Raw genomic sequence first — 55,472 nt, 5'->3', positions numbered from 1 at the left:
GCGCAGCTCGGCGCGGAACAGGATCTTGGTGACCTCCTCGCGCAGGGTGTCGAGCATCGTCTCGAACAGGCCGAAGGCCTCCTGCTTGTACTCGTTGATCGGCTGCTTCTGCGCCATGCCGCGCATCCAGATCACCTGGCGCAGCGCGTCGAGGGTCGAGAGGTGCTCCTTCCAGTGATGGTCGAGCTGGCGCAGCAGCACGTCCTTCTCGACGATCCGCCAGATCGCCGGGTCGGAGGCGGTGATCTTCTCCTCCATCATCCCGTCGGTGAGCGTGCGCAGCTTCTCCTCGAGGATTTCCGGCTCGACCTCCTCCTCGGCGAGCCACGCGTCGACGGGCGGCTGGAAGCCGAAGATCTCCTCGATCCGCGCCTTGAGCCCGGCGATGTCCCACTGCTCGGGGTAGGAGCCCGGGGGGCAGGCGGCGCCGACGATGGCGTTGATCGTGTCGTGGCGCATGTCGAGCACCACGTCATCGACCGCCTCTGAGTCCATGATCTCGGCGCGCTGTTCGTAGACCACCTTGCGCTGGTCGTTCATCACGTCGTCGTACTGCACGACCTGCTTGCGCATGTCGTAGTTCCTCGCCTCGACCTTCTTCTGCGCGGTCTCGATCGCCTTGGAGAGCCACTTGGAGCCGATCGCCTCGCCGTCCGCGAGGTTCGAGTTCATCATCTTGGCGAACAGCGTGTCGGGGCCGAAGATGCGCAAGAGGTCGTCCTCGAGGCACAGGTAGAAGCGCGACAGGCCCGGGTCGCCCTGACGGCCCGAGCGGCCGCGCAGCTGGTTGTCGATGCGGCGGCTCTCGTGCCGCTCGGTGCCGAGCACGAACAGGCCGCCCGCTGCCTTCACGCGCTCCTTCTCCTCGGCGACCTCGGCCCTGATGCGGGCGATCGCGGCATCGCGCTCGGGTCCTTCCGGCATGTCGGCGAGTTCGTCATTGATGCGGAACTCGACGTTGCCGCCCAACTGGATGTCGGTGCCGCGACCGGCCATGTTGGTGGCGATGGTCACGGCGCCGTAGCGGCCCGCCTGGGCGACGATGTGCGCTTCCTGTTCATGGAAGCGCGCGTTGAGGACGGCGTGCCTGACGCCTTCCTTGTCGAGGTACTGGCTCAGCAGCTCCGACTTCTCGATCGAGACCGTCCCGACCAGCACCGGCTGGCCGATCTGCTGCTTTTCCCTGATCGCCTTGGCGATGGCCTGGAACTTGTCGGCGGTGTTCTTGTAGAACTCGTCCTCCTCGTCGATCCGCGCGACGGGCAGGTTGGTCGGGATCTCGACGACGCCGACCTTGTAGATGTCCCAGAACTCGGCCGCCTCGGTCGCGGCGGTGCCGGTCATGCCGGAGAGCTTGGGATACATGCGGAAGTAGTTCTGGAAGGTGATCGAGGCGAGTGTCTGGTTCTCGGGCTCGATCCGCACGCCCTCCTTGGCCTCGACCGCCTGGTGGAGCCCATTCGACCAGCGGCGGCCGTCCATCATGCGACCGGTGAACTCGTCGATGATGATGACCTTGTCGTCCTTGACGATGTAGTCGGTGTCGCGCTTGCGCCCGAAGTTCGCCACCAGCGCCTGGTCGAGGTGGTGGACGACCTGGGTGTTCTCGACGTCGTAGAGGTTGGAGGTCGCGAGCAGCCCCTTCTCGAGCAGCATCTGCTCGACGCCCTCGAGCCCCTCCTCGGTGAGCTGCACGCGCTTCACCTTCTCGTCGATGTCGAGCCACTCGACCGGGATCTCCCGCGCCACGAGGTCGAGCGCGACGTAGAGGTCGGACTTGTCCTCGGTCGGCCCGGAGATGATGAGCGGGGTGCGGGCCTCGTCGATGAGGATCGAGTCCACCTCGTCGACGATCGCGAAGTTGAACGGCCGCTGCGCCATCTGCGCGCGCTCGTGCTTCATGTTGTCGCGCAGGTAGTCGAAGCCGAACTCGTTGTTGGTGCCGTAGGTGATGTCGGCATTGTAGGCGTCGCGCTTGTATTCCTCGGGCATGCCGGGGACGATCACGCCCACCGTCAGGCCGAGCCAGTTGTAGAGGCGCCCCATCTCGGCCGCGTCGCGCCGCGCGAGGTAGTCGTTGACGGTGACGACGTGGACGCCCTTGCCCTCGAGCGCGTTGAGGTACACCGCTAGCGTCGCCATCAGCGTCTTGCCCTCGCCGGTGCGCATTTCCGCGATCTCGCCGCGGTGGAGCACGAGGCCGCCGATCAGCTGCACGTCGAAATGGCGCATCCCGAACACCCGGACCGAAGCCTCGCGCACCGTGGCGAAGGCCTCGGGGAGCACGTCGTCGAGGCTCGCGCCCGCATCGATCAACCCGCGCAGCTTGGCGGTCTGGCCCTGGAGCTCCTCGTCGGAGAGCGCCTGGATCTGGGGTTCGAGGGCGTTGATCTGCGCGACGATCTTGCGCGCGGCCTTGATGTAGCGGTCGTTGGCCGAGCCGAAGAGGGTCTTGGCGATGGTGTTGAGCATGGTGCGAAACCTTGGATGGAGCGGCGGCCCGGCGGCGGGCGGCGCGAACAGCTTGCGGGGATGACGCGCGCCGCATCACGGGGCGGGCACGCGCGGAAACACGGTCGGGAAAGCCGCTCGCCGCCTATTCGTAGGCGCGTTCGATGCCCATCAAGACCGGCAGGCGCAGCACGCTCGGCGCGGGGCGCTGCGGACAGGGTGTCTCCGCGGCGCGGGTCGCCTGGATCGTCGCGGGTGCGGGCTGGACCGCGACGCTTTCGCCCGGGCTGCGCTCCTCACCGCTGGCTGCGGCAACGCTGGCACTGCACGCCAGAGCCTCCGCCAGCGAGGCCTGCGCCGTGCCGCCGAGAGCGACAAGGCCGGTAAGCAGGGCCAGCAGGGCAAGAAAACGCCGGGTCATGATGCCTTCAGATAGAGGTTAAACGCCAATCCGTCCACAGCCATAGCGCGATAAGCTGTGCGAGAGCTTAATCGCCCGGCTGCGCAGCGCCTGATGCGCTGGGCATGCTCTCTGCCGCGATGGTCAGCACGACATCACGCGCCACCGGCCGACCCTGCGCGTCGCGGTAAGGAATGCCATTGCGGCTTGGGCAGGGATTGCGCTCGAAATTCCGGGCGATTTCATCCGGGATGTCGCCGGAGCGCTCGACCATCCGGCAATTGCTCGCCTTCCCGCGCTCGTCGATCGTGAAGGCGACCTTGATCGTGAAACTGCCCGCGCCCAGCTCGGGCTGGCGCCGCTCCCAATTCACAGCTCCTCTGAAAGACGAAGAAACAGGCTTGCCCTCGCCATCCTTGCCGGGTTCGAAGCGAGCCCGCTCGCGCAGCAGGCGGCAGGTTTCGGCGTCGAGCGCCGGTGTCGCGGTGCTTTGCCATACCCGGCACCCTGTCACCTCGCCCTCGGAGCTCACGACGAGATCATACTGGACCCGACCTTGCTCGCCATTGCGCCATGCCTCGGGCGGGTAATCGGCGTCGGTCACCCAGTCGATCTGGCGACTGAGCGGGAGCGGGGGGCGGGCCTTACGATCCTGCTCGGGGATCAAGATCCTCATCGGCTGATCGGGCACGTCGACAGGAACCCTCTGCCCGCTCTCCTGCGCATGGGCGGGCACAGTGAGGGCGATAGCTAAAGCGTTGGCAGCAAATTGTCTGATTTTCATGAGCTTGGCTTCTACCTCAGCCCCAGCCCCGCGCCAACCGCGAAAGCACGCGATTGCAGCGCCTCCGATTGCCCATTACGGGCGTGCCCCATGCAGATCGACCCTTCGCCCCTCGCCCGGCCCTTCCCCGCCCTGCCCGCCATTGACGGCGTGACCCTGCGTGTGGCGCGGGCGCGCTACAAGACGTGGGACCGCTGCGACCTGACCTTCGCCGAACTGGCCGAGGGCACCGCCGTCGCGGGCGTCTTCACCAAGAGCGCCTGCGCCTCATCGGAAGTCGAACTCGGCCGCGAGGCGGCGCGGCAGGGCCGCGCGCGGGCGCTGATCGTCAATGCGGGCAACTCCAACGCCTTCACCGGCTGGCGCGGCCGCGCCGCGGTCGAGGCGATCCGCGCGCAGGTTGCCGAGGCGCTCGGCTGCGGGATCGACGCGGTGTTCGTCTCCTCGACCGGCGTGATCGGGGTGCCGCTCCCGGTCGAGAAGGCGCGCGCCGGGATCGCGGCGGCGCTCGAGGCAGAGCCTTGCGGGTGGGAAGACGCCGCAAACGCAATCGGCACGACCGACACCTTCGCCAAGGGCGCTGGCGCCAGCGCCATGATCGGCGACACGCGCGTCGAGCTTGCCGGGATCATCAAGGGCTCCGGGATGATCGCGCCCGACATGGCGACCATGCTCGGCTACATCTTCACCGATGCCGACGTCGGCCCCGCCTTCCTCCAGGAGGCGCTCGAACGCGCCAACGCGGCGTCCTTCTCCTGCATCACGGTCGACGGCGACACCTCGACCAGCGACACGGTGATGGTCTTCGCGACGGGGAAGGCGGGCAATCCCCGGATCGAAGGCTGGGACAGCCCCGGTGCCGACGCCTTCGCCGCCGCCCTTGCAGACGTGTGCCGCGAGCTTGCGCAGCTGGTGGTGCGCGACGGCGAGGGCGCGCGGAAGTTCGTCACCATCCGCGTCTCGGGCGCGGTCAGCGACGACAGCGCCCGCCGCATCGGCCTCGCCATCGCCAACTCGCCGCTGGTCAAGACTGCCATCGCCGGGGAGGACGCCAACTGGGGCCGCGTCGTCATGGCGGTCGGCAAGGCGGGCGAGCCGGCCGACCGCGACAAGCTCTCGATCGCCTTCGGCGGCATCTGGACCGCGCGCGACGGCCTGCCCGTCGAGGGCTACGACGAGGCCCCGGTCGCCGCCCACCTCAGGGGCGAGGAGGTCGACATCGCGGTCGACCTCGGCCTCGGCAAAGGTCGCGCCCACGTGTGGACCTGCGACCTCACCCACGGCTACATCGCGATCAACGCGGATTACCGCTCGTGAGCGCCTCGGGCCTGTCGGCGCTCGATGCCGAGATCCGCGACCTGATGCGCTTCGCCGCGCAGCGCTCGATGCTGCCGCGCTTCCGCAATCTTGCCGCGGGCGAGGTCGAGATGAAGGCCAAGGACGATCCGGTCACCATCGTCGACCGCGAGATCGAGGCCTTCCTTACCGAGGCGCTGACGAAGCTCGCCCCCGGCGTCGCGGTGGTGGGCGAGGAGGCGGTGGCGGCCGATAGGTCGGTGCTCGATCACCTCAGGGGCCAATGCTGGATCATCGATCCGCTCGACGGCACGGCGAACTTCGCGGAAGGCAAGGAACCCTTCGGGATCATCGTCGCACTTGCCGATGCGGGCGAGACGGTCGCGGGGTGGATCTACGATCCCAACAAGGACCGCTTCTGCCACGCCCGCCGCGGGAGCGGCGCCTTCGTGAATGGCGAGCGGATCGCCGCGCGCACCACCGGGAGCGAGCGACCGGTCACAGCGGTGAGCCGCATCTTCCTCACCCCCGAGGAAGCGGCGATGGTCGATGCGAAGCTCGGCGGGCACTACACCCTCGTCGACATCCCGCGCTGCGCCGCCGAGCAATATCCGCGGCTCGCGCTGGGGGAGAACGACGTCTCGAGCTTCAAGCGCACCCTCGCCTGGGATCACGCGGCGGGCGTGCTGTGGCTCAACGAGGCGGGCGGCAAGGCAGCGCGGCTCGACGGCAGCGCCTACCGCGTGGACCATCACGACGCCCCGGGACTGGTGGGCGCGTCGAGCCCGGCGATCTGGGACGCATTTGTCGCGCGGGTGGTGGGGTAAGGCAGCGCAGTCGTCCCTCCCCATGCCTGCGCAACGGGGAGGGACAGGTCAGCTCAGAGCTCGCTTTCGAGCCACGCCTTGAGCTGGCTCTTGGGCGCCGCGCCCAGCTTTTGCGCGACCGGCTCGCCGTTCTTGTAGAGCACCATCAGCGGGATCGACTGCACGCCGATCTGGCTGGGCGTGTCGGTGTTCTCCATGATGTCCATCTTGACGATCTTGACCTTGCCGGCGAGCTCCTCGCTGATCTCCTCGAGCGCGGGGGCGATCATCTTGCACGGGCCGCACCAGTCCGCCCAGAAGTCCACGAGGACGGGGGTGTCGCTCTCCAGCACATCGGCCGAAAAGCTCGCGTCGGTCACGTTGAGGGTCGCCATCGATCTGTCTCCTTTGCCGGCGACCATAGGGGTGCCGGTCATGCCAATGCAATCTAGTGGCCCGCGCTTTTCACTCAATATCGACGGCGGGCAAGGATTGCTGCGGGGCCTGCAACGCGTTCTTGTGGCGATCCAGCACCTGGCTCGGAAGGGGGTAGAGCACGGGTGCGTGGGTGTAGAGCACCCCTGCGCGCACTGTGCGCCCGGGGTAGATCGCCTCGAGCGCGGCGACATAGGCCGCCATCTGGCGCAGGGTCGATAGCGGGACATCGGCGATGCTCGCGGGCGGGCGGCGGGTGGTCTTGAAGTCGACCACCGTCACCTCGCCCTCCCCGATCAGCAGTCGGTCGGCAGTCCCCGCCACCACCACGCCGTCGACCGTCGCGGCGAGCGGGACTTCGGCGAGCGCCTCGGGCGAGAAGATCGACGCGAAGTCCGGATGATCGAGCACCCCCAGCGCGGCGGCGAGCATCTCCTCGCGCAGCTCCTCGCCGAAGTCCCCCGCCTGCCGCGCGAGCCAGCCCCGCGCCGCCTCGGCACGCTCGCTCTCCGCGACGTCCGGCAGGCGCTCGAGCAGCGCGTGGATCAGGCTCCCGCGGCGCGCGGCATGGCGCGCGGCCTCGGGGGGGAGCGGCGGCGCGGCGCCCGCGTCCTCGCCCGCCGATGAGGGGGCAAGCGGGCGCGGCGGACGCGGTTCGGGGCCGATCGGCCGCAGCGCCCAGGGGGGGAGCACCACCGCCTCGGGAGCGGGCGCGGCCTCGTCGCCCAGCGAAAGCGGCTCGGCCCGCACGCCCCACTCCTTGCGCCAGTGCCACACGGGGTCGGCGAGCTCCTCCCCCTCGAACAGCGGCGCAAGCCGCGCGTACCAGCTGTCCTCGTGCGGCGCGCCGTTCTTCGCCTCCTTCTTGTTGAGCGAGCCGCCGATGAACAGCGCCTCCTCGGCCCGCGTGAGGGCGACGTAGAGGAGGCGCCAGTGCTCCTGGAGCGCCGCGCGCTTCTTCGCCTCCTCGGCCTCGGCGATGCGCCCCTTTCGCTCCTCCTTGCCGAGCGGCGGGAGCGGCACCATGCGCTTCCTTGCCAGCACCTCGCCGAGCGGGTTGTCCTCGAGCTCGAGCGCGCCCGGATCGCCCGGCGCGCCGGTCGCGTCGGCAAGGATCACGATCGGCGCCTGAAGGCCCTTCGAGCCGTGCACAGTCATCACCCGCACCTGCCCGCTGGCGCTGTCCGAATCGCGCTTGAGGTCCCCCGTCCCGGCGTCGAACCAGGCGATGAAACCGGCAAGGCTCGGCCAGTGCTCGGCCTCGTAGGCGAAGGCGGCGTTGAGGAGCTCGTCGAGCGGATCGTTGGCCTCCGCCCCCAATCGCGCGACCAGCTTGGCGCGGCCCCGCCACGGCCCGGTGAGCAGCCAGGCGATCAGCGCCTGCGGGGTCTGGTAGTCGGTTCGGCGCAGGAGATCGCGCAAGGTCTCGGCGGTCGCGGCGACGAAAGGCGGTGCCGCGCCGCGCCTGAGGTGGTCCCACAGCCGCACCTTCTCGGGGCGGGGCACATGGGCGAGGAGGTCGTCCTGTGTCCAACCGACCAGCGGCGAGGCAAGGAGATTGGCGAGCGCAAGGTCGTCCTGCGGCTGCGCGGCGAACCTGAGGGCCGCCATCACGTCCTTGACCGCGAGCGGCGCGCCCAGGCGCAGCCGGTCGACCCCCGCCACCGGCACCCCGCGCGCATGGAGCTTGGCGACGATCTGGGTGGCGAGCTCCTTCCTCTGGCGCACCAGCACCATGACGTCGCCCGCGCCCGCATGCCGCCGCGTGCCCTTGGCGAGCACGAAGGGCTCCTCCAAGGAGACCCAGCGCCGCACCTGCTCGGCAATCCGCTCGGCGAGGATCGTGTCGTGGCGGGCGAGCCAGCCCTGTTCGCCCTCCTCCTCCTCGTCCTCCTCGCTCTCGGCCGCGCCGCCCTCGGGCACGACCGGCGGCCAGAGGGTGACGAGCCCCGGCCGCTCGGCGCCGCGATGCTCGGCCGGTGCGCGGTCGAGCCCGAATTCGGTGTAGCCGAGCATTCCGATCACGCGGTTGACGAAGTCGAGGACAACGCGCGCGGTGCGGAAGGAATCGCCGAGGTCGAGGTCGTGCCAGCCGGGCTCGCGGCGGTTGACGCGCCCTGCCCGGATGCCCTCCTGCGCGGCGCGGATGCGCGCGTGGATGCGCTCCTTGGCGCGGGCGAAGTTCTCCGGGCTCGTGCCTTGGAAGCCGAAGATCGCCTGCTTGTAGTCGCCGACGGTGAAGATCGTGCGCAGCTTGTCGCCGCGCGCACCCTCGCCCGAAAAGAAGTCGTCGATCAGCGCCTCGACGATGTCCCACTGGCTCTGGTTGGTGTCCTGCGCCTCGTCGATGAGAATGTGGTCGAAGTGCCGGTCGAGCTTGTAGCGGATCCAGTCGGCGGCCTCGGACTTGCCAAGCAGCGCGGCGGCCTTGCGGATCAGGTCGCCGAAATCGAGCAGCCCCTCGCGCGCCTTCCGCGCCTCCCACTTGAGCGCGAAGGCGCGGCCGATCTCGAGCGCGGAGGTCACCACCTCGGCGCAGGCGAGGAGCGAGCGGCGGTCTTCTACCAGCGCAACCGCTTCACCAATGGTCTTCTGCAATTCAACGAAGTCGGGATCGAATTTCGCCGCGTGGCGCAGGTTGCCGTTGGGAAGAAGATCCCCGTTGAGCACGCCTCCAACGAGGCAATCCAACGCGCCGGCGCGTGCTTCGTCGTCCAGGCGAAGCCACCGCTCGATGCCTTCGATGGCCTTGTCACCGGACGGCTTGCCCCATTGACGTAATGCCTGAAGAATGGCGAGCAACTCGCTGTCGGGAAACACGTCGGGGTGCAGAGGCTCGCCCACCCACGCCTCCCCCGCATCCGACGGCATCCCGAGCGTCTGGCGCACCCGTGCGTCCATGGGCGAGAGCCACGCGTCGCGGCCTTCCCACAGCTCGTGACAGTCGGCCGCGCGCATCAGCCAGCCATGCAGCGCCGCGGGCTCCTTGCGGGAGGTGAAGAGGGTGATGCCGTCGAGCACCCGCACATCGCCCGTGCGCTCGGCCTCCTCGAACAGCTCGGTCAGCACCTCGCGGGCGAGGAGTTCGCGCGAGCGGTCATCCATCACCCGCGTGCCCGGCGCGAGGCCCGCTTCCTCGGGGAAGTTGCCGATCAGGAACTGGGCGAAGGCGTGGATCGTGTCGATCCTGAGCCCTCCGCCGGGGCAGTCGAGCACGCTCGCGAAGAGGCTGCGCGCGCGGGCCTGCGTCTCGGGCCCGATGTCGGCGCCGAGGTGGCCGAGCTCTTTCGCCAGCACCGTCGCGGGCAGGCGCACCCAGCGCGCGAGCACCGCGTTGATGCGGTTCGCCATCTCCGCCGCGCCCGCCTTGGTGAAGGTCAGGCACAGGATCTGCCCCGGCGTGACGTCCTCGCGCAGCAGCAGCCTGAGCACGCGGGCGGAGAGCACCTGGGTCTTGCCCGTCCCCGCCGAGGCCGAGAGCCAGACATTGTGCTCGGGGTCCGCCGCGAGGCGCTGGTTGCCCGCGAGCGGGTGGACGAGGCCGCTCATGCCGTGTCCTTCCCGGTCATGCGGACGAGCCACTCCTCGAGCCGCATCAGCTGGTCGTAATCGGTATAGCCCTTGTAGTCGGGATTCTCCCGCGCCCGGAACGGCGTGCGGCCCCTGATGTATTCGCGGATCGCGAAGGCGAGCCTTTCGGCGTGATGCGGCAGGAACTCTTCCGGCGGCAGGCCTTTCTCGCGCGAGGAGAGCTTCATCGGGCTCTGGCGCTTGCCGAAGCCGCCGTCCTTCTTGCCGAACGACCAGTATTCGAACGCGCTCGCCGCGGCGGCGGGAAGGCCCTCCGCCGCGAAGCCTCCCGCCCGCGCGATCAGGCCGAGCAGGCCGAGCTGCAAGGCGAAGCCCGCCTCGACCTCGTCCTTGCTGGGCACGCGGCCGGTCTTGTAGTCGACAATCGCCAAGGTCCCGTCGGCGCGCCGGTCGATCCGGTCGGCGCGGCCCATCACCCTCACCCCCTCGAAGGTCATCTCGCCCGTGATCTCGGTGGCGAGCACCTCGCGGCCCTCGGCAGCATTCTCGGCGATCCATGCCTCGAACCGCTCGAGCGCCGCGATCAGCCGCGGCTGCCACAGCGCGCGGAACAGCGGGTGGACGCGCTCGGCCGCGAAATGCGCGGCAGCGAAGGGGGCGAGCGCAAGGGCGGGATCGTCGCGCCTCGCCCGGTGCCACTTGTCGAGGATGTCGTGCACCAGCGTGCCCCGCAGCGCCGGGTCGCTGAAGGGGTCGTTGGCGAGCGGGTCGAGCTTCCTGAGCCCGAGGATGGCCTGCGCGTAGAACTGGTAGGGATCGCCGAGCAGCCGGTCGAGCGCGGTGACCCTGATCGGCACGTCGCGCAAGGCGGGCGGCGGATCGGGCGCGGGGCGCGGATAGGGCGGCGCGGGCGGGCGCAGGCGGTCGAGATGCGGGAGCAGGTGCGGGATCGCCCGCTCGCGGTGCTCCTTGTCGAGGTCCTCCCCGAGCAGCGCCTCGACCCGCAGCAGGAAGCGCGATGGCAGCGTCGGCCCCTCAGCATCTCGCGCGGCGCGGCTGAGCACCACCGAGGGCGCACCCATCGCCCCGGCAAGGTCGTGGGCGGCGAGGCCGATCCGGAACTCGGCGCCCGGAATGCCGAGCGCGCGCAGGATCGCGGGGGCGAGCAGCGCATCGGCGCCGGGAGGCTGCGGCCAGGAGCCCTCGTTGAGCCCGCCGCAGATCACGAGGTCGGCACGGGCCATGCGCGCCTCGAGGAGGCCGTAGATCGCGACGCGCGGGTGGCCGCCATAGCCGGGGCGCACCGCCACCGCCTCCATCGCGTCGCGCAGCACGCCGGCGAGATCGGCGGTCTCGATCCGGGTGCCGAGCGCCTCGGCAGTCCCGCGCAGGTCCTCGACCATCTGGCCGAGCGCGCGCCCGTCCTCGCGCTCCCAGATCGCGCCGCGGGCGAAGGCCTCGGCGGCCGCAGCGAGCCGGGTGAGCGCCTCGGCGAGCGCGATCTCGCGCGGCCAGTCGGCGAGCGGGGCGACCAGCGCCTCGGCCTCCTCCCACCAGCGCGCCACGCCCGCCTTCAACGCCGCCTTGCGCAGCGGCTCGAGGCCCGGCGCGAGCGCGGGGCCGCGCAGGGCGCGGTCGAAGGCGCGCAGCCCCTTGAGCCACTCCCGCCGCGCATCCCCGTCCCATCCGCGCACCGCAGGGTGGCCGAAGGCGGCGACGAGCCGCGCCGGATCGGGGCCGTCCGCGGCGATCTCCGCCAGCAGCCCGAACAAGCGCCCCGCCGCGGTCAGCGCGAGCGGGCGCCCCGCGGAATCGTCGGCGGCGATGTTCCAGCGCTCGCAATGCTGCGCGACCCGCCGCGCGAGGCCGCGGTCGGCGGTGACCACCGCGATGCGCTTTGCCGGCTGCTCGAGCGCCTGGCGCACCAGCATCGCGATCGCCTGCGCCTCCTCCTCGATGGTCGCACTCGCCATCAGCCGCACCCCGTCGAGCCGGCGCTCCTTCGCCTCGAGCGTGCTCCACGAGCGGCTCGCCTGCGGGGGCAGGAACAGCGCGGAGATCGCCCGCGCGCGCGCCGGATCGGCGGCAGCGATGCCGCGGCGGTGCCATTGCTGCACCTCCGCGCGGTTCACCCCCATCCGGTTGAGCAGCAGCTTGAGGTGATACTGCGGATGCGTCAGCGCGTCGCCCGCGCCGAACACCGGGCCGCCCGGCTCGGTGGAGGCGCCCGCAAGGCCGAGCTCCTCCCATGCGTCCTCGGCCATCGCGAGGTCGAGATCGGGGAGCACCACCGCGCCCTCGGGCAGGTCGGCGATCACCCGCAGCAGCCGCGCCAGCGCGGGCGAGGCGCTGGTCACCCCCGCCGCGACGATCGGGTGCGGCGGCGGGCTCGCCTTCCAGCGCCGCGCGGCGCGGTCGAACAGGAGGTTGCGCCGGGTCGCGGCATCGACCTGCCCCATTGCCTCGAGCTCGGCCTGCCAGCGGACATTGACCCGCGCGAACAGCCGGACCTGTCGCTTCCAGTGCTCGGCAAGACCCGCGACCGAATCGAGCACCGCCTCGCCAAGCAGGTCCGCGACCGCCTTCTCCTCGACCAGCAGCCGGTCGATGGTCCGCGCCATCTCGCGCGCGAGGTTGAGACGGGCACGGCCGGGGAGCGGGGCCATGCCCTCGGCGGCACGCTCCTCGGCGATCAGGCGGTCCAATGTCAGCCAGCGGCGCACCGGGTCGCAGGCGGGGGGAATGTCGGCGGCGCCGAGCGGGTCGAGCGCGGCGCCCAGCTTCTCGTCGAGATCGAGGTCGCCGACCGCGATCATCCGCGGCATCAGGAGGCCGCCCTCGCCGCTCTCGCCGGCATGACGGATGAAGGCCTCCGCGAGGGTGCGCGCGGCGCGGCTCGAGGGGACCAGCAGCGTCAGCCGGGCGAGGCCGAAGCCCTCCTCGCGGTAGCGCGGCACGAGCCCCGCCACCAGCGCATCGGCGAAACCGCGATGCGCGGCGATCGAGTAGACGAGCGGACCGGGGGTGCGGCGCTCAGCCACCCGCCAGCGCCTCCTCCGTGGGGCGGATCGCCTGCGGGGTGCCGACCTCGAACCACAGCCCGGTGAAGCTGAGGCCGTACAGCCGCCCCTCGGCCATCGCCCGGTTCCAGAGGATGTTGGTCGAAAAGGGCCCCGCGGGCGCGTCGCGCAGCAGGCGATGGCTGACGAGCTGGATGCCGGTGTAGATGAAGGGCGCGATCCGCCCCGGGCGGCGGCGCGACAGGCGCCCGAGCGGGTCCATGTGGAAGTCGCCCGGCCCGCGGAAGTTCTCCGCCCGCGCATGGGGCACGACCAGCAGCAGCGCGTCCATCGTCTCGGCATTCCAGCGGCGCGAGAGATCGTGGAAGGCGCTCTTGGGCCCGTCGAGCCAGATATTGTCGGCATTGAGCGCGAAGAACGGGTCGGGCAGGTGCGGCAGGGCCTTCACCATACCCCCGCCCGTCTCGAGCAGCAGCGCGCGCTCGTCGGAGACCGTCACCTGCGGGGCCTTCCGGGCGAGCACATGGGCTTCGAGCGCGTCGGCGAGGTAGTGGACGTTGACCACCGCCTTCGCCACCCCTGCCTCGGCGAGCCGGTCGAGCGCATGGTCGATCAGCGCCTTGCCCGCCACCCGCACCAGCGGCTTGGGCTGGCTGGCGGTGAGCGGCCGCATCCGCTTGCCGAGCCCGGCGGAGAGGATCATCGCGGTGTCCGAGGCGAGCACAGGCGCGCTCACGCTGCGAAGGCCCCGTTGGCGGCGCGCAGCTCTGCGGGGATGTTGGCGTCGAACCACGCGGCGACCGGCTCCAGCGCCGGGTGCGCAAGGTCGCGTTCGAGCGCGGCCCAGACGCGCGGGATCATCGCGAGGTAGCGCGGCTTGCCGTCGCGCCGGTCGAGGCGCGTGAAGATGCCGACGATCTTCGCGTTCCGTTGCGCGCCAAGGGTGGCGTAATCGGCGATGAAGTCGTCGTCGCCCGCCCCGGCATGGTGCGCATAATGGACCAGCATCGCGGTCTCGAGGTTCACGTCGACATCGCGCCGCGCGTCCTGGAGCAGCGAGACGAGGTCGTAGGCCGGGTGGCCGACGAGCGCGTCCTGGAAGTCGATCAGCCCCTGCGGCGCGCTCGCCTTGCCGCCCAGCAGCATGATGTTCTCGGCGTGATAGTCGCGCAGCACCGTCACGCCGGGGTTCTGGCGCGCAAGCACCGGGGCGAGCACCTCGGCCCAGACCGCCGTGTAGCCCTCGGCGTCGACGGCGAGCCCCTGCGCCGGGCACCACCACTCGGTGAGCAGCGCCGCCTCGCGCTGGTAGACCGCCATGTCGTAGGCATCGAATGGCCCCGGCGGCAGGCGGTGGAGCGCGGCGAGCGCCTCGACCGCGGCCTCGTAGGCGGCGCGTTCCTCGTCCGGGTGCGCGTCGAGCCAGTCGCGCATCCGGTCGTTGCCGAAATCCTCGGTCAGCACCCATCCGGCCGCGGCGTCCTCGGCAAGGATCGCGGGGGCGCGCATGCCGTGGTCGTTCAGCCAGTGCGCGACATGGAGGAAAGGCGCCGGGTCCTCGTGCGGCGGGGGCGCGTGCATCAGCATCGCGGTCTCGCCGCTGCCGCGCGAAAGGCGAAAATAGCGCCGGAACGAGGCATCGCCCGGCAGCGGATGGACCTCGGCCGCCCCCCATCCGGCGCGGGCGGTGAATTCGGCAAGGCCTTGAGGCAGCTGGCTCATGGCATGCGCCCTAGCCAATCGGCCCCGCCCCGGGCAATGGCGATCCGCCCGCCTTCCCCGCTTTCTCCGACCGGCTTCAGCGCGATTGCGAGGCAGCACGGCTCATGCGCGAAACCCCCGGCGTGATCGGGCCACTCGGCGATCAGCACCGCGCCCTCGCGATAGTCGTCGAGCCCGATTTCGGCGAGTTCGCCGGGGTCTTCGAGGCGGTAGAAATCGGCGTGGACCACCGGCAGGCGGAGCGGCGGCGAATCATAAGTCTCGATGATCGTGAAGGTCGGCGACGGCACTTCGCCCTCGTGCCCGAGCGCGGCGAGGATCGCGCGGGCGAGCGTGGTCTTGCCCGCGCCGAGCCCGCCCTCCAGCGCCACCACGTCACCTGCCCGCAGCACCGCGGCGATCCGCGCGCCATAGGCTGCCGTCGCGGCGAGATCGGCCAGTCGCTCCGTCGCCTCGCTCACGGCAACCTTATCGTCGCGGTGGTGCCCGCGCCCTTGCGGCTCTCGATCTCGAGCGTCCCGTCATGCGCCGCGATGAGCTGGCGGGCGAGCGGGATGCCGAGTCCCGTGCGGCGCTCGGGCGCGCCCTCGCCCGTCGCCCTGCCCCCGCCCTGCGCGCGCGCGAGTTCCTGCGAGCTCATGCCGCGGCCATTGTCCGCGATGGTGATCTCGAGCCCGTAGCCCGTGCCCTCGGGCGCGCGCCTGATCTCGATCGCAATCCGCCCGCGCTCCGGCGTATGGGCGACCGCATTGTCGAGCAGGTTGCCGAGCGCGCGGCCCATCTGACGCGGGTCGGCTTCGACCACCCGCCCGCGGCGACCCTTGAGGTCGAGGCTGAGGCCTGCCGCGATGATCGCCGCCTCGCGCTCGCGCACCAGGGCGGTGAGGAAGTCGAGCACGTCGAGGCGCTCCTTGCGGATCGGCAGCAGCCCGGCCTCGGACTGCGAGAGGTCGAGGACGTTCTCGACCTGCTCGGTGAGGCGCTCGACCGCGGTGAGGATCGCATCGACATACTCGCTCGCCGCCGCGGGATCGCTGACCGCGCCGCTCTTGAGGAGCTCGGCATAGCCGCCGATCGTGGTGAGCGGCGTGCGGAACTCGTAGCTCATGTTGGCGAGGAAGCGCGCCTTGACCGCATCGGCCTCCTCGAGCGCCTCGGCGCGTTCGCGCAGGGCCTGCTCGGCCTTCTGCGAGGCGGTGATGTCGAGCACGGTGAGAAGGCCGTTGCCATCAGGCAGCGGGATGCCGGCAAAGCGCAGGGTGCGCCCGTCGGCAAGGTCGACCCTGCCCTCCTTCTCGCGCCGGTCGAGCGTCGCTGCGCGCACCGCCGCGCCGATCAGGCTCGCCTCCTCGGGGTTCACGAGGTTGCGCCCGATCGCGCTCAGCAGTTCATCGGCGCTGGGGTGCCGGTCGAGGAGTTCCGTCGAGAGCCCCCAGGTGCCCGCGAAGCTGCGGTTCCAGAGCTGCACCGAGCCGTCCGGGGCGAAGATCGCGAGCGCCTCGAACAGACTATCGAGCGTCGCCGTGCGGGTGCGCAGCAGCGTGTCGCGCACGGCCGAGAGCGCGAGGCTCTCGGTGCGGTCCTCGGTGACGAGCACGAGGCCGCCGTCGGGCATCGGCAGGGCCACCACGCGCAGGTGCGTGCCGCCGGGGAGCGGCCATGCCTCCTCGAGCGATTCGCGCAGGCCGAACCACCCGGTGCGCTCGCGGCGCCATTCGGGAAAGTCGCGCACCTCGGGCGTGCGCCCGCGCTCGCGTGCCTCGGCGAGGAAACGCTCGAAGGGCGTGTGCGCCTCGACCGCGTCGTCGGTGAGCGAGAACAGGCGGCGGAACGGGCGGTTGGCGAATGTCAGCCGCTCCTCGTCGTCGAACAGCGCGACCCCGACCGAAAGCTGGTCGAGCAGCGCGCGCTGGGCATCGCGGAAGGCGCGGAACTCGCGCTCGACCTGCTGCTGCTCCTCGATGTCGATGGCATAGCCCGCGACGCCCTCGTGCCCGAGCGGCAGGTCGCTGACCCTGAGGGTCCGGCGCGCGCCGAGGATGGTCGAGGCGACGATCCGCTCCGAGGCGTTCTGGCTCTCGAGGCTGGCGCGGGCAATCTCGGCGGGCGAGCGCCCGTCCTCGGGCTCGAGCAGCTCGATCTGGCCCTGCACGACCTCGGCCGCGCTGGTCGCGCCGACCGCATCGACATAGGCCTGGTTGACGAGCTGGAGGGTGAGGTCCGCGTCGCGGAACCACATCGGCATGGGCGCGGCCTCGATGAGGCCGACCAGCGCCGCGAAATCGCCCGTCGCGCGCGCGGCGGCGGCGCGCAGGCGGGCCATCTCGGCATGGCTCTCGGTGAAGTCGAAGATCCACACCAGCGCCGCTCCGCCCGGCGAGACCTGCGGATCGGCGAGCGTGCCGTAGAGCGCGAGGCTGCGCTGGGATCCCGGCAGGTTGATCGCCATGCGGAACGGCGCGGCGCTCTTCTGGGTGGTCTGGATCTTGGTCCAGAGCTGGTCGAGCTGCCCTTGCGCGAAGCCGCCGGCGCGGGGCTGGCCGGGCGGCGCGGCAAGCTCGGACAGGTACTTCGGCATCTGCGCCAGCCCGAGCATCCGCGCGAGCTTGTCCGAGGCCTCGATCCGCCCGTCGACCCGCACCAGCAGCGGCAGCGCCGGGGCGACGTCGAGCAGGGTCTGCATGCGCTTGAGGCTGGTGCGCATCGCCTTGGCGCGCTTGACGCTGCGGTTCGCGCGCAGGACGACGATCGCCGCCCCGACCGCCCATGCGGCAAGGACCAGCGCAATCAGCACCAGCGAGAGAGGCGTTGCGTCCATCGCTCAACCGCTATGCGCGGGCGGGCGCGAGCGCAACCGGCACGAGGCCGCCCGCCCCCAACCTGCGTGAGTTTACGGGGCGGAGCGGGCGGTTTGCGTGGCTCAGTAGCGGTAGTGGTCGGGCTTGAACGGGCCCGCCTGCGGCACGCCGATATAGCTCGCCTGCTTGGGCGAAAGCTGGGTCAGCTTCACGCCCAGCTTTTCGAGGTGCAGCGCGGCGACCTTCTCGTCGAGATGCTTGGGCAGGACATAGACGTCGTTGTCGTATTCGTCCGCCTTGGTGAAGAGCTCGATCTGCGCGAGGGTCTGGTTGGTGAAGCTCGCGCTCATCACGAAGCTCGGGTGGCCGGTGGCGCAGCCGAGGTTCACGAGGCGGCCCTTGGCCAGCACGATGATCGACTTGCCGTCCGGGAAGGTGACGAGGTCGGTGCCTTCCTTGATTTCCTTCCACTCGTAGTTGGAGAGCGCGGCGATCTGGATCTCGCTGTCGAAGTGGCCGATGTTGCAGACGATCGCCATCGGCTTCATGTTCATCATGTGCTCGGCGGTGATGACGTCCTCGTTGCCGGTGGCGGTGACGAAGATGTCGGCGCGCTTCACGGCGTCCTCCATGGTGACGACCTCGAAGCCGTCCATGGCGGCCTGGAGCGCGCAGATCGGGTCGATCTCGGTGACCATCACGCGCGCGCCGCCGTCACGCAGCGAGGCGGCCGAGCCCTTGCCGACGTCGCCGTAACCCGCGACGCAGGCGACCTTGCCGGCGAGCATCACGTCGGTCGCGCGGCGGATCGCGTCGACGAGCGATTCCTTGCAGCCGTAGAGGTTGTCGAACTTCGACTTGGTGACCGAATCGTTCACGTTGATCGCCGGGAAGGGGAGCTTGCCCTGCTTGGCGATCTGGTAGAGGCGCATCACGCCCGTGGTGGTCTCTTCCGAGACGCCCTTGATCGCCTTCACGGTCTTGGTGAGGTAGCCGGGCTTGGCGGCGATGAAGGCCTTGAGCGCGCGCTGGAACTCGATCTCTTCCGCATTGGTCGGCTCGCCCAATTCCTCGCCCGCCTCGAGGCGCGCGCCCCACAGCGCGAACATGGTGGCGTCACCACCATCGTCGAGGATCATGTTCGCGGTGAGGTCGGGATCGGCTTCCGAGGCCCAGTCGAAGATGCGGCCCACGTAGTCCCAGTAGTCCGCCAGCGTCTCGCCCTTGATGGCGAACACCGGAATGCCGCGCGCGGCGATCGCGGCGGCGGCGTGGTCCTGGGTCGAGAAGATGTTGCAGGTCGCCCAGCGCACCTCGGCGCCGAGCGCGACGAGGGTCTCGATCAGCACCGCGGTCTGGATCGTCATGTGCAGCGATCCGGTGATGCGCGCGCCCTTGAGCGGCTGGGCGGCGCCATACTCCTCGCGCAGCGCCATCAGGCCCGGCATCTCGGTCTCGGCGATCTGGATCTCGTCGCGGCCGAAGCGGGCGAGCGCGATGTCCTTGATGACGTATTCGTGGGTCGGGGCGGCAGCGAGGGTGGCCATCTTGTCTGTCTCCTATGCGCAGATACGGAGCCGCGGGCGCCGGTCTGCTAAAGTCGGACTGCCCCTAGCGACAGTCGCGCCGGGAGGCAATATAAACCTATCTTTATATGTGTAAGCGTTGCCCGGTCCGGGCGAGGCGCTATAGAGAGCGCCCGCAAGGTTCCACTCACAAGGATGCACACGACATGACCATTTCCGTCGGCGACACGATCCCCGAAGTCACCCTCGTCAAGGCCACCCCCGAAGGGCCGCAGGCGGTCAAGTCCTCCGAGTATTTCGCCGGCAAGAAGGTCGCGCTGTTCTCCGTCCCCGGCGCCTTCACCCCGACCTGCTCGGCCAAGCACCTGCCGGGCTTCGTCGAGAAGGCCGCCGAGCTCAAGGCCAAGGGCATCGACGAGATCGTCGGCACCGCGGTCAACGACGCCTTCGTGATGGGCGCGTGGAACAAGGCGCAGGGCTCGGACGAGATCACCATGCTCGCCGACGGCAATGCCGAGTTCGTCGAGGCGATCGGCCTCACCATGGACGGCTCGGGCTTCGGCCTCGGCAAGCGCGGCCAGCGCTTCTCGATGGTCATCAACGACGGCGTGGTCGAGCAGATCAACGTCGAGGAACCGGGCGACTTCCGCGTCTCGAGCGCCGATCACCTGCTCGGCCAGCTGTAAGCCCACGGACCCGTGACGTGACGAAGGGCCCGTTCCCCCGCGGAACGGGCCCTTCTGCGTGCGCTCAGCCGAGCCGCAGCGTGACCAGCGGCGACTCCCGGCGGCGCAGCGCGACGAGCACGGCGAGGTAGAGGATCACTGCCCCGCCCTCCATCGCCTCCTCGAGGTTGACGAGGGCGCGGTAGGGCCCGCTGCGCATCACCGCCTCGGACTCCGCCCCGATCGCCCCGGCGATCATCTCCATCCCGATCGCGCCCGCGAGGAACATCGCCGCCGAGCCCAGCAGCAGCGCCCGCAAGGCCGGCGGGAAGGCGCGGATGAAGGGGACGAAGGCGAAGAGCCCGACTGCCGCGGCGATCCCGGCGGGGATCACCCAGGCGAAATAGAGCGCGCCGCTTGTGTGGAGGCCGCTGGTGAGACGCCCCGAGATCGCCTCGTGCAGCGCACACGCCTCGTCGGCGGAAAGAGCGAGGAAGATCGCGGCAAGAAGCAGCCAGTGGAAGCGCAGCGGATCGCCCGCGGCCTTGCGCTCGAGCGCGATCACCCCGGTCGCCAGCGCCGCGCCGGCGAGCAGCAGCACCGAGAACCATGTGTAGAGCCCGGTCTCGACGTCGACGTCGAAGATCCACACCTTGTCGCTCATCAGCCCGAGGCCAAGGGCGATATCCTGTCCCGCGCTCAGCGTCAGCAGGAAAGCCCAGAGCGCGACCAGCGGCCGGATCGGATGCAGCAGTGCCGAGTCGGCTCGGACGGCTTCCGGTTCGGAGGACCGCCCCGAAAGCGCGAAGGGGTGGGTGGTTGCCATCACACCATGTTACAGTTCCGTGACATCCGGGAGCATAACCTGAGTGACCTTATGACAGGATCATGACGCAGCTCGGCGCATCGACGCAAAAAGGGCGCCCCTCATCCGAGGGACGCCCCTTCTCCTCTCGCGAGCCGCCGATCAGCCGCGGGTCGTGGCGGTGTCCGCCTCGGCGACGAGCGCCGCGCGATCCTTCTCCACCAGCGCCATCAGCGCCGCGCGGACCTTGGGCCCGCGCGCATCGACCAGCTTGCCGAGCGCCGCGGCCTTGGTCGGGCACCAGCCCGGCCGCGAGCCGCGCGCGACGTCATCGCTGGTGAGGGTGCGGCGCGATTGCAGGCTGCTCCCCAGCTTCGCGATCCGCTCGACATCGAGCGAGGCGCTCCACTGGCAGCGCAGCGTGTTCGGGCGACCCGGCGCGGCGGCGGTGCCGACCTGCTTGGTCTCGATCCGCACCGAGCCGCGGTAATCCGCCGCGATGGCGCCCGCGGAGTGGTCGATCACCACCTCGTGTTCGAGCGCGAGCGCCGGCGATGCAAGGCACACCGCAAAGGCCACGCCGGCAAGGGCACGTTTCATCATGATGCTTGCTCTCCTGCTTGTCGCGGCCTTTTGGCCGTCGATGATGCAACATATCATCGCGCGCGCAGGCGTCCAGCACAGCAGGATTGCAATGAACGCAAGCCCGGGTGAGCGGCGTCGATCGGCCGCTTCCCGCAGGCTTGCGAGCCGTCAGTAGCCCATCAGGCTCATGACTTCCTTGCGGCTGCTGTCATTCTCGAGGAAGCAGCCGAGGATGCGGCTGGTGATCATGTTGACCCCGTGGGTCTTGACGCCGCGGCCGGTCATGCAGCCGTGCTCGGCCTCGATCACCACGGCAACGCCGTGCGGCTCGAGATGGTCCCAGATGCACTGCGCGACCTCGGCGGTGAGACGCTCCTGGATCTGGAGCCGGTTGGCATAGCCGTGCAGGACGCGGGCGAGCTTGGAGATCCCCACCACCTTGTTGCGCGGCAGGTAGGCGATCGCCGCCTTGCCGGTGATCGGCGCCATGTGGTGTTCGCAGTGCGACTGGAACGGGATGTTCTTGAGCAGCACGATCTCGTCATAGCCGCCCACCTCGGTGAACTGGCGGGTGAGGTGGATCGCCGGGTCTTCCTTGTAGCCCTGGCAATATTCGAGCCACGCGCGCCCCACCCGCTTGGGCGTGTCGAGCAGGCCCTCGCGCGAGGGATCGTCGCCCGCCCAGCGCAGCAGCGTGCGAATCGCGTCCTGAACCTCCTCGGGCACCTCGGGCTTGCCGAGCGGGTTTTCCGGATCGAACTCGTCGTGATCGTGGGCGGCCATGTAGTTCATCGTTGCTTGTCTTTCTTCCCTCATCGGCCCCTGTCCGACCCAATCGCCTGTCGATGCCGAGTGACCTCAACCATCCGGCCTCGGCTGCGTTCCACGAAGATACGCGGATTGCGCCGGAAGGATGCCGCCCCCATCTCTTGCCTATGTAATAAGGTGTGCGGGGAATTCATCCCCTCACGCCAAGTAAAGGAGAGCGGAGAGGTGTCCTTGCGCGGGCCGAGCACTGCCGATTTCGAGGCCGAGGCGCTCGCCGTGCTCGCGCGCCTGCCCGAAGTGTTCCGTCGCGAGCTCGAGGGCGTGGTGCTGCGGGTCGAGGAGTTCGCCACCGACGAGCAGCTCGATTCGCTCGGGATCGAGGACCCCTGGGACCTCACCGGGCTCTACGAGGGCGTCGCGCTTACCGAGCGTTCGCAATGGGACGGCGACGGTCTGCCGCCGGTCATCACCCTGTTCCGCCAGCCCTTGCTTGCCGAGATGGAGGACACCGGCGTGGGGTTCCGCGCGCTCGTCGCCCATGTCGTGATCCACGAGGCGGGGCACCACTTCGGCCTTTCGGACGAGGACATGCACGCGCTCGAGGATTCGGTGGGGGAATGAACGAGGAACGAGGAATCGTTGCCGGAACCGACAACGCCCGCCCCTCTGGCGAGGAGCGGGCGTTGTTGGCGCACCCGAAAGGATTGTCTCGCTCGCTGCGCTCGCTCGTCGTCTCCGGCGGCTGCGCCGCCTCCGACTCCGAACGGGTTCGAATCTTCCTGGACAGAACCAACTAGGCCCGCCCCCTCTTGCGAGGAAGCGGGCCTAGTTGGCGCACCCGAAAGGATTCGAACCTCTGACCCCCAGATTCGTAGTCTGGTGCTCTATCCAGCTGAGCTACGGGTGCGCGCTGAGGGGCGCCCAATAGGGGGGGCGCTCGGGCTTGGCAAGGGTCTTTTCGCGGGGCCTCAGCAATTCCGGAAGAGCCGCGCGGCGAGCTCGACGTCGAGCGGCGGCTTGGGAAGCGCGAGCGCCTCGGCGGGGGTGAACCAGCCGATTTCCCCGCCCTCCACTGCGCGCGGATCGCCCTCCCAGGCGGTGAGCGTGTAAAGCAGGATGACAAGCCGCGGGCCGCTGTCGCCGAGGCGGCTCTCGGCGAAACCGGCGGGGTCGCAATGCTCCGCGCAGGCGAGGATGCCGAGCTCCTCGTGAAGCTCGCGGACGAGGGATTGCTGCGGCATTTCAGAGGCTTCGACCTTGCCGCCGGGGAACTCCCAAAGGCCGCCGTGGTGCTTGCCCTCGGGCCTGCGATGCATCAGCCAGCGTCCGTCCCCCGCCCGCAGCGCCCCGGCCACCACCGTCATCCAGCCCTCGCTCATGTCGGATTCCTTGCCACCTGGAAGCGTCTCATCAACGCTTTTTTAACCCGAACATCCGATTCTTCGGACCATCAGGCCGAAAGAAACGGACCCTTCCCATGTTGTCGAACATCACCAGAGATCTCGTCGACGACACCACGGGAGCGACCGTGATCGAATACGGTCTGATCCTTGCTCTCATCGCGATCACCTTGGTCGTTGCGCTGCAAAGCGTGGCCGACACGACGATCGACATGTGGAACATGGTCAGAAGCAAAAGTGTCGGCGCGATGAGCAACTACTGAAACTTTCGTTTCGAGTTAGGAGTTTCTCAATAGGTGCCGATCTAAACAACAAACAGCCCGCCGCGACCAAGGGGGGCCTCGGGTATCGAAGACCAAACAGGAGACCACACATGACCTTCTTCAAGAACCTCGTCCGTGACGAACAGGGTGCCACCGCCATCGAATACGGCCTCATCGCCGCTCTCATCGCCGTCGCCGCGATCACCGCCATGAGCGCCCTGGGTTCGACCCTCAACGGCACCTTCAACAACGTCTCGAGCAAGATGCAGCCCGGCACCACCGGCGCGTAAGCTTCAAGAAGCGTTTCGCAAAAGAACGACGGCGGGGAGAAATCCCCGCCGTTTTTCTTTTGCCTGCTGCGATTATTCCAATCCCGCGCAGAAAGAATTCACGCATTGCGCGCTTCTTAAGTTATTTATCAATAGTTAAAGGCGATATAGTGTTATAGCTCGCCTGGACCAGGGGGGGCTGGTGAATTCGAGGACCAGACCAGGAGACCATCAATGACCTTCTTCCGTAGTCTCGCAAGAGACGAACAGGGGGCGACTGCCATCGAGTATGGTTTGATCGCTGCCCTTATCGCGGTTGCCGCGATCACCGCCATGACGAGCCTCGGCAGCACGCTCAATGGCACGTTCAACAACGTCCGCAGCAAGATGCAGCCGGGCACCACCGGCGCCTGAGGCTTGCCCTTCGGCAGAAAGAGACGGCGGGGAGCGATCCCCGCCGTTTTTCTTTACCCGCCCGGCACCTCCGCAGAATCCCCCAGGCCCGCGCAAAGCCCGAATGCACTGTCCGCTCTCTAGCGTAAGCCCAGCCCCCCTCCGCTCTTCCCCTAAGGGGCGGCCCGGCCAACCATCGTTCAGGAGACGGGACATGACCTTCTTCAAATCTCTGGCGCACGACGAACAGGGCGCCACCGCCATCGAATACGGCCTCATCGCCGCTCTCATCGCGGTCGCCGCGATCACCGCCATGAGCGCGCTCGGCTCGACGCTCGACGGGACCTTCTCGAATGTCTCGAGCAAGATGCAGCCCGGCACCACCGGCGCCTGATCGACGCAGGAAGGCACAGGAAAGGCGGCGGGGAGCGATCCCCGCCGCCTTTTGCGTATCCCTTCGGGAACCTAGCGGGCGCGCACCACCAGCTTGACCTTCTGGCCGGGCGTCAGCGTGGCATCGCCCGAGAGCGCGTTGAGCACCCGGAAGCGGTCCTCCTGCGCGCTCGTATAGGCCATCCTTCGCGCGAGGCTCGCCACCGTGTCGCCGCGCGCGACGGTCACCACCTGGAGCTTGCGCGGCACCACCGCCCCGGCCTCGGCCTGGGTGATTCGCCGCATCGACTGGAACATGGTGTTGAAGGTCCCCGCCCGCCCCGCCGGGGCGATCGCGGCGAAGTGGAACGCCTTGTCGCGGGCGAACTCGTAAGCGAACACCACCAGATCGACCTGCGAGCCGCTGTTGTTGACGCGCGCCGTGCCGTAGACCGCGGGCAGGCCGTTGACCGTCGTGCGCTGCATCTCGGCGGGCGCGAGCTGGCTGTTCTGCCCGCCGAGCGCCGCGAAGGCGGTGCGCACATAGCTTTCGAGGTTGCCGTTATAGGCTGCCGTGGTCAGCTGCGCCTGGCCGCCGCCCTGGCCCTGGATGCTCACCGCGCGCGTGCCGTTGACCATGTAATAGCCCTGCGGCGCGGTGAAGGCGAAGCGCAGCTCGGGGTGGATGAAGTTGCTGCCCTCGATCACACCCTGCTGCGGATCGTCGCCATAGAGCAGCCCGTCGATGCGGGTGAGGAAGGTGTCGCGGTTGGTCACCCCGGTGCTCACCCCGCCCGCCTTGGCGAGCGCGCTCTGGACGCGGCTCGCGGGATCGGGGTGGGTCGAGGCCCATTCGGGCACGCTCGCATTGCGCCCCTCGAGCCGCGCGTCGAGCGCATTCTGCGCCGCGAGGCTCGCCAGGACGCTGCCCATCGCGCGCCGGTCGTAGCCGGCGCGGGCGAGATACTGGATGCCGAGGTCGTCCGCCTGAAGCTCCTGCTTGCGCGAGAAGCGCAGGGTGAGGAGCTGCGAGCCTTCCATGAAGGTTCGCGACAGGGTCTGGCCAATCTGCGAATCGCCGAGCAGCAGCGAGGAACCGATCGCGCCGAGGATGCCCAGAATCGAGTTCTTCTGCGCGGCCTGCTCGCGGCGCTGCGAGTGGCGCGCGGCGACGTGCCCGACCTCGTGCCCGAGCACCGCGGCAAGCTCGGCCTCGCTGTTCATCAGCGTCACCAGCTGGCGGGTGGTGTAGATGTAGCCGCCCGGCACCGCGAAGGCATTGTTCACCGGTGAGTTCAGCAGGCTCACCGTGAACGCCTCGCGCGCATTGCCGAGCCCCGATTGCACCGCGATGTTCTTGCCGACCTGCTCGACATAGGTCGCTTGCGGCCCGGACATCGCGCCGCCGAACTCGGCGAGGAACTGCGGGTGATACTGCGCGCCCATCTGGGCTTCCTTGGCGGTGATCGGGGTCGCGGCGGCGGGCACCTTCGCGTCCGCCGTCATGCACCCGGTCAGCGCGACCATCGCCGTGCCGAACGCCAGAGCCTTGCGTGAAATCCGTGCCATCTTCAGTCCCTTTCCGCCGTCCCGCGGCCGCTTCACGCGGCCTTGGGGAATGCTTCTAGCGACAGGCAAGTGCCAAACGGAACCTTAACTTGCGTGTGAACGTCAGCCGCCCAGCGCGAGAAACCGCTCCTCGCGTGCGGCGACCAGTTGCTGCGAGGTCTTGCCCGCGAGTCCGTCGAGCTCCTCGGACAGCGCGCTGCCGAGCATCCGCGCGGCGGCCGCGGGATCGCGGTGCGCGCCGCCGACCGGCTCCTTGACGATGCGATCGATCACGGCGAGCCGCTTCAGATCCTGCGCGGTGACCTTCATCGCCTGCGCGGCATCGGCGGCCCTTTCCGAGGTGCGCCACAGGATCGAGGCGCAGCCTTCGGGCGAGATCACCGAATAGACCGCGTGCTCCATCATCAGCACCCGGTTCGCCGAGGCGAGCGCGACCGCGCCGCCCGACCCGCCCTCGCCGACGATCGCCGCGACCATCGGCACCTCGAGCGCGAGGCAGGCCTCGGTCGCGCGGGCGATCGCCTCGGCCTGGCCGCGCTCCTCCGCCTCGATGCCGGGAAACGCGCCCGAGGTGTCGACCAGCGTCACCACCGGCAATCCGAATCGGCTCGCCAGCTCCATCAGGCGGATCGCCTTGCGATAGCCCTCGGGCTTGCCCATGCCGAAATTGTGGCGGATGCGGCTCTGGGTGTCGTGGCCCTTCTCGTGGCCGATCAGCATCACCCGCCGCCCGCCGAGACGCGCGAAGCCGCCCATGATCGCCTGGTCATCGCCATAGAGCCGGTCGCCGCCAAGGGGCATGAAATCGCTGAAGGCATGCGCCACGTAGTCGCGGAAATGCGGGCGCTGCGGGTGCCGGGCGACCTGGGTCTTCTGCCAGGGCGAGAGCGAGGCATAGGTGCTGGCGAGCAGCTCGGTGCTCTTCGCCTCGAGCCGGCCGATCTCGCTCGCCACGTCGACGTCGTGGAGCGCGTTGACGCTACGGAGCTGGGCGATACGCTCTTCGAGCTGGGCGACCGGCTTCTCGAAATCGAGGTAGGAAATCATGGCTGGGCGCTAGTCGGATGCGCGCCGGGTTGCAAGCGGGTGGCGGGAATTGACGAGGGCAACGAGCCGCGCGGGCTCCACGTGCGTGTAGATCTGGGTGGTGGCGATGTCCGCGTGCCCCAGAAGCGTCTGGAGCACGCGTAGGTCCGTCCCGCCCTCGAGCAGGTGCGTCGCGAAGGCATGGCGCAGCACGTGGGGGCTGATCCCCGTCGGGTCGAGCCCGGCGCGGGCGGCGAGCTCCTTGAGGAGCTGGAACAGGCGAACGCGGGTAAGGTGCTCGCCTTTCTTCCCCGGAAACAGGTAGCGCGACGCGGGCGCGCCCGGTCGCAGGCGCATCCAGCGGCCCACCGCCTCGAGCGCCCGCCCGCCGACGGGGACGAGGCGGCTCGCCCCGCCCTTGCCGGTCACGGTCAGGAAGGGGGCATCGCGCGGCACGGCGTGGAGCGGCAGGCCGACAAGCTCGCTGGCGCGCAGGCCCGAGCCGTAGAGCAGCTCTATCAGCGCGAGCAGGCGCACCGCCGGGGGATCGTCGCCCGCCGCCTCGAACTCGGCGCGCGCGAACAGGGCGGCGATCTGGTCGTGGCCCATGACTTTCGGGAGCGGACGGCGCAGGCGCGGGCTCGGCAACGCGCCCGAGGGATCATCGCGCCGCCAGCCCTCGTCGATGGCGAAGCCGAAGAACTGCCGCAGCGCCGAGGCCTTGCGCGCAACGCTCGCCGGGGCGAGGCGCGCCCACTCGCCCGCGAGGCCCGCCACCGCATCGCGGTCCGCCCCGGCCAGGTCGCCGATCGCCGCCTCGGCCTGCGCGAGGTCGCGCCGGTAGGCGGCAAGAGTGTTGGCAGCCGCCCCGCGCTCGGCGGCAAGCATAGCGAGGAAGGCCTCGGTGGCCGCGGACATCAGCCGCGGGCCACGGCCTCGGCGGCGATCATCCGGGCCTCGGCCTCGAGCCCCACGCGGGTCAGCGCGGCGGTGATGTGGTAGAGGTGGAGCGGCGTCATCTGCTGCCAGCTCGATCCCTGCATCCCGAGCCCGGCGAGCAGCACCACCAGCGCCGGGTTGCCGACCTCGGCCGCGCCCGAAATGGCGCGGGTCCAGCGGGTCTGCCGCGCGAGATCGACCCCGAGGTCGCCGCCCACCGCATCGGCATCTTCGAGGCTCAGCCGCCCGAGCCCGGCGAGCCCGGCGACGAGGAAGGCCGACTTGCGCTGCTCCTCGCTGCTGTCGCTGCCCGCGAAGCTCTCGACTGCGCCCTGCCCGACCTCGCCCCCGCCCGGGGCGGCGCAGGCGATCAGCGCCCAGGCCAGCGAGCCCTCATCGACGACATTCGACCAGCGCGCCGCATTGCGGTCGAGCCCGGCGGCGAGCATCGCGGCGATGAGCTCGCCCGCTTCGTTCGCATGGGCCTCGGCCACCGGGATGCGCGCGGCGGCGTAGGCGGTGAGCACCCGCGCCCCGTAGCCGTCGCCGCCGCCGAACTTGTCGCCCGCCGCCCACAGCCGCTGCATCGCCGCGATGCGCGCCGCCGGGTCGGTGGCGAGATAGGCCTCGCGCAGGGCCGCCGCGTGAGTCTCGGCATCACCGCTCGCGCCCGGGTCGAGATAGACCTCGGAATAGAGATCGACCATCGCGTCGGCCGACAGGATCCCTTCGCGCGCGGCGCGTCCGGCAAGCGCGGCGCGCTGGCTCGCGGTGAGCATCGGGAGGAGCGCGCCCGCGCGCTCGTAATAGGCCCCGCCGCGCGCCTTCGAGGCCGCTTCGAGGAGACCCTCGGGCAGCGGCTCGCCGACCGCGCTCGCAAGGCCGAAGCGCCAGGGATTGAGGTCCTCGACCCCGTTCCACTCGATCTGCACCCCGCGCTGCCCCCGCCCCGCCGCGCCCGCGAAGCGCCGGGCGAGGAGCACGTCGACGCGCGGCGCGACACCGCGGAACAGCGCGCGGTCGAGCTGGGTCGCCGCCAGCGCCGCCTCGCCCGCATAGGCATTGCAGATCGCCTGCCACATCTGCCACTCGCCGTCCTGCCGCTGCGAGCCCTGGAGCCGCACGGCCGGGCAGGCCCCGGTGATGTCGCCGCTCGCAAGATAGGCGGTGAGCGCCTCCTGCGTCAGCGCGGGCGACCAGTTCGCGGTGTCGATATCCTGCACCACGGCGCGCGCGACGCCGTACTCGCCGATGCGGTTGAGGAGCCCGACGCGCAAGCTCGCGAACTCGATCGGGTCCATGCCGAGCGGCGCGGCCATGCGGCTCGCCAGCGCGCGGCGGAGCAGGATGTGGCCCCAGCGCGAAACCATCGGCCCGCGCGTGCCGGCGAGCGCCGCGCGCACGAGCTTGTCCGACTGGTTGGCGAGCGCGACCGGCGGCAGCCCGCCCTCGTCCACCGCCAGCACCCCGATGCGGGTCAACGCGCGCTGGGCGCCGGGGGGGATGTCGTTCCTGGGCCGCAATCCGAGCAGCTGGTCGAGCTCGTCGGTCGACATGTTCTCGAGGCTCTCGAGGCTCGGCAGGCGCGCGAGGTCCTCGCGGCTGATGCTCGGCAGCGGCGGGAGCGTCGCGGGATCGACCGGTGCGCCCGGCAGCGGCACGGCGCCGGGCGCGGTCGCGGCCGGCGGGGCGGCGCCGGGCACGGCCGAGGGCGTGGGCGCGCCGCGCGGGCTCGGCGCGGGCGCGGGGTCGTCGAAGCCGGGGGGGAGCAGCGATTCGGGCTTGCCCTGCGCGCCTGCGAGGCTCGCCAGCCCCGCCCCGCCGAGCGCACCGGCGAGGCCGATCGCGAGGATGCTGGCCGTCAGGCCGAGGCGCCGCGCGCTCATTGCCCCTGCTCCGGCAGCACGACCGGCTCGGCGATCGGGTGCAGCGCCTCCTCCCCGCCGTCGAACCAGGCGATCGCGAGGAGCAGCACCGGCACGGCGACCATCAGGCCGATCGTCAGCTTGCGCCGCGCGGGCGGCACCCTCGGCGCGGGTGCCTCGGCAAGGCCGGTCGGGGAGAGACGCGGGGGACGCGGGTTTGCCATATTGCGCGTGCCCTAGCCCATCTATAGGCCGTGCCGCAATGTCCGCCGCACCGTCCTCCCCTCCTGCCTCCGGCCTCGCTGCCGTCGCCGCGCGGATCGACCGCCCGGTGGTGCTGGTGGGGCTGATGGGGGTCGGCAAGTCGACCGTAGGGCGCAAGCTTGCCGCGATGCTGTCCCGCGATTTCGTCGACGCCGACGAGGCGATCGTCGCAGCCGCCCGGCGCTCGATCCCCGAGATCTTCGAGACCTTCGGCGAGGCTCATTTCCGCGACGGCGAGCGGCGCGTGATCGCGCGGCTGATCGAGGAGCGCCACGGCGTGATCGCCACCGGCGGCGGCGCCTTCGTCGATCCCGCGACCCGCGCGCTGGTGCTCGACAAGGGCATCGCGGTGTGGATCGACTGCGACGTCGACACCCTCGTCGAACGCACCGCGCGCCGCCCGACGCGCCCGCTGCTCAAGAACGGCGACCCCAGGGAAATCCTCACCCGCCTCGCCGCCGAACGCCGGCCCTTCTATGCCGAGGCTCCCATCCGCGTCGTCAGCGAGAACGGCCCCCATGCCGAGACCGCGCGCGCGATCATCGAGGCGATCGACCAATGGCTGTGATCGACGTGGCGCTCGCCGGGCGCCCTTACCGGGTGGTGATCGAGGAGGGGGTGCTCGCGCGCCTTCCCGAGGCGGCCGCGCCGTTCCTCAGGGGCTATGGCGGCCGCCGGGGCGTGCCCTTCGTCGCCGACACCAACACCCACCGGAACTTCGCCGCCGGGATCGACTCCGCGCTCGCCGAGGCGGGCTTCGTGGCCGAGTGGTTCGTCGTCGAACCGGGCGAGGACGCGAAGACCTGGGGCGTGCTCGAGCGCCTCACCGACTGGCTGCTCGGCCTCGGCGTGACGCGCAGGGACCATGTCTTCGCGCTCGGCGGCGGGGTGGTCGGCGATCTCGTCGGCTTCGCCTGCGCCATTCTCAAGCGGGGCGTCGGCTTCGTGCAGCTGCCCACGACCCTGCTCGCGCAGGTCGACTCCTCGGTCGGGGGCAAGACCGCGATCAACACGCGGGCGGGCAAGAACCTCATCGGCGCCTTCCACCAACCCTCGCTGGTGCTGATCGACCCGCTGGTGCTCGCGAGCTTGCCCGCGCGCGAGATGCGCGCAGGGTTTGCCGAGGTGCTGAAATACGGCCTGCTCGGCGACGCGGGTTTCTTCGCCTGGTTGGAGTCACATGGAAACAAGGTTTTGGCGCGCGAACCTCACGCGCTCGAACACGCCATCGCGACCAGCATCGCGATGAAGGCGCGGATCGTCGCCGAGGACGAGCGCGAGACCGAGGACCGGCGGGCGCTGCTCAATCTCGGGCATACCTTCGGCCATGCGCTCGAGGCGGAGACCGGCTTCTCCGACCGCCTGCTCCACGGCGAGGCGGTCGCGCTCGGCATGGTGCTCGCGGCGGGCTATTCGGCGCGGCGGGGGGAGATCTCTTCCGCCGATGCCGAGCGGGCGGCGCGGGCCATTGCGGCGGCGGGGCTGCCTTCGGAGCTCTCGGCATTGGGCCTCGGATGCGACGGGGCGGCGCTGGTCGATCACATGCGCCACGACAAGAAGGCGGAAGGCACCACCCTGCCCTTCCTGCTGCTGCGCGCGCTGGGCCGGGCCTATGTCGCCCGCGACGTCGATCTCGCTGACATTGCAGCATTTCTGGACGGGGAGCTCAGCGCATGACCCGCTTTGTCGACCTCTCGATCCCGATCACCAACGCGGTCATCTCCGACCCCGAGGTGATGCGCCCCAAGGTCACCTACATGACCCACGAGAGCACCTGGGAACAGATCGCGATGTTCTTCCCCGGATTGCGCCGCGAGGACCTGCCCGACGGCGAGGGCTGGGCGGTGGAATTCGTCGAACTTTCAACGCACAACGGCACGCACATGGATGCGCCGTGGCACTACCATTCGACCACCGACAGCGGCGCCCGCCCCGCCCCGAGCATCGACGAGGCCCCGCTCGACCGCTTCTTCCGGCCCGGCGTGAAGCTCGACTTCTCGCACCTCTCCCACGGCCACGTGGTCAGCGCGGCGGAGGTCGAGGCGGAGCTCGCGCGCATCAACTACGTGCTGCAACCGCTTGATATCGTGCTCGTCCAGTCGGGCGCGGTCTACGGAACCGAGGGCTTCACCGACCAGGGCGTCGGCCTCGGCGCGGAGGCGACCCTGTGGCTGACGGAAAGGGGCATCGAGGTGGTCGGCACCGATGCGTGGAGCTGGGACGCGCCCTTCAGCCATACCGCACGGCGCTGGGCCCAGACCCGCGACCCCGCGATCATCTGGGAGGGCCACAAGGCGGGCCGCATCCGGCCCTATTATCAGATTGAAAAACTTGCCAATCTCGCCGCCCTTCCGCCCCACGGGTTCACGGTGAGCTGCTTCCCGGTCAAGATCGAGCGCGCCAGTGCCGGGTGGATCCGCGCGGTCGCGATGATCGACGAATGAGCCTGCGGATCGGCCTCGCGGACCTCGACGACCCGCAGGTGCAGGCGCTGATCGCTTTCCACCAGCGCGCCATGGTCGAGGGCTCGCCGCCGGGGCTGAGCTTCGCGCTCGACCTGTCGGGGCTGCGGCGGCCCGACGTGACCGTGTGGGCGGCACATCGCGAGACCCGCCTGGCGGCGATCGGCGCGCTCAAGCAGCTCGACGAAACCTCCGTCGAAATCAAGTCGATGCGGACCGATCCTCAGTTTCTGCGGCAAGGCATCGCGGCGGCAATGCTCGAGACCATCATCGCTCATGCGCGGGACCTCGGCCTCACCCGCCTGAGCCTCGAGACCGGCACTGGCCCGGCCTTCGAACCGGCGCTCGCGCTCTACCGGCGGCGCGGCTTCGTCAATGGGCCCGCCTTCGCCGACTACGCGCTCACCGATTTCAACCAGTGCCTGCACCTAGCACTGGCATGACGCGCCGCGCTCAATGCGCCGGGCGGCTCGGCAGCTTGGCGACGTTGCCGGCGGGCTCGGTTTCGCGCGCGGCCTTCATCGCCGCCTCTTCCGCGAGCATCTGGTCATGCTCGGCGAAGAGCTTCTCGATCTCGGCGCGGCGTTCGAGCAGCATATAGGCGATCCCCGGCGCGAGGCTCTCGCCCTCGCCGATCTGCCCCAGCAGGGCTGCGAGATCGCTCACCGTCGCATCGCGCGCGGTCTTGAAGAAATGGCCCTTCCGATCGAAGAAGCCGGTTCCCGTGTGTGCCATGATCAAATCCTCCCACTGAGATTCAATCCTTTGCGCGGGCGATTCCGCGACTCGGCAAATTGAGTGTCTCACACGACGGGTTGTAGGACAGAGCGAAGCGACATTTTGCGTCGGATATCACTAATCTGGCGCAGTTCGGCCACAATTCTCGCAAGATGATGACGCTGGCGCGCAGCTTTATTTCAGTTTGACGCGCCCATACGGCAAGAGGCGAATCGGTCAAGCCGAGTTGGACGCCGCACCAGCCATTCTTGACCCTGGCTTGAGCATCCCTGAAGGCCGCTTTGGCGGGGTCTGAAAGGGGCTTGGAGGGGGTTTGAATGGGGTCAAGGGGCCGTCTGGAGCGATCTTGCTGACCGACCCGCTCCCCAGCCCCCGGAAATCCTACTCGACCGCGACCAGCCGCAGGCTTGCCACCTGACGCACCGACCGCGCGCCGCGCTGGTCGCCCTCGATCGCCAGCCGGAAGGGGCCGTCCGCCTCGTCGAGGGCCGCGCCGTTGCAGCGGTCGGCAAGCACCACCGGGGCACGCCCGAGCAGCGGGTCGAGCTCGCCCAGCGTGAAGAGCGCACGGTAGCCGTCGCGCGCCTCGACCACCACCGCGGTCAGCAGCGCCTTGCCCTTGACCTCGCCCTTGGCGGGCGCGCCGAGCTTCGCCAGCACGTCGGCGAGCAGGGGCCCGGTGCAGACCTGCGTCTCCCCGTGGAAGGCGATCGTCACCTCGCGGATCGGCAGGCCTTCGACCAGCGCCGGCTCGACCGGCACCGCGACGTTCAGCGCGAGCGCTTCGAGCATCCTATTCGAGCTCCAGGATCACCGCGTCCACCGCAAGGCTCTCGCCCTCGGCGGCGTTGATCTTGGCGATGACGCCCTCCTTCTCGGCGCGCAGGATGTTCTCCATCTTCATCGCCTCGACCGTGGCGAGCGGCTGGCCGGGCTGCACCGTCTCGCCTTCCGCGACATGGAGCTTCACCAGCATCCCCGGCATCGGGCAGATCAGCAGGCGCGAGAGATCGGGCGGAACCTTTTCGAGCATCAGCGATTCATGCCGGGCGAGCCTGAGCGGCAGCACCAGCGCGGTATGCGAGGCGCCGCGGGTCGTCACCTTCCAGTGGTTGCCCTGCCGCTCGACGATCAGGCCAAGGCGGTGCTCCGACCCCTCGCCGACGCGGCCGGTGGCTTCGGCCTGCACCATGCCGGGACGCCAGGTGCAGGTCCCCTCGACCCGCACGCCGTCCACCATCGCATGGCCTTCGCCGAGCGTGACCTCGAAGCGTTCGTCGCCGATTTTCACCAGCCACTCGGGCGTGACCGGCTGCGGCCCGTCGAGCTGCCCGGTGATCCGGCGCGCGCGCGATTGCAAGGTGAACTCGTTGCCCGCGCAGACCGCGGCGAGGATGCGCTTCACCTCGTCGGAGGTCGCCGCGCCGTGGAAGCCCTCGGGATATTCCTCGGCGATGAAGCCGGTGGTCAGCTCGCCCGAACGGAAGCGCGGGTGCTGCATGATCGCCGAGAGGAAATCGACGTTGTGGCCGAGGCCCTTGATGCGGAAATTGTCGAGCGCCTCGATCTGCAAGTCCGCCGCCGCGTCGCGGGTCGGGGCCCAGGTGATCAGCTTGGCGATCATCGGGTCATAGAAGCGCGAGACCTCGCCGCCCTCGTAGACCCCGTCGTCGACCCTGACCGAGCCCGCGCCATGCGCCACCCCGCGCCGGGCCTTGCCCGCGACGGTCTCGTCCTCCTGCCAGCCGGGGATCGGCGGTGCGTAGTGCACCAGCCGCCCAGTGGAAGGCAGGAAGCCGCGATAGGGGTCCTCGGCATAGACGCGGTTCTCGATCGCCCAGCCGTCGATCCCGATGTCGGCCTGCGTCATCGGGAGCTTCTCGCCCGCCGCCACGCGGATCATCTGCTCGACGAGGTCGATGCCGGTGATCGCTTCGGTGACGGGGTGTTCGACCTGGAGCCGGGTGTTCATCTCGAGGAAGTAGAAGCTCTCCCCCGTCGGGTCCGCGCCCGAGACGATCAGCTCGACCGTGCCCGCAGAGTAATACCCCACCGCGCGCGCCAGAGCGACGCATTGCTCGCCCATCGCCTTGCGCATTTTCGGCGTAACGAAGGGCGACGGCGCCTCCTCGACCACCTTCTGGTGGCGGCGCTGGATCGAGCATTCGCGCTCGTTGAGGTAGAGGATGTTGCCGTGCTGGTCGCCGAGGATCTGGATCTCGATGTGGCGCGGATTGAGGATGAACTTCTCGATGAAGACGCGGTCGTCGCCGAAGGAGTTGAGGCCTTCGCGCTTTACGCTCTCGAAGCCTTCGCGCACGTCGGCCTCGCTATAGGCGAGGCGCATCCCCTTGCCCCCACCGCCGGCGCTCGCCTTCATCATCACCGGATAGCCGATCTCGTTGGAGATGCGGACCGCGTGTTCGGTATCCTCGATCTCGCCGACGAAGCCGGGGACGACGTTGACGCCCGCTTCTTTCGCCAGCTTCTTGGATTCGATCTTGTCCCCCATCGCGGCGATCGCGCCGATCGGCGGGCCGATGAAGGCGATGTTCTCCTTGGCGAGCGCCTCGGCAAAGGAGGTGCGCTCGGAGAGGAAGCCGTAGCCCGGGTGCACGGCTTCCGCCCCGGTCTGCTTGCACGCGGCGATGATCTTGTCGGCGATGAGGTAGCTCTCCGCCGCGGGCGAAGGGCCGATATGCACCGCCTCGTCCGCCATCGCGACGAAAGGCGCGCGAGCGTCAGCGTCGGAATAGACCGCGACGGTCTTGATCCCCATCCGGCGCGCGGTGGTGATGACCCGGCAGGCGATCTCGCCGCGGTTGGCAATCAGGATCTTGGAGAACAACGTGAACCTCCCGGGGGCGTTGGACGCGAGCAACGCCTATGCCGCCCCCGGAGCCGTGTATCAACCTGACAGATTTGCGCTGGGATCAGTAATCCTTGTGCGCGTGGCCGACTTCGGTGACCGACATGGCGACCAGCGAATCGAACTCGGCAATGATCTTCTCGGCGGCCTCCTGGCTGCCGGCGAGCTTGACCATCTCCGCCATCCACTTGGCATCCTCGGGCGTGCCCTGTTTGGCCATGTCGCCGGGGCCGCCCTTCATCGGGAAGATGTAGATCACGTCCCATTGGCCGGTGTCGAGGTGGATGCCGTGGACCCCCGAATCCACGCCGGAATTCTGGTCGGCCTTGGCGAAGTAGTTCTTGATGATCTCGAGCGCGCGCTCGCGCTTGCCCGAGACGAAGCGGGTCATGGTGACGCGCGCCCAGGTGAGTTCCTCGGGCTTGGCCGCAGCGTCCTGAGCCATGGCAGGCGACGGCGCGAAGGCGACGGCGAGCGAAAGCGTGGCGGCTGCGGCAAGAGCCTTGCCGATCCCGATGTTCTTCATGATTTTCCCCCCTTTGGAGCGCGGCGGAAGCGCCCGCCGCCGGGGGTGAGTTAACGTCAAACCATGGCCACTATGTGGCACTCTTCGCGCCGGAATCAGGCCGTGCGGCCTTGCGCGAAGGCAATCAGGCTCGCCGCATAGGCGGGCGCCCCCCGCCGGTCGCCCTCGCCGCTGACGAGGGTCTGCACCGCCCTCCCCAGCATGGCGATGTTGGCGGGGGAGAGGCGCCCGAGCGGTTCGACATAGATGCCGATGGTGAAGAGGATCGCGCCTGTCTCCGGCAGGCGGCGCAGCGTCTGGCGTTCGGAGCGCACGAACAGGGTCTCGCCCGCATTCGCGGGGGTGACGTGGGCGAAGGCCTCGGCAGGCGGTCGGTCGGGGAGCCAGCGCTTGTCCGGCGTGGCGGCGATGAACCAGTTGCAGCGGCCATAGATGGGGCCGGGGCGCAGGGTCTCCATGAAGCGGTCGACGCCGGTTGCGAGCTGCTCCTCGTAGCCCTGGATCGGCGCGTGGAGCGCGCGCAGCGGGAGGCCGAGCTTCTCCTTCGGGCGCCAGTCCGAGGGCCACGCGACCGCGGCGCCGATCAGGCGGTAGACCTCCTCGTCCTCGCGTTTGGTCAGGAGGCACAGGTCCTCGTGGACGGCGCGCGCGGCTTGCGCGAGCGCGCCCTCCACGCCCAGCATCGCCGCGAGCTCGCGCCCCGGCGCCTCGACTTCGGGGGTGAGCTGCACCGCCTCGGGCCACGCGGCGAAGGCGGCGGCGCGCGCGGCGCGGTCGGGCGCGGGGTCGAGCCACGCGCGCTCCTCGAGCTTCACCAGCCCCATGCGAAGCTGCCCGCCCCCGCGCGCCCTGAGGAGCAGTTGGTCGACCGCAAAGCCGAGGGTCACACCGTCACCCCGCCCCGCCCCGCCGCTCGCAGCGCAGCACCATGCCGTAATCGGTCAGCCAGTCTGCCTCGGTCGGCATCAGGTATTGCAGCGCCTCGGGGAACAGGCCGTGGAGCGTGGTCGCATGGTGCAGCTCCTTGCGGCGGTCGGAGAAACAGTAGGGCTGGCTCTGCGGCAGCACGGCGAGGAAGCGCTCCATGCCGCTCTCCATCGCGCCGCCCTCGTCGGCGAGGCTGATGTAGAGCGGCGGGCGCGGCGCGGTGCCGAGCGGGCGGCGGCTCAGCGCCTCGAAGTCCCATTGCAGGCTGGGCGAGATCGCCGCGTAGCCGGTGAACAGCTGCGGGGCGAGCTCCCACGTCTCGACCACGAAATGCCCCGCCGCGCTCTCGCCGATCAGGACCGCGCTGCCGTCGGTGCGGTAGCGCGCTTCGATCAGCGGCTTGACGGTGCCGGCGAGCCACGCGCGGAAGGCCGCGCTCTCGCCCGCGGTGGGATAGCGCTTGGCCTCGGCGGGGTCTTTGGTGGCGGGGAGCAGCTCGCGCTGGCGGTCCTTCGTGGCGATGCCGACGAGGATCGCATCCTCGCTGCGCCCCCACAGCGCGTTCCACCGGAGCAACCCCACGCCCATCATGAGGTCCTGCCGGATGTCGCCGTCGAGCTGGTAGACGACCGGCCAGCGCTTCTCGGGGTCCTTCGCGTAATCGGGCGGGAGGACGATGCTGACCTCGCGGCGCTGCCCGAGCACCTCGAGCGTGCCGGTCTCGCCGATGACGAGGGGCTGGGGTTCGGGTGTCGGCGCCGGAGCGGCGGCCAGCGCCGCGGCGGCGAGGAGCGTGATCACGCCGCCGCCACCGCCGCCTTGCAGGCCCGAGCGGGTTCCTCGCCTTTGAGCGCTGTGAGGCCGAGCTTGGCGAACAGCGCGCCGTCCTTGTCGTCGCCCGCATTGGGGGCGGTCAGCAGCTTGTCGCCGGTGAAGATCGAATTCGCGCCGGCGAGGAAGCACAGCGCCTGCGTCGCCTCGGACATCGACTCGCGCCCCGCCGAGAGCCGCACCATCGAGCGCGGCATGGTGATGCGCGCGGCCGCAACCGTGCGGACGAACTCGATATCGTCGATCTTGGCGAGCGGCGTATCCGCCAGCATGTTGCCGAGCACCGTGCCCTTGACCGGCACCAGCGAATTGACCGGCACGCTCTCCGGGTGCTGCGGCAGGGTGGCGAGCGTGTGGATGAAGCCCACCCGGTCCTCGCGCGTCTCGCCCATGCCGACGATCCCGCCCGAGCAGACGTTGATCCCCGCCTTCCTCACGTGATCCAGCGTGTCGAGCCGGCACTGGAAGTCACGGGTGGAGATGACGCGCTCGTAATATTCGGGCGAGCTGTCGATATTATGGTTGTAATAATCGAGGCCTGCGTCCGCGAGCATCTCGGCCTGATGCGGCTCGAGCATCCCCAGCGTCATGCAGGTCTCGAGGCCCATGGCGGAGACACCCTTCACGATCTCGACGATCGCGGGCATGTCGCGGTCCTTGGGATTGCGCCACGCCGCGCCCATGCAGAAGCGCTGCGACCCTGCATCCTTCGCCTGCGCCGCACGCTGAAGCACGGCCTGCACGTCCATCAGCTTGGTGGCCTCGACGCCCGAGTCCGCGTGGACCGACTGAGAGCAATAGCCGCAATCCTCCGGGCACCCGCCGGTCTTGATGCTGAGCAGGGTGCACAATTGGACTTCCGTCGCGGGATGGTGCGCGCGGTGGACGCTGGCGGCCTGGAACAGCAGCTCGGTGAAGGGCAGGTCGAAGAGGGCCGCGATCTCGGTGCGGGTCCAGTCGGTGCGGATTTCAGTCATGAGGTCGATCTCAGTCCTTCGTCATTGCGAGGAGCCGAAGGCGACGCGGCAATCCAGCAACTGCCGTTCGCTCTTTGCGCAACGTTCGAAACTGGATTGCTTCGCTTTGCTCGCAATGACGAGGGAGTAGCGCCTACTCCGCCGCCTCGTCCAGCCCCTCGCCGAGCGGCGGCATGTTGTGGCCGAGCAGCACCAGAATATCCGCCGCGCATTCCACCACATTCGAGCCGGGTCCATAAATCCCCTGCACCCCCGCCTCGCGCAGGAAGTCGTAGTCCTGCGGGGGGATCACGCCGCCGGCGGTGACCTTGATGTCGCCGCGCCCGGCTTCGCGCAGGAGCCGGATCAGTTCGGGGATCAGGGTCTTGTGGCCCGCCGCAAGGCTGGAGGCGCCGACCACGTCGACATCGTGTTCGAGTGCCATCGCGGCCGATTCCTGCGGGGTCTGGAACAAGGGTCCGGAGATCACCTCGAAGCCCATGTCGCTGAAGGCCGAGGCGATCACGTTCGCGCCGCGGTCGTGGCCGTCCTGGCCCATCTTGGCGATCATGATGCGGGGGCGGCGGCCCAGACGACGGCCGACGGCCTCGACGCCGTCCGTCACCTGCGCCCAGCGGCGGTCGAATTCATAGGCGCTGGCATAGACGCCCTTGACCGGCGCAGGGGTGGCATCGTGGCGGCCGAAGACCTCCTCCATCGCCGAGGAAATCTCGCCGAGGGTCGCATCGTGGCGCGCGGCTTCCACGGCCAGCGCCAGCAGGTTCGCGCCGGTGGAACACCCCTCCGTCAGCGCCGCGAGCGCCGCGCGGCAGGCGGCCTCGTCGCGGTTTGCGCGCACCCGCTCGATCCGCGCGATCTGGCCGGCGCGGACCTTCTGGTTGTCGACCTCGAGCGTCTCGAGCGCGTCTTCCTGTTCCTTGCGGTACTTGTTGACGCCGACGATCACCGTCTCGCCCTTGTCGACCCTGGTCTGCTTTTCCGCCGCCGCGCGCTCGATCGCGGCCTTGGGCGCGCCGGTGGCGACGAAGGCGGTCATGCCGCCCGCCGCGTCGACCTGCTCGATCAGCTTCCACGCCTCGTCCACAAGGGTCGAGGTCAGCGCTTCGATGTAATGCGAGCCGCCGAGCGGATCGACGACGCTGGTGATCCCGCTTTCCTCCTGCAGCACCAGCTGGGTGTTGCGGGCGATGCGGGCGCTGAAGTCCGTGGGGAGCGCGATGGCTTCATCGAGGGCATTGGTGTGGAGCGACTGCGTGCCGCCCAGCACCGCCGCCATCGCCTCGACCGTGGTGCGGATGACGTTGTTGTAGGGGTCCTGCTCCTGCAAGCTCACGCCCGAGGTCTGGCAGTGGGTGCGCAGCATCTTGGAGCGTTCATCCTTCGCGCCGAGGCCATCCATCACCCGCCACCACAGCGTGCGCGCGGCGCGCAGCTTGGCGATCTCCATGAAGAAGTTCATGCCGATGCCGAAGAAGAAGCTGAGGCGCCCGGCGAAGGCGTCGATGTCGAGCCCCGCGGCCATCGCGCGTTGGGCGTATTCCTTGCCGTCGGCGATCGTGAAGGCGAGCTCCTGCACCGCTGTCGCCCCGGCCTCGTGCATGTGGTAGCCGCTGATCGAAATGCTGTTGAATTTCGGCATGTTGGCCGAGGTAAATGCGATGATGTCCGAGATGATCCGCATCGAGGGCTCGGGCGGGTAGATGTAGGTGTTGCGGACCATGAACTCCTTGAGGATGTCGTTCTGGATGGTCCCGTCGAGCTTCTCTTGGCTCACCCCCTGACGCTCGGCGGCGACGATGAAGAAGGCGAGCACCGGGATCACCGCGCCGTTCATCGTCATCGAGACGGACATGGAATCGAGCGGGATCTGGTCGAACAGGATCTCCATGTCCGCGACCGTATCGATCGCCACCCCCGCCTTGCCGACATCGCCGACGACGCGCGGGTGATCGCTGTCATAACCGCGATGGGTGGCGAGGTCGAAGGCGACCGACAGGCCCTTCTGGCCCATCGCCAGATTGCGCCGGTAGAAGGCGTTCGATTCCTCGGCGGTCGAGAAGCCCGCATATTGCCGGATGGTCCAGGGGCGTCCGGCATACATCGAGGCCTTCACCCCGCGCGTGAAGGGCGCGAAGCCGGGCAGGCCCGGATCGAACCCGGCGTGATCCTCGGCCGTATAGAGCGGCTTGATCGCGAAACCTTCGGGCGTGTGCCAGGTGAGGTCGCGGCCCTTCACTTCCCTCGCGGCAAGGGCGTTCCAGTCGGAGAGGGTCGGTTTGTCGGTCATGCGTCACTTCATCCGTTCGTGTCGAGCGAAGTCGAGACACCGCGCCCGGGTATCTCGACTGCGCACTGCGTGCTCCGCTCGATACGAACGGAGAGGGGCGCGTTTAGTGCCCCTTGAACTCGGCCTTGCGCTTCTGGAGGAAGGCCATGCCGCCCTCCATCGCATCCGCGGTGGCGCCCGCGACGCGCTGGGCTTCGGCCTCGGCGAGCAGCACCTGCTGGAGCGAGCCGTCGAGCGCGATCGCGATGTTGCGCTTCATCTGCGCGTAGGCGACGGTCGGGCCATTGGCGAGCTTCTCGGCGAGCGCGCGCGCCTCGGTCATGAGGTCGGCGTCCTCGACGCACCTGTAGATGAGGCCCCACTCTTCCGCCTGTTCGGCGCTGATCTTCTCGCCCAGCATCATCATCCGCGTCGCGCGCGCACGGCCGATCGCGCGGGCAAGCAGCCAGGTCGAGCCGCCGTCGGGCACGAGGCCGATATTGACGAAGGCCTGGAGGAAATAGGCGCTCTTCGCCGCGATGGTGAAGTCCGCCGCCAGAGCCAGCGAGCAGCCGACGCCCGCCGCGGGGCCGTTGACCGCGCAGATCACCGGGACGCTCGCGCGCACGAGGTGGCTGATCGCGGGATTATAGTGATTGTTCAGCGCCTTGTGGCTCCCGCCCTTCCCCGTCACCGCGCTGGCCTCGTCGCGCGCGGCGAGGTCTGCGCCCGAGCAGAAGCCCTTGCCCTCGCCGGTGATGAGCACCGCGCGCGCGTCGCCGAGGTCGTAAAAGGCCATGCCGATCTCGTCCGCCATCCTGGGCGGCATGGCGTTGAGCCGCTCGGGGCGGTTCAGGGCGATGGTGACGAGCGGGCCCTCGCGGGTGACGCGGATGGTTTCGTAGGACATTCTTCTCTCCAGTTCTGTCATCCCCGCGAAAGCGGGGACCCAGGGTTATGGGCACCGCGTGCCGCTCTGGGTTCCCGCTTTCGCGGGAATGACAAGCATTTCAGTTCGACCAGTGCGTGCCCTCTTTGGGCGTCTCCATGATCTCGGTAAGCATGCCGCCCATGTCCTTGGGATGGACGAAAAAGATAGGGGTGCCGTGCGCGCCGATGCGGGTGGGGCCGAGGATGCGCTTGCCGAGCGCCTCGAACTCGCTGCGCGCCTCGGCGATGTCGGGCACCTCGAAGCACAGGTGATGCTGCCCGCCGAGGGGGTTCTTGGCGATGAAGCCCGCGAGCGTGGAGTTCTCCCCCAAGGGCTCGATCAGCTCGATCTGGGTGCCGTTCAGCGCCCCGTCCGCAGCCGGCGTGTCGACGAAGCAGACCTTCACGCCCTGCTCCTCAAGGTCGAACGGGGTGTGGATCTTGGTCGCGCCCATGACGTCGCGGTAGAAGGCAATGCTGTCAGCGATGGAGGGCGTGGCGACCCCGATGTGGTTCAAGCGGCCGAGTTTCATGGTTTTTCCCTCCCTCGCACTGTGCTCATTCCCCCGCCGCGCCGTTCCGGCGGCAGAATGCCGAGAACCAGCACCATCGTTTTGCCATTGTCGCAAAGTGCCACTTGCGCGCTTCGTGCTGCCCCGGCTTGCGTGGTGCGGCGATGATAGCCGTAAAACGCGCAGCCGGGATAGCCGCGGTCCGGTTCGAACCCGGCTGCAAGCAGTTCGGCGACGACCATGTCGCGCGACGCAATGGCGCGATCGGCCAGAGCTTCGAGATGGGCTTTGGCCGCCACTGCATCGCCGAGCACGATCGCCTCGAGCGGACTGCGCGGGGTCAGGTCCGGGTCCTGCGCCCGCGCGGCAGACGGCAGCGCCAATGCAAGTAGGACGAAGCTAGAGCGGAATATTGTCATGCTTCTTCCACGGGTTCTCGAGGCTCTTCGTCCGCAGCTTCCTTAGCCCCAGCGCGATCCGGCGGCGGGTCGAGTGGGGGTGGATCACCTCGTCGATATAGCCGCGCTGGGCTGCCACGAAGGGGTTGGCGAAGCGGTCTTCGTATTCCTTGGTGCGTGTCGCGATCTTGGCGGGGTCGTCCTTCTCCGAGCGGAAGATGATCTCCACCGCGCCCTTGGCGCCCATCACCGCGATCTCGGCGGTGGGCCAGGCGTAGTTGAGATCGCCGCGCAGGTGCTTGGAGGCCATCACGTCATAGGCCCCGCCGTAGGCCTTGCGGGTGATGACGGTGATCTTGGGCACGGTCGCCTCGGCATAGGCGAAGAGCAGCTTGGCGCCGTGCTTGATGATCCCGCCCAGTTCCTGCGCAGTGCCCGGGAGGAAGCCGGGGACGTCGACGAAGGTGATGATCGGGATTTCGAAGGCATCGCAGAAGCGCACGAAGCGCGCGGCTTTCTTGGAGGAATTGATGTCGAGCACGCCCGCGAGCACCATCGGCTGGTTCGCCACCACGCCCACGGTGCGGCCTTCCACCCGGCCGAAACCGCAGATGATGTTGCCGGCATGCGCCGGCTGGATCTCGAAGAAATCGCCCTCGTCGAGCACCTTGGTGATCACCTCGTGCATGTCGTAGGGCTGGTTGGCGTTGTCGGGGATCAGCGTGTCGAGGCTGTTGTCGATCCGGTCCCACGCGTCCGCGGTGGGGAGCACAGGGGCCTCGTCGCGGTTCGAGAGCGGGAGGAAGTCGAAGAAGCGGCGGGTCGCCAGCAGCGCCTCGACGTCGTTCTCGTAGGCGAGGTCGGCGACCGAGGTCTTGGTGGTGTGGGTGATCGCCCCGCCCAGTTCCTCCTGCGTGACGACCTCGTTGGTGACGGTCTTCACCACCTCGGGGCCGGTGACGAACATGTAGCTCGAATCCTTCACCATGAAGATGAAGTCGGTCATCGCCGGGGAGTAGACCGCCCCGCCCGCACACGGCCCCATGATGAGGCTGATCTGCGGGACGACGCCGCTCGCGAGCACATTGCGCTGGAACACCTCGGCATAGCCCCCGAGGCTGGCGACGCCCTCCTGGATGCGCGCCCCGCCCGAATCGTTCAGGCCGATCACCGGCGCGCCGACCTTCATCGCCATGTCCATGATCTTGCAGATCTTCTCCGCGTGGCGCTTGGACAGCGAGCCGCCGAAGACGGTGAAGTCCTGCGAGAACACGAACACCAGCCGGCCGTTGATCGTGCCCGAGCCGGTCACCACCCCGTCGCCGGGGATCTTCTGGTCTTGCATGCCGAAGTCGATGCAGTCGTGCTCGACATAGGCATCGACCTCCTCGAAGCTGCCCTCGTCGAGCAGCACTTCGAGGCGTTCGCGCGCGGTCAGCTTGCCCTTGGCGTGCTGGGCGGCGATGCGCTTCTCGCCGCCCCCGAGGCGGGCAGCCTCACGGCGACGTTCCATTTCGGCGATGTTGGCGGACACGCGGGTTCCTCTCCTGCACCAGTCTCTTGGGCCAACGCGTTGCCTTAGCGCAGCCTAGGCGTCAACGTGGCAAAAGTGGCGGTGAATGCGAGGGCGGCGATGCGGCAGGCGGACGTGGTGGTGATCGGCGGCGGGATCGCGGGGCTCTCGCTCGCCGCGCGGCTGGCAGGCGATTCGCGGGTGACTGTGCTCGAGGCGGAGAGCGCGGTCGGCTACCACGCTTCGGGCCGCTCGGTCGCCTTCGCGCATTACGGGCTCGGGAACGACCCGGTGCGCCGCCTGACCGCGCTGAGCATGGCGGAACTCGCCGAGCACGCGGTCGTCCACCCCGCGCTGCACATCGCCCGCGAGGAGGAGCTCGCCGCGCTGGGTGCGCTCGAGGAGGTGCACCGCGCCTTCGGCTGCGACTTCTCGCGCGTCGGCCCGGCGGAGGCGCGCGCGCTCATGCCGGTGCTGCGGCCCGAGGCCTGCGCGGCGGCGCTGGTCGACCACGGCTCGCTAAAGCTCGACACCAACGCGATGCTCCAGGCCCTTGCTGCGCGGCTCAAGGCGGCGGGCGGGCGGCTGGTGACGGGGGCGCGGGTCGAGGCCATCGCCCGCGACGGCGCGGGCTGGCGGATCGCGGCGGGGGGCGAAACTCATGCCGCCGCGATCCTCGTCAACGCGGCCGGGGCCTGGGCGGACGTGATTGCGCGCATGGCGGGCGTCCGGCCTATCGGCCTCGAACCGCGGCGCCGCACGGTGATCTCCTTCGCCGCGCCGGAGGGCGAGGACGTGCGTGGCTGGCCCTTCACCAAGACCGTCGGCGCAGGGCTCTACCTGCTCCCCGAGGGGCGCGGCCAGCTGCTCGCCTCGAGCATGGACCAGACCCCGTCCGAGCCCTGCGACGCTGCCGCCGAGGAGCTCGACATCGCCATCGCCGCCGACCGGGTCGAGCAGGCGACGACCTTGCAGCTGCGCCGGATCGCGCACAGCTGGGCGGGCCTCAGGAGCTTCGCCCCGGACGAGCTGCCGGTGATCGGCCCGGCGAGCGAGGCGCCGGGGTTCGTGTGGTGCGCAGGACAGGGCGGCGCCGGCTTCCAGACCGCGCCCGCGCTCTCGGCCATCGCGGCGGCGGCGACGCTCGGCCTGCCCTTCCCTGAGGACGCCGCGGCGGCGGGGCTCGACTTCGCGATGTTCGCCCCGGCGCGGCTCGGCGCCTAGAAGCTGAGCATGATCCTGCGGGCGAGCGCGGGCGAGAGCGAATAGACCGCGCGCAGTACCTTCACCATGCCGACATTGGCTTCGTCGAGCCCGTTCTCGAGCGCGGCGATGATCTGGCGCGCGCATTCCTGGGGGGAGAGCTTCCTCATCTTGCGGTCGGCGGTCATCTGGGTGTCGACCACCGGGGGCAGCGCCTCGATGACCTGGATCGGCTCGCTGCGGAGCTGGGCGCGAAGGGCCATGGTGTAGCTCCTGAGGCCCGCCTTGCTCGCGCAATAGACCGAGGAGGCGGTGTTGGGCGCGATCGCGAGGCCGCTCGTCACGTTGATGATCGCCGCCTGCGGACGCGCGCGCAGCGCCGGGAGCAGCGCGGTGATGAGGCGAACGGGCGCGGAGAGGTTCGCATAGAGGCACCCGTCGGCCGCGTCCGGGTCGGGCGCGCCGTTCCTCACGTCATGCGGCACGCCGAGCCCGGCATTGTTGATGAGGACGTCGATCGGGCGGTCGCCGAGAGCGGCGACCAGCGCGTCGACGCCGGCGGGGTGCGACAGGTCGGCGGCGATGACCGCGAAGCCCTCGGCCTCCATCGCCGCGAGGCGTGCGGGATCGCGCCCGGTGAGGGTCACCTTGGCTCCCTTGGCCTTCAACTGCCGCGCGATCTCGCGGCCGATCCCTGCGCTGCCGCCCGTCAGCAGCACGCTCTTGCCGTTCACGTCCATCAGGGTTTCACCACTCCGTGCTGGATAAGGCTCTCGCCGCAGTCGGCGATGGTGTCCTCGACCGGGCGCATTGTCCAGCCGAGCCGCTGCTGCGCGTGGCGCGCGTCGACATGGCGGACCTTGCCGATCTCGGTCTTGATCCCGCGCACCTCGGCGTTGAACAGCGCCAGCACGCTCACCAGCCAGTCGGGCATCGGCCGCGTGGGCGCCTTGCGCGCCTTGGCGCCGAGCCGCGCGCGCAGCACGCCCGCGACCTCGAGTGCGGTCAGGAACCGCCCCGCGCCGAGGAAGCGCTCGCCCGCTAGTCCCGGGGTTTCGAGCGCGAGCACGTGGAGCGCGGCGATATCGCGCACGTCGACGATCGGGAAGCCGAGGTTCGGCGCCATCGGCATCGCGCCCGAGAGCAATTGCTGCACCAGCTCGACCGAGGCCGAGAAGTCGCCGCTGTCGACGGGGCCGAGGACCATGCCGGGATTGACCGAGACGAACTCCATGTCGCCCCCCTCGGCCGCCACCCAGTCGCGCGCGGCGCGCTCGGCGATGGTCTTGGACTTGACGTAAGGATAGGCGTCGGGGTGGTCGATGTTGGTCCAGCGGCTCTCGTCGAAGGTGTATTCGCCGCGGTCGACGCCATAGACCACCGCGGCGGTCGAGGAGGTCTGGACGAAGCGGGTGACGCCCGCGTCCCGGGCGAAGCGCAGCGCCCGCAGCGTGCCTTCGCGCGCCGGGACGATCAGGTCGTCCTCGTGCTTGGGGGCCTGTGCGGGGATCGGCGAGGCGACATGGGCGACGTGCGAGCACCCCGCCACCGCCTCGGCCCAGCCTTTGTCGGAGGTCAGCTCGGCCTCGAACAGCCTGAAGCGGTCCGCCGCAGGATTGCCGAGCCGTGCCCGCAGGCCGGCCTCGCTCTTTGTGACGTTGCGCACCGTGCCGTGCACCGTCCAGCCCTTCGCCAGAAGCTGGCGGATCAGCTCGCCGGCGATGTAGCCGGTCGCCCCCGTCACCAGAACCGTGCCTGCCATGCAATTCCTCCCCTTGCCGTAACGTCCGCAAGCCTAGCAGGTCAGTTGCGGCGTGCAACCTATTTGAAGAGCACCAACTCCTCGGCCATGGTCGGGTGGATCGCGACGGTCGCGTCGAAATCGGCCTTGGTCAGCCCCGCCTTCACTGCAATGGCGGCGGCCTGCATGATCTCGGGCGAATCCGGGCCGATCATGTGGATGCCGACGATCCGGTCGTTCGCGGCATCGACGATCATCTTGTAGAGGCTGCGCTCGTTGCGCCCGGCGACGACGTTTTTCATCGGGCGGAAATCGGCCTGGTAGACCTTGATGTTGCCGAGCGTGTTGCGCGCCTCGCCCTCGGTCATGCCGACCGCGGCGATCGGCGGGTGGCTGAAGACGGCGCTCGGCACACAGGAATGGTCGACCGCATAGGGCTCGCCGGGACCGAAGACAGACTCGGCAAAGGCCTGACCCTCGCGGATCGCAACGGGCGTGAGCTGCACCCGGTCGGTGACGTCGCCGACCGCGTAGATGTGCTCGACATTGGTGCGGCTGAAGGCGTCGACCACGATCTCGCCCTTCTTGCCGAGCGCGACGCCCGCCGCCTCGAGCCCCAGGCCCTCGGTGTTGGGCACGCGGCCCGTGGCGACCATCACCGCGTCGTATTCGCACGGCTCCTGCCCGGTGAGCTTGACCATGAGCGTGCCGTCGGCCTGTTTCTCGACGCTCTCGAACTCGGCGTGGAACAGGAAGCTGATGCCCTTCACCATCGAGATCTGGAGCAGCCGGTCGCGCACGCTCGCGTCGTAGCCGCGCAGGATCGTGTCAGAGCGGTTGGCGATCGTCACCTTGCAGCCGAACTCGTTGAAGATCCCGGCGAACTCGTTGGCGATGTAGCCCCCGCCGGCGATCAGGATGCGGCGCGGGAGCTCTTCGAGGTGGAAGGCCTCGTTCGAGGTGATGACGTGCTCGCTCCCCGGAAAGTCGGGCACGTGCGGGCGGGCCCCGGTGGCGATGAGGATGTATTTGGCGGTGACCACCTTGCCGCCGGCGAGCGTGATCTCGTGCGGGCCGGTGAGCTGCGCGCGCTCCTCGAAGATCGTGACCTTGTGGTTGCCGAGCGTCTGGCCGTAGAGCCCCTCGAGCCGGGTCACGTCCTTCTGCACGTGGTCGCGCAGCGCCGCCCAGTCGAAGCTCTTGGCGCCGATGGTCCAGCCGAAGCTCTTCGCGTCCTCGAGGTCCTCGGCGAAATGCGCGCCGTAGACGAGCATCTTCTTGGGGACGCAGCCGCGGATCACGCAGGTGCCGCCGACGCGGTATTCCTCGGCGACGGCGACGCGCGCGCCGTGGGCAGCGGCGACGCGGCTCGCGCGCACCCCGCCCGAGCCTGCGCCGATGGTGAAGAGGTCGAAATCGTATTCGTCGGCCACGGCGCGTCATCCTCCTGTCGGTGGAGGCGCGATATGGCCCATGCGGGCCCCGAATCCAATGGCAAGGCGCGCGCCTCCGGGAGGAAGTTCGCCTTGCCTTGCTGGAAGGTTACGTCGCTTGCTCAGCCCTGCGCGGCGCGCGGACGACCGCCGCCGCCCCCGCCGCGACGGCCGCGGCGATTGCCGCCGCCGCCGTTGCCGCGGTTCTGGCCGCCCGGCTGGCTGCGCTGCTGGCCCTCTCCCGAGGGGCGGCCCCCGCCGGCATGGCGCTGGCCGCCCTGCGCGGGCTTGCCCTGCGCAGCCGGCTGGCGACGCTCGCCGCGCGGTGCCTCGGCGTGGCGGCGTTCGCCCCCACGGCCCTCGCCCTGACGGCGCTGTTCGCCCTGCTGCGGACGGCGCTCGCCGCGCTGTTCCCCTTGCGGCTTCCTCTGCCCGAGCGGGCGCGGCTGGACGCGCTTCATCGGCTGGCGCGGTGCGGGCTTTTCCGGCCCCTCGCCTTCCACCACCGCGCGGAAGTTGTCGGGGAGCGGCAGGCGCTCGAGCTCGGCGCCGGTGGTGCGGCGAATGTCCTTGAGGTAAGCGCGCTCGTCCTCGGCACAGAAGGCGATCGCGATCCCGTCACGCCCCGCACGCGCGGTGCGGCCGATGCGGTGGACATATTGCTCGGGCACGTTGGGCAGCTCGTAGTTGATGACATGGCTCACCCCCGGAATGTCGATCCCGCGCGCCGCGACGTCCGTCGCGATCAGGATCGGCACCCGCGCCTTGCGGAACTCGTCCAAGGCGCGCTGGCGCTGGGGCTGCGACTTGTTGCCATGGATCGCGTTCGCCTCAATCCCGGCATGCGCGAGCTTCTTCACCACCCGGTCGGCGCCGTGCTTGGTGCGGGTGAAGATCAGGATGCGCTCGAACTCGCCCGGCACGCGGTGGCGCCCTTGCAGGATCATCTGGAGCAGCGAGAGCTTCTCGTCCTGCTGGACCATGAAGAGATACTGGTCGATCCGCTCCGCCGTGGTGCTCTCGGGCGTCACCGAGACCTGCACCGGGTTGGTGCAGTAGCCGCCGACCAGCTCCTTGATCGCCTTGGGCATGGTGGCGCTGAAGAACAGCGTCTGGCGCTCCTTGGGGGCGAGTTCGCGGATCTTGCGCAGCGCGTGGATGAAGCCGAGGTCGAGCATCTGGTCGGCCTCGTCGAGCACGAGGATCTCGATCCCTGCGAGGTTGAAGGCCTTCTGATCGACGAGGTCGAGCAGGCGCCCCGGGGTGGCGACGAGGATGTCGGTCCCGCGGTGGAGCTTGTTGCGGTCCTTGCCGACGCTCGTGCCGCCGACGATGCACTGCACCTTCAGCCCGGCGAGCGCGCCGTAGTCCTTCGCGCTGTCGGCGATCTGGACGGCAAGCTCGCGGGTGGGCGCGAGCACCAGCATCCGGCAGGACTTGAAGGGGATCGGCTTGTCCGCCTCGCGCAGGCGGTCGATGCTGGGCAGCATGAAAGCCGCCGTCTTGCCGGTGCCGGTCTGCGCGATGCCGAGCAGGTCGCGGCCCTTCAGCACCGGCGGGATCGCCTGGGCCTGGATCGGGGTCGGCGTGTTGTAGCCCTTCATGTCGAGGGCCTGGAGCACGGGCTGCGACAGCCCGAGATCAGCGAAAGTGGTCATGTGAAACTCGCAAAATGTGCGGCGCGCGCGCCTGTCCCAAGCGGACGGCACGCGCGGCGCGGGGGTTCAAACCGCCCGCGTGAAAAGGGAAGTCCTTGGGAAAGACCGAGGCGCGGCCGGGGCGGATGCTTGTCTGTTTCCGCCGCTTCACGCATGGCATGCGCGCTTCGATGGCGCGCAGATGGGGCCTCGCGTGCCAAATGTCAAAGGATTATCGGTCCGGCTTGATCGACATGTCGAAGTTGATCCGCCCCACATAGGTCCCGGCGACCGCATTGCCCCAGGCATCGCGCGCCGGTTCGAGCCGCGTGCGGCGCATCAGCACGTCGCACAGCTGCTTCTTCACGATCGTGCTGCGGAACTGGCGCGAAAGCGAGCAGGCGGTCGCCGTGCCGTCGGGCGCGACCTCGAGCGTGAAGTCGAGCCGCTGCGCCAGCATCCCGAGTCGCGAGGCGGTTCCGACGAGTTCGTTCAGCCCGTCGAAGGCGATCAGCCGCGGCCCGCTGGGGCGCTGCACCGGGGGTTCGGTTGGCGGCGCAGGATCGGCTTGCGCGGCGACGGGGTGCGCCATCGCGGCGGCGAGCAGCGGCAGGACGATCCTGTGCACCGTAATCCGCATCATTCGCCCCCACTCCGTCTCGCGGGGAGAGGCAAGCAGATTAGGCGCTGCGAATCAACGGCTTTCGCGCAGTTCCTGGTAATTGAGCCGCCCCGCGTAGGTGCCCTCGACGGCTTGCCCGGTCGCATCGTGGGCCGGCTCGAAGCTGTGGGTGCGCAGCAGCACGGCGCAGAGCGTGTCGTTGACGTGCTTCATCCGGAACCTCTCGGTGAGCTCGCAGTCCGTCGGGGTGCCCTCGGGATCGACCGCAAGCCGGTAGGCCACCTCGGCGCGCCACACCCGGAGGCGGGCGGATTCCTTGAGAAGCTCGCGGCCGCCGGTGAACGCGATCAGCCGCGCGGGCGTGGCCCCGGCAGGTGCATCCCCTTCGCGCGGGGCGCTGTCGGCCATCAGCGGCGCCGGGATCGCTGCAAGCGCGACGAGGACAGGAAGAAGAAGCACGGATTTCATCGCGGAAGCCTTGCTGGAGGGGGAGGTCGACCCTCGCGGGCCGGTCTGCCCCTTTCTTCGGGCAATCGGCGCATCGGTGCAAATCGAACGCGACGAGACGTGCAAATCGTTGCATTCCTGCGTCAGGCCGTCACCGCCGCGTAACAATCCTGCCGCGACGTGGAATCAAGCTGCCGGGCGACGGAAGATGTTAACCCTTCCGCCCGCGCGCCGCTCCGCCCCTGTGGCGAATCCGCATCACCCCGGCGCTCAGCCGAGCCCCGCCGCCGCCATCAGCGCCCGGGTGGAGGCGTCGAAGTCGCCCTCGCCGCTCTCGATCTGCTTGGCGATCGCCTTGCCGAGCTCGACCCCGAACTGGTCGAAGGGGTTGATCCCCATCAGCACGGCATTGGCGAAGGTGCGGTGCTCGTGGAAGGCGATAAGTGCGCCGAGCGCCGCCGCGTCGCAGTCCTCGACGAGGAAGGTGGTCGAGGGCCGGTCCCCCGGATAGGCGCGCGCCGGGTCGTCGGACGCCTTGCCCGCCATCAGCGCCGCGCCTTGCGCAAGGCAGTTCATGAGCAGGATGCGGTGGTGCGCCGGATCGAGGTCGTCGCCGGGCGCGATCGAGGCAATGAAGTCGACCGGGATCAGGTGCGTGCCCTGGTGGAGCAGCTGGAACACCGCGTGCTGCGCGTCGGTGCCCACCCCGCCCCAGGTGATCGGCGCGGTCGGCCCCTCCGCCGGCCGGCCATCGGCGGTGACGCTCTTGCCGTTCGATTCCATCTCGAGCTGCTGGAGGTAGTCGGGCAGCAGCTTGAGCCGCTCGTCATAGGCGAAAACCGCGCGGGTCTGGCAGCCCCTGAGGCGCGTGTAATACTGGTCGGCGAAGGCGGCGAGCAGCGCGGCGTTCGCCCGGCCCTCGGTGTGCCGGAAGTGATCGTCAACCGCCTTCGCCCCGGCGAGCATCGCGCGGAACTCGTCCATGCCGATGGCGAGCGCGACCGGAAAGCCGATCGAGGAGAACAGCGAATAGCGCCCGCCGACGCTCTCGGGGAAGGGCAGGATGCGGGTTTCGTCGACGCCCCACTCGACCGCCTTCGCGGGCGCGGCGGTGAGTGCGACGACCTGGCCGTGCGGGTCCTCGACGCCGTTCTCGGCGAGCCACTTCAGCGCACTCGCGGCGTTGGTCATGGTCTCGATGGTGGTGAAGGTCTTGGAGGCGACCGCGATCAACGTCGCGGCCGGATCGCAGGCGCGGAACGCCGCTTCGAGCGCGAGGCCGTCGATGTTCGAGACAACGTGGACGTCGACCAGCGCGAGGTCGCGGGTCAGCGCGTCGATCGCCAGCGCGGGCCCGAGCGCCGAGCCGCCGATGCCGATCGCGATGCAGTGCTTCACCTCGCCCAGCGCCCCCTCGTGGATCGCCTCGACGAGCATGCCCATCCGCGCGAGCAGCGCCTCGGCCTCGTCAACCTGCGCCGCGGTGCCGCTGCCGCGCAGGGCGCCGTGGGTGGCGGCGCGGCCCTCGGTGGGATTCACGATCCCGCCACCGAACAGCGCGGTGCGGGCCGCGGCGAAGCCCGCTGCCTCGGCGAGCGCCTCGAACCCGTCGAGGAGGTCCTCGGAGAGGTGCGTCTTGGAGAAGTCGATCAGCATGCCCGTCTCGGCATCCGCGCCGGGCTCGACCGGCCAGACGATGCGGCGGGTGAGTGCCTCTACACGCTTGTCGTCGGCGAAGAGCGCGCCGAGCGTCGCATGGGGCAGGCTCTCGAGATGCTTCCAGGCCGCCCCGCTCGTCCCTGCTGTGCTGCTGCCCGTCATCACCCTTCCCCTTTGCGCAAGTTCGCGGCTGCGAGTAAGGGCAGGAGCGATGGATGTTAAGACCCAATCGCTCGGAGCCGCGCCGCCCGCCGCAGCTGGCGCCCGCGCGGGCGAGGCGCCGGACGCCTCGTGGGGCGGCTTCGGGTGGTTCCTGGTCAAGCTGCTGATCGCGGTGCTGGCCTTCCGCACGCTCGTCTTCGCGCCCTTCACGATCCCCTCGGAATCGATGCTGCCGGGGCTGATGAACGGCGACTACCTCATCGCCGCGAAGTGGCCCTACGGCATCTCGCGCCGCTCGCTGCCCTTCGACCTGCCACTGCCCGAGGGGCGGCTGCTCCCGGCCTCCCCGCGGCGCGGCGATGTCGTGATCTTCCAGCACCCGGTCGACGGGCGCGACTACATCAAGCGGGTGATCGGCCTGCCGGGCGACCGGGTGGCGGTGATCGGCGGGCAGGTCGTGCTCAACGGCGCGCGGGTGCCCCGGACGCGGATCGACGACGCGCTGGTGCCGCTCTCGCCCAACACCGGCTGCGCCTGGGGCGGCGACATGGCGCGCACCGGCGAGGGCGGCGAGGCCTGCGCCTATCCGCGCTACCGCGAGACACTGCCGGAGGGCCGCTCCTACGATGTGCTCGATTTCGGCACCACGCCGGCGGACAGTTTCGCCGAGGTGGTGGTGCCCCCGGGCCGCCTGTTCGTGATGGGCGACAACCGCGACAGCTCGCTCGACAGCCGCTTCCCCGCCGAGGCCGGACAGGGGGTCGGGATGGTCGCCGAGGACCTCCTCGTCGGCCGCGCGGCGCTGATCGTGTGGTCGACCGACGGGAGCGCCACCTGGACCAACCCGCTCTCGTGGTTCGCGGCCGCCCGCTGGGAGCGGATCGGGGACCTGCTGTGAGCGCCGGCCTCGCCGCCGAGACCCGCGCCTGGCTCGAGGCGCAGGGCTTTGCCGTGCGCAGTGAGGCGACCTGGCTCGAGGCGCTCACCCACGGCAGCTTCAACGGCTCGGGGGCCGAGGTCGCGGACTACCAGCGGCTCGAATTCCTCGGCGACCGGGTGCTCGGCCTGTCGGTGGCGGCCTGGCTGTTCCGCGCCGGCGACGGGCCGGAAGGCAAGCTTTCCCAGAGGCTTAACGCCCTCGTCAGCGGGGCCGCCTGCGCCCGGATCGCGCGCACCATCGGCCTGCCGCAGCACATCCGCCTCGGCAAGCAGGCGCGCGACGACGGCGGGGCGGACAGCGACAAGATCCTCGGCGACGTGATGGAGGCGCTGATCGGCGCGTGCTTCATCGAGCATGGCTTCGACACCGCGCAGGCGCTGATTTATCGCTTGTGGGCCAAGGAGTTGGAGGGCGACGAGGGCAAGGCCAAGCACCCCAAGAGCGCGCTCCAGGAATGGGCCGCGGGAAACCGCCGGATGGCCCCGCTCTACGAGGTCGTCGACCGCTCCGGCCCCGACCATGCCGCGCGCTTCACGGTGCGGGTGACGGTCCGCAACGTCGGCTCGGCAGAGGCGACCGCGAGCAGCAAGGGCGAGGCCGAAAGGCTCGCCGCCAAGGCCTTCATCGAGCGGTTCGGGTGAGCCCGATCGGGTGATGTTTCACGTGAAACATCGCCGGAAATGGCGGGCTGGAGGGGGTGTGAGGGGGGTGTAATGGGGGTCTGGCG

General features: G+C 69.5%; 55 protein-coding genes and 1 tRNA gene (1 of these 56 running past the window's edge). 16 read left to right on the top strand and 40 right to left on the bottom strand.

Annotation, left to right across the window (positions count from 1 at the left end; all coding sequences use genetic code 11):
• The 3 genes from secA to ACLBKU_RS08185 form a co-directional block, all read right to left on the bottom strand.
• On the bottom strand, positions 1–2,472 hold the 5' portion of the coding sequence (gene secA / locus ACLBKU_RS08195) for a preprotein translocase subunit SecA (protein WP_410179072.1). 288 nt of this gene lie to the left of the window's left edge; the window shows 2,472 of its 2,760 coding nt (coding positions 1–2,472); the start codon lies at positions 2,470–2,472; the stop codon falls past the left edge of the window.
• A gap of 124 nt (positions 2,473–2,596) precedes the next feature.
• Entirely contained in the window at positions 2,597–2,872 is a 276-nt protein-coding gene (locus ACLBKU_RS08190; RefSeq protein ID WP_410179071.1) for a hypothetical protein, read from the bottom strand.
• 67 nt (positions 2,873–2,939) lie between these two features.
• The gene (locus ACLBKU_RS08185) at positions 2,940–3,635 is read right to left on the bottom strand and encodes an energy transducer TonB (protein WP_410179070.1); all 696 of its coding nucleotides are present in this window, start codon (positions 3,633–3,635) and stop codon (positions 2,940–2,942) included.
• A 90-nt stretch (positions 3,636–3,725) separates the two neighbouring features.
• Here ACLBKU_RS08185 and argJ point away from each other — a divergent pair, with 90 nt between their 5' ends.
• Together argJ and ACLBKU_RS08175 are read left to right on the top strand one after the other, a co-directional pair.
• On the top strand, positions 3,726–4,952 hold the full coding sequence (argJ, locus tag ACLBKU_RS08180) for a bifunctional glutamate N-acetyltransferase/amino-acid acetyltransferase ArgJ (RefSeq protein ID WP_410179069.1): 1,227 nt from the start codon (positions 3,726–3,728) through the stop codon (positions 4,950–4,952).
• A 44-nt stretch (positions 4,953–4,996) separates the two neighbouring features.
• Positions 4,997–5,758, top strand: coding sequence for an inositol monophosphatase family protein (locus tag ACLBKU_RS08175; RefSeq protein WP_410179650.1), 762 nt, complete (start codon positions 4,997–4,999; stop codon positions 5,756–5,758).
• 53 nt (positions 5,759–5,811) lie between these two features.
• Here ACLBKU_RS08175 and trxA read toward each other — a convergent pair whose 3' ends face one another.
• The 8 genes from trxA to ahcY form a co-directional block, all read right to left on the bottom strand.
• Positions 5,812–6,132, bottom strand: coding sequence for a thioredoxin (trxA, locus tag ACLBKU_RS08170; protein ID WP_410179068.1), 321 nt, complete (start codon positions 6,130–6,132; stop codon positions 5,812–5,814).
• Between the two features lie 70 nt (positions 6,133–6,202).
• Positions 6,203–9,721, bottom strand: a complete 3,519-nt coding sequence (gene addA, locus ACLBKU_RS08165; protein ID WP_410179067.1) for a double-strand break repair helicase AddA — start codon at positions 9,719–9,721, stop codon at positions 6,203–6,205.
• A complete protein-coding gene (gene addB, locus ACLBKU_RS08160) occupies positions 9,718–12,744 on the bottom strand; it encodes a double-strand break repair protein AddB (RefSeq protein WP_410179066.1) in 3,027 nt (1,008 codons plus the stop codon). The genes addA and addB overlap by 4 nt, the downstream gene beginning before the upstream one ends.
• Positions 12,737–13,459, bottom strand: coding sequence for a nucleotidyltransferase family protein (locus tag ACLBKU_RS08155; protein ID WP_410179065.1), 723 nt, complete (start codon positions 13,457–13,459; stop codon positions 12,737–12,739). Before ACLBKU_RS08155 ends, addB begins: the two co-directional genes overlap by 8 nt.
• A complete protein-coding gene (locus ACLBKU_RS08150) occupies positions 13,456–14,445 on the bottom strand; it encodes an aminoglycoside phosphotransferase family protein (protein ID WP_410179064.1) in 990 nt (329 codons plus the stop codon). The genes ACLBKU_RS08155 and ACLBKU_RS08150 overlap by 4 nt, the downstream gene beginning before the upstream one ends.
• Positions 14,442–14,906: a tRNA (adenosine(37)-N6)-threonylcarbamoyltransferase complex ATPase subunit type 1 TsaE gene (gene tsaE, locus ACLBKU_RS08145; protein WP_410179063.1), complete on the bottom strand. Its 465-nt coding sequence runs from the start codon at positions 14,904–14,906 to the stop codon at positions 14,442–14,444. Before tsaE ends, ACLBKU_RS08150 begins: the two co-directional genes overlap by 4 nt.
• On the bottom strand, positions 14,903–17,263 hold the full coding sequence (locus ACLBKU_RS08140) for a PAS-domain containing protein (RefSeq protein WP_410179062.1): 2,361 nt from the start codon (positions 17,261–17,263) through the stop codon (positions 14,903–14,905). Before ACLBKU_RS08140 ends, tsaE begins: the two co-directional genes overlap by 4 nt.
• 102 nt (positions 17,264–17,365) lie before the next feature.
• On the bottom strand, positions 17,366–18,790 hold the full coding sequence (ahcY, locus tag ACLBKU_RS08135; protein WP_410179061.1) for an adenosylhomocysteinase: 1,425 nt from the start codon (positions 18,788–18,790) through the stop codon (positions 17,366–17,368).
• A gap of 185 nt (positions 18,791–18,975) precedes the next feature.
• Between ahcY and ACLBKU_RS08130 the strand changes: the two genes are divergently transcribed.
• On the top strand, positions 18,976–19,455 hold the full coding sequence (locus ACLBKU_RS08130) for a peroxiredoxin (protein ID WP_410179060.1): 480 nt from the start codon (positions 18,976–18,978) through the stop codon (positions 19,453–19,455).
• A 64-nt stretch (positions 19,456–19,519) separates the two neighbouring features.
• Here the strand turns inward: ACLBKU_RS08130 and ACLBKU_RS08125 are convergent, their stop codons facing one another.
• The 3 genes from ACLBKU_RS08125 to folE all read right to left on the bottom strand — a co-directional run bounded on the left by ACLBKU_RS08125 (position 19,520) and on the right by folE (position 21,616).
• Positions 19,520–20,260: a hypothetical protein gene (locus ACLBKU_RS08125; RefSeq protein ID WP_410179059.1), complete on the bottom strand. Its 741-nt coding sequence runs from the start codon at positions 20,258–20,260 to the stop codon at positions 19,520–19,522.
• Between the two features lie 141 nt (positions 20,261–20,401).
• Positions 20,402–20,842: a hypothetical protein gene (locus ACLBKU_RS08120; RefSeq protein ID WP_410179058.1), complete on the bottom strand. Its 441-nt coding sequence runs from the start codon at positions 20,840–20,842 to the stop codon at positions 20,402–20,404.
• Positions 20,843–20,992: 150 nt separating this feature from the next.
• Positions 20,993–21,616, bottom strand: coding sequence for a GTP cyclohydrolase I FolE (gene folE, locus ACLBKU_RS08115; protein WP_410179057.1), 624 nt, complete (start codon positions 21,614–21,616; stop codon positions 20,993–20,995).
• A gap of 207 nt (positions 21,617–21,823) precedes the next feature.
• Between folE and ACLBKU_RS08110 the strand changes: the two genes are divergently transcribed.
• Positions 21,824–22,213, top strand: coding sequence for a metallopeptidase family protein (locus ACLBKU_RS08110; protein ID WP_410179649.1), 390 nt, complete (start codon positions 21,824–21,826; stop codon positions 22,211–22,213).
• Positions 22,210–22,389: a hypothetical protein gene (locus ACLBKU_RS08105; RefSeq protein ID WP_410179056.1), complete on the top strand. Its 180-nt coding sequence runs from the start codon at positions 22,210–22,212 to the stop codon at positions 22,387–22,389. Before ACLBKU_RS08110 ends, ACLBKU_RS08105 begins: the two co-directional genes overlap by 4 nt.
• A gap of 33 nt (positions 22,390–22,422) precedes the next feature.
• On the opposite strand, the gene ACLBKU_RS08100 is transcribed toward ACLBKU_RS08105, so the two are convergent.
• Both ACLBKU_RS08100 and ACLBKU_RS08095 read right to left on the bottom strand, forming a co-directional pair.
• Positions 22,423–22,499 (bottom strand) — tRNA-Arg (locus tag ACLBKU_RS08100).
• Positions 22,500–22,560: 61 nt separating this feature from the next.
• Positions 22,561–22,971, bottom strand: coding sequence for a (deoxy)nucleoside triphosphate pyrophosphohydrolase (locus ACLBKU_RS08095; protein WP_410179055.1), 411 nt, complete (start codon positions 22,969–22,971; stop codon positions 22,561–22,563).
• Positions 22,972–23,069: 98 nt separating this feature from the next.
• On the opposite strand from ACLBKU_RS08095, the gene ACLBKU_RS08090 reads away from it, so the two are divergent.
• The 4 genes from ACLBKU_RS08090 to ACLBKU_RS08075 all read left to right on the top strand — a co-directional run bounded on the left by ACLBKU_RS08090 (position 23,070) and on the right by ACLBKU_RS08075 (position 24,311).
• Entirely contained in the window at positions 23,070–23,255 is a 186-nt protein-coding gene (locus tag ACLBKU_RS08090; protein ID WP_410179054.1) for a Flp family type IVb pilin, read from the top strand.
• Positions 23,256–23,365: 110 nt separating this feature from the next.
• A complete protein-coding gene (locus ACLBKU_RS08085; protein WP_410179053.1) occupies positions 23,366–23,545 on the top strand; it encodes a Flp family type IVb pilin in 180 nt (59 codons plus the stop codon).
• 213 nt (positions 23,546–23,758) lie between these two features.
• Positions 23,759–23,938, top strand: a complete 180-nt coding sequence (locus tag ACLBKU_RS08080) for a Flp family type IVb pilin (protein ID WP_410179052.1) — start codon at positions 23,759–23,761, stop codon at positions 23,936–23,938.
• Positions 23,939–24,131: 193 nt separating this feature from the next.
• On the top strand, positions 24,132–24,311 hold the full coding sequence (locus ACLBKU_RS08075) for a Flp family type IVb pilin (RefSeq protein ID WP_410179051.1): 180 nt from the start codon (positions 24,132–24,134) through the stop codon (positions 24,309–24,311).
• Positions 24,312–24,382: 71 nt separating this feature from the next.
• Here ACLBKU_RS08075 and ACLBKU_RS08070 read toward each other — a convergent pair whose 3' ends face one another.
• From ACLBKU_RS08070 to ACLBKU_RS08050, 5 genes are all read right to left on the bottom strand, one after another.
• Positions 24,383–25,858 carry a M48 family metalloprotease gene (locus tag ACLBKU_RS08070; protein ID WP_410179050.1) on the bottom strand — a complete coding sequence of 492 codons (1,476 nt, stop codon included), beginning with the start codon at positions 25,856–25,858 and terminating at the stop codon, positions 24,383–24,385.
• Positions 25,859–25,960: 102 nt separating this feature from the next.
• On the bottom strand, positions 25,961–26,905 hold the full coding sequence (locus tag ACLBKU_RS08065; RefSeq protein ID WP_410179049.1) for an acetyl-CoA carboxylase carboxyltransferase subunit alpha: 945 nt from the start codon (positions 26,903–26,905) through the stop codon (positions 25,961–25,963).
• Positions 26,906–26,914: 9 nt separating this feature from the next.
• Complete coding sequence (locus ACLBKU_RS08060) at positions 26,915–27,802, bottom strand: tyrosine recombinase (RefSeq protein ID WP_410179048.1); 888 nt, start codon at positions 27,800–27,802, stop codon at positions 26,915–26,917.
• Positions 27,802–29,709: a hypothetical protein gene (locus tag ACLBKU_RS08055; RefSeq protein ID WP_410179047.1), complete on the bottom strand. Its 1,908-nt coding sequence runs from the start codon at positions 29,707–29,709 to the stop codon at positions 27,802–27,804. Before ACLBKU_RS08055 ends, ACLBKU_RS08060 begins: the two co-directional genes overlap by 1 nt.
• Positions 29,706–29,912, bottom strand: a complete 207-nt coding sequence (locus ACLBKU_RS08050; protein WP_410179046.1) for a hypothetical protein — start codon at positions 29,910–29,912, stop codon at positions 29,706–29,708. Before ACLBKU_RS08050 ends, ACLBKU_RS08055 begins: the two co-directional genes overlap by 4 nt.
• Positions 29,913–29,950: 38 nt before the next feature.
• Here ACLBKU_RS08050 and ACLBKU_RS08045 point away from each other — a divergent pair, with 38 nt between their 5' ends.
• Genes ACLBKU_RS08045 through ACLBKU_RS08030 form a run of 4 tightly spaced genes read left to right on the top strand, consistent with a single transcriptional unit; the run spans position 29,951 to position 32,857 of the window.
• The gene (locus ACLBKU_RS08045; protein ID WP_410179045.1) at positions 29,951–30,520 is read left to right on the top strand and encodes a shikimate kinase; all 570 of its coding nucleotides are present in this window, start codon (positions 29,951–29,953) and stop codon (positions 30,518–30,520) included.
• Positions 30,511–31,629 (top strand): 3-dehydroquinate synthase, encoded by a 1,119-nt coding sequence (gene aroB / locus ACLBKU_RS08040; RefSeq protein ID WP_410179044.1) that lies wholly within the window; start codon positions 30,511–30,513, stop codon positions 31,627–31,629. Before ACLBKU_RS08045 ends, aroB begins: the two co-directional genes overlap by 10 nt.
• Positions 31,626–32,396, top strand: a complete 771-nt coding sequence (locus tag ACLBKU_RS08035) for a cyclase family protein (protein ID WP_410179043.1) — start codon at positions 31,626–31,628, stop codon at positions 32,394–32,396. Before aroB ends, ACLBKU_RS08035 begins: the two co-directional genes overlap by 4 nt.
• Complete coding sequence (locus ACLBKU_RS08030) at positions 32,393–32,857, top strand: GNAT family N-acetyltransferase (protein WP_410179042.1); 465 nt, start codon at positions 32,393–32,395, stop codon at positions 32,855–32,857. The genes ACLBKU_RS08035 and ACLBKU_RS08030 overlap by 4 nt, the downstream gene beginning before the upstream one ends.
• Positions 32,858–32,867: 10 nt before the next feature.
• On the opposite strand, the gene ACLBKU_RS08025 is transcribed toward ACLBKU_RS08030, so the two are convergent.
• The 12 genes from ACLBKU_RS08025 to ACLBKU_RS07970 all read right to left on the bottom strand — a co-directional run bounded on the left by ACLBKU_RS08025 (position 32,868) and on the right by ACLBKU_RS07970 (position 44,922).
• Positions 32,868–33,149: a hypothetical protein gene (locus ACLBKU_RS08025; protein ID WP_410179041.1), complete on the bottom strand. Its 282-nt coding sequence runs from the start codon at positions 33,147–33,149 to the stop codon at positions 32,868–32,870.
• Between the two features lie 384 nt (positions 33,150–33,533).
• A complete protein-coding gene (locus ACLBKU_RS08020; RefSeq protein ID WP_410179040.1) occupies positions 33,534–33,944 on the bottom strand; it encodes a hypothetical protein in 411 nt (136 codons plus the stop codon).
• A 1-nt stretch (position 33,945) separates the two neighbouring features.
• A complete protein-coding gene (locus ACLBKU_RS08015) occupies positions 33,946–36,000 on the bottom strand; it encodes a biotin carboxylase N-terminal domain-containing protein (protein ID WP_410179039.1) in 2,055 nt (684 codons plus the stop codon).
• Positions 36,001–36,085: 85 nt separating this feature from the next.
• Positions 36,086–36,547 (bottom strand): hypothetical protein, encoded by a 462-nt coding sequence (locus ACLBKU_RS08010; RefSeq protein WP_410179038.1) that lies wholly within the window; start codon positions 36,545–36,547, stop codon positions 36,086–36,088.
• Positions 36,548–36,642: 95 nt separating this feature from the next.
• Positions 36,643–37,434, bottom strand: coding sequence for a heme-dependent oxidative N-demethylase family protein (locus ACLBKU_RS08005; RefSeq protein ID WP_410179037.1), 792 nt, complete (start codon positions 37,432–37,434; stop codon positions 36,643–36,645).
• A gap of 4 nt (positions 37,435–37,438) precedes the next feature.
• Positions 37,439–38,275, bottom strand: a complete 837-nt coding sequence (locus tag ACLBKU_RS08000; protein WP_410179036.1) for an alpha/beta hydrolase — start codon at positions 38,273–38,275, stop codon at positions 37,439–37,441.
• Complete coding sequence (gene bioB / locus ACLBKU_RS07995) at positions 38,272–39,282, bottom strand: biotin synthase BioB (protein ID WP_410179035.1); 1,011 nt, start codon at positions 39,280–39,282, stop codon at positions 38,272–38,274. Before bioB ends, ACLBKU_RS08000 begins: the two co-directional genes overlap by 4 nt.
• Before the next feature lie 133 nt (positions 39,283–39,415).
• Complete coding sequence (gene scpA, locus ACLBKU_RS07990) at positions 39,416–41,569, bottom strand: methylmalonyl-CoA mutase (RefSeq protein WP_410179034.1); 2,154 nt, start codon at positions 41,567–41,569, stop codon at positions 39,416–39,418.
• Between the two features lie 103 nt (positions 41,570–41,672).
• On the bottom strand, positions 41,673–42,458 hold the full coding sequence (locus ACLBKU_RS07985) for an enoyl-CoA hydratase-related protein (RefSeq protein WP_410179033.1): 786 nt from the start codon (positions 42,456–42,458) through the stop codon (positions 41,673–41,675).
• Positions 42,459–42,558: 100 nt separating this feature from the next.
• On the bottom strand, positions 42,559–43,011 hold the full coding sequence (gene mce / locus ACLBKU_RS07980) for a methylmalonyl-CoA epimerase (RefSeq protein WP_410179032.1): 453 nt from the start codon (positions 43,009–43,011) through the stop codon (positions 42,559–42,561).
• Positions 43,008–43,409, bottom strand: a complete 402-nt coding sequence (locus tag ACLBKU_RS07975) for a hypothetical protein (RefSeq protein WP_410179031.1) — start codon at positions 43,407–43,409, stop codon at positions 43,008–43,010. Before ACLBKU_RS07975 ends, mce begins: the two co-directional genes overlap by 4 nt.
• Positions 43,390–44,922 (bottom strand): acyl-CoA carboxylase subunit beta, encoded by a 1,533-nt coding sequence (locus ACLBKU_RS07970; protein WP_410179030.1) that lies wholly within the window; start codon positions 44,920–44,922, stop codon positions 43,390–43,392. Before ACLBKU_RS07970 ends, ACLBKU_RS07975 begins: the two co-directional genes overlap by 20 nt.
• 75 nt (positions 44,923–44,997) lie before the next feature.
• On the opposite strand from ACLBKU_RS07970, the gene ACLBKU_RS07965 reads away from it, so the two are divergent.
• Entirely contained in the window at positions 44,998–46,125 is a 1,128-nt protein-coding gene (locus ACLBKU_RS07965; RefSeq protein ID WP_410179029.1) for an NAD(P)/FAD-dependent oxidoreductase, read from the top strand.
• Here ACLBKU_RS07965 and ACLBKU_RS07960 read toward each other — a convergent pair.
• From ACLBKU_RS07960 to pgi, 7 genes are all read right to left on the bottom strand, one after another.
• Positions 46,122–46,844: an SDR family oxidoreductase gene (locus ACLBKU_RS07960; RefSeq protein WP_410179028.1), complete on the bottom strand. Its 723-nt coding sequence runs from the start codon at positions 46,842–46,844 to the stop codon at positions 46,122–46,124. The genes ACLBKU_RS07965 and ACLBKU_RS07960 overlap by 4 nt on opposite strands.
• Positions 46,844–47,866, bottom strand: coding sequence for an NAD-dependent epimerase/dehydratase family protein (locus tag ACLBKU_RS07955; protein ID WP_410179027.1), 1,023 nt, complete (start codon positions 47,864–47,866; stop codon positions 46,844–46,846). The genes ACLBKU_RS07960 and ACLBKU_RS07955 overlap by 1 nt, the downstream gene beginning before the upstream one ends.
• Positions 47,867–47,925: 59 nt before the next feature.
• Entirely contained in the window at positions 47,926–49,278 is a 1,353-nt protein-coding gene (gorA, locus tag ACLBKU_RS07950) for a glutathione-disulfide reductase (RefSeq protein ID WP_410179026.1), read from the bottom strand.
• Positions 49,279–49,400: 122 nt separating this feature from the next.
• Positions 49,401–50,936 carry a DEAD/DEAH box helicase gene (locus ACLBKU_RS07945; protein ID WP_410179025.1) on the bottom strand — a complete coding sequence of 512 codons (1,536 nt, stop codon included), beginning with the start codon at positions 50,934–50,936 and terminating at the stop codon, positions 49,401–49,403.
• Between the two features lie 211 nt (positions 50,937–51,147).
• A complete protein-coding gene (locus tag ACLBKU_RS07940; RefSeq protein ID WP_410179024.1) occupies positions 51,148–51,558 on the bottom strand; it encodes a hypothetical protein in 411 nt (136 codons plus the stop codon).
• Positions 51,559–51,609: 51 nt separating this feature from the next.
• On the bottom strand, positions 51,610–52,005 hold the full coding sequence (locus ACLBKU_RS07935) for a hypothetical protein (RefSeq protein WP_410179023.1): 396 nt from the start codon (positions 52,003–52,005) through the stop codon (positions 51,610–51,612).
• Between the two features lie 249 nt (positions 52,006–52,254).
• Entirely contained in the window at positions 52,255–53,805 is a 1,551-nt protein-coding gene (gene pgi / locus ACLBKU_RS07930; RefSeq protein ID WP_410179022.1) for a glucose-6-phosphate isomerase, read from the bottom strand.
• A 49-nt stretch (positions 53,806–53,854) separates the two neighbouring features.
• Here pgi and lepB point away from each other — a divergent pair, with 49 nt between their 5' ends.
• Together lepB and rnc are read left to right on the top strand one after the other, a co-directional pair.
• A complete protein-coding gene (gene lepB / locus ACLBKU_RS07925; RefSeq protein ID WP_410179021.1) occupies positions 53,855–54,703 on the top strand; it encodes a signal peptidase I in 849 nt (282 codons plus the stop codon).
• Positions 54,700–55,386, top strand: coding sequence for a ribonuclease III (gene rnc, locus ACLBKU_RS07920; protein WP_410179020.1), 687 nt, complete (start codon positions 54,700–54,702; stop codon positions 55,384–55,386). The genes lepB and rnc overlap by 4 nt, the downstream gene beginning before the upstream one ends.
• Positions 55,387–55,472 lie beyond the last annotated feature (86 nt).

The organism is Erythrobacter sp. NE805 (assembly GCF_046452355.1).
GTDB lineage: Bacteria > Pseudomonadota > Alphaproteobacteria > Sphingomonadales > Sphingomonadaceae > Erythrobacter.
The sequence above is the reverse complement of the archived record's forward strand: the minus strand, read 5'-3'. Positions and strand labels throughout refer to the sequence as shown.

Coding starts and splice junctions, on each gene's coding strand:
- ACLBKU_RS08050 (WP_410179046.1), bottom strand. CDS start 29,912: ATGGCAAACCCGCGTCCCCCGCGTCTCTCCCCGACCGGCCTTGCCGAG.
- ACLBKU_RS07935 (WP_410179023.1), bottom strand. CDS start 52,005: ATGAAATCCGTGCTTCTTCTTCCTGTCCTCGTCGCGCTTGCAGCGATC.
- ACLBKU_RS08140 (WP_410179062.1), bottom strand. CDS start 17,263: ATGGACGCAACGCCTCTCTCGCTGGTGCTGATTGCGCTGGTCCTTGCC.
- ACLBKU_RS08065 (WP_410179049.1), bottom strand. CDS start 26,905: ATGATTTCCTACCTCGATTTCGAGAAGCCGGTCGCCCAGCTCGAAGAG.
- ACLBKU_RS08025 (WP_410179041.1), bottom strand. CDS start 33,149: ATGGCACACACGGGAACCGGCTTCTTCGATCGGAAGGGCCATTTCTTC.
- argJ (WP_410179069.1), top strand. CDS start 3,726: ATGCAGATCGACCCTTCGCCCCTCGCCCGGCCCTTCCCCGCCCTGCCC.
- mce (WP_410179032.1), bottom strand. CDS start 43,011: ATGAAACTCGGCCGCTTGAACCACATCGGGGTCGCCACGCCCTCCATC.
- ACLBKU_RS08175 (WP_410179650.1), top strand. CDS start 4,997: ATGCGCTTCGCCGCGCAGCGCTCGATGCTGCCGCGCTTCCGCAATCTT.
- ACLBKU_RS08035 (WP_410179043.1), top strand. CDS start 31,626: ATGACCCGCTTTGTCGACCTCTCGATCCCGATCACCAACGCGGTCATC.
- ACLBKU_RS07940 (WP_410179024.1), bottom strand. CDS start 51,558: ATGATGCGGATTACGGTGCACAGGATCGTCCTGCCGCTGCTCGCCGCC.
- ACLBKU_RS08055 (WP_410179047.1), bottom strand. CDS start 29,709: ATGAGCGCGCGGCGCCTCGGCCTGACGGCCAGCATCCTCGCGATCGGC.
- ACLBKU_RS08095 (WP_410179055.1), bottom strand. CDS start 22,971: ATGAGCGAGGGCTGGATGACGGTGGTGGCCGGGGCGCTGCGGGCGGGG.
- ACLBKU_RS08075 (WP_410179051.1), top strand. CDS start 24,132: ATGACCTTCTTCAAATCTCTGGCGCACGACGAACAGGGCGCCACCGCC.
- folE (WP_410179057.1), bottom strand. CDS start 21,616: ATGAACTACATGGCCGCCCACGATCACGACGAGTTCGATCCGGAAAAC.
- bioB (WP_410179035.1), bottom strand. CDS start 39,282: ATGACTGAAATCCGCACCGACTGGACCCGCACCGAGATCGCGGCCCTC.
- ACLBKU_RS08190 (WP_410179071.1), bottom strand. CDS start 2,872: ATGACCCGGCGTTTTCTTGCCCTGCTGGCCCTGCTTACCGGCCTTGTC.
- ACLBKU_RS08105 (WP_410179056.1), top strand. CDS start 22,210: ATGAACGAGGAACGAGGAATCGTTGCCGGAACCGACAACGCCCGCCCC.
- lepB (WP_410179021.1), top strand. CDS start 53,855: ATGGATGTTAAGACCCAATCGCTCGGAGCCGCGCCGCCCGCCGCAGCT.
- ACLBKU_RS08060 (WP_410179048.1), bottom strand. CDS start 27,802: ATGTCCGCGGCCACCGAGGCCTTCCTCGCTATGCTTGCCGCCGAGCGC.
- ACLBKU_RS08045 (WP_410179045.1), top strand. CDS start 29,951: ATGTCCGCCGCACCGTCCTCCCCTCCTGCCTCCGGCCTCGCTGCCGTC.
- ACLBKU_RS08120 (WP_410179058.1), bottom strand. CDS start 20,842: ATGATGAAACGTGCCCTTGCCGGCGTGGCCTTTGCGGTGTGCCTTGCA.
- ACLBKU_RS08020 (WP_410179040.1), bottom strand. CDS start 33,944: ATGCTCGAAGCGCTCGCGCTGAACGTCGCGGTGCCGGTCGAGCCGGCG.
- scpA (WP_410179034.1), bottom strand. CDS start 41,569: ATGACCGACAAACCGACCCTCTCCGACTGGAACGCCCTTGCCGCGAGG.
- trxA (WP_410179068.1), bottom strand. CDS start 6,132: ATGGCGACCCTCAACGTGACCGACGCGAGCTTTTCGGCCGATGTGCTG.
- ACLBKU_RS07975 (WP_410179031.1), bottom strand. CDS start 43,409: ATGACAATATTCCGCTCTAGCTTCGTCCTACTTGCATTGGCGCTGCCG.
- ACLBKU_RS08150 (WP_410179064.1), bottom strand. CDS start 14,445: ATGAGCCAGCTGCCTCAAGGCCTTGCCGAATTCACCGCCCGCGCCGGA.
- ACLBKU_RS08010 (WP_410179038.1), bottom strand. CDS start 36,547: ATGAAGAACATCGGGATCGGCAAGGCTCTTGCCGCAGCCGCCACGCTT.
- ACLBKU_RS07960 (WP_410179028.1), bottom strand. CDS start 46,844: ATGGACGTGAACGGCAAGAGCGTGCTGCTGACGGGCGGCAGCGCAGGG.
- aroB (WP_410179044.1), top strand. CDS start 30,511: ATGGCTGTGATCGACGTGGCGCTCGCCGGGCGCCCTTACCGGGTGGTG.
- ACLBKU_RS08085 (WP_410179053.1), top strand. CDS start 23,366: ATGACCTTCTTCAAGAACCTCGTCCGTGACGAACAGGGTGCCACCGCC.
- ACLBKU_RS07985 (WP_410179033.1), bottom strand. CDS start 42,458: ATGTCCTACGAAACCATCCGCGTCACCCGCGAGGGCCCGCTCGTCACC.
- ACLBKU_RS07955 (WP_410179027.1), bottom strand. CDS start 47,866: ATGGCAGGCACGGTTCTGGTGACGGGGGCGACCGGCTACATCGCCGGC.
- ACLBKU_RS08080 (WP_410179052.1), top strand. CDS start 23,759: ATGACCTTCTTCCGTAGTCTCGCAAGAGACGAACAGGGGGCGACTGCC.
- ACLBKU_RS08090 (WP_410179054.1), top strand. CDS start 23,070: ATGTTGTCGAACATCACCAGAGATCTCGTCGACGACACCACGGGAGCG.
- ACLBKU_RS08130 (WP_410179060.1), top strand. CDS start 18,976: ATGACCATTTCCGTCGGCGACACGATCCCCGAAGTCACCCTCGTCAAG.
- ahcY (WP_410179061.1), bottom strand. CDS start 18,790: ATGGCCACCCTCGCTGCCGCCCCGACCCACGAATACGTCATCAAGGAC.
- ACLBKU_RS08185 (WP_410179070.1), bottom strand. CDS start 3,635: ATGAAAATCAGACAATTTGCTGCCAACGCTTTAGCTATCGCCCTCACT.
- ACLBKU_RS08070 (WP_410179050.1), bottom strand. CDS start 25,858: ATGGCACGGATTTCACGCAAGGCTCTGGCGTTCGGCACGGCGATGGTC.
- pgi (WP_410179022.1), bottom strand. CDS start 53,805: ATGACGGGCAGCAGCACAGCAGGGACGAGCGGGGCGGCCTGGAAGCAT.
- ACLBKU_RS08030 (WP_410179042.1), top strand. CDS start 32,393: ATGAGCCTGCGGATCGGCCTCGCGGACCTCGACGACCCGCAGGTGCAG.
- addA (WP_410179067.1), bottom strand. CDS start 9,721: ATGAGCGGCCTCGTCCACCCGCTCGCGGGCAACCAGCGCCTCGCGGCG.
- ACLBKU_RS08125 (WP_410179059.1), bottom strand. CDS start 20,260: ATGGCAACCACCCACCCCTTCGCGCTTTCGGGGCGGTCCTCCGAACCG.
- ACLBKU_RS07945 (WP_410179025.1), bottom strand. CDS start 50,936: ATGACCACTTTCGCTGATCTCGGGCTGTCGCAGCCCGTGCTCCAGGCC.